The organism is Blautia faecicola, assembly GCF_004123145.1.
GTDB classification, from domain to species: domain Bacteria; phylum Bacillota; class Clostridia; order Lachnospirales; family Lachnospiraceae; genus Oliverpabstia; species Oliverpabstia faecicola.
This window is the reverse complement of sequence record NZ_SDKC01000001.1, coordinates 3,480,929-3,538,599: the sequence shown is the minus strand read 5'-3', so window position 1 is coordinate 3,538,599 and position 57,671 is coordinate 3,480,929. Positions and strand designations below refer to the sequence as shown.

Sequence of the window (57,671 nt, the reverse complement as noted above, 5' to 3'; positions counted from 1 at the left end):
GTGTGTTCAGATGGTTGGTCAGATGAAGGATTCTTTTGAAACAGATGTATTTGGTGTAGAAAAAGAGGCTGGTAAAACTGATAATGAATCTATTGAAATTATAGTGGCATTGCATCGTTTTTATATTACAACAGTATATGATGAGATGAACCAACCTTGTGCCCACTGGGCACGAAGTTGGCACAGTCACTACGGTGTCAGGAGAAATCCTGGCATCTTTTTTTACTTACTGTGAAACATTAACTTCTGGGTAACTAAAAAAGCGCAGACTCTCCCTATACAAACTTTAATAGACTTTTTTCACTTAACCGGAAACTTTATGCGGCAACTACAGGGGCTTCCCATCCAAGAATTTTTAACTTTTTGAGATACGCATTGATCTTGCGTTCCTTATTGAACTGATTATAGTAATCCGCTCCCAGATCCTTGAAGTGCAGTTTACGGTGCTCAGCGGTCGTTGTTCCGTTTTAGAATGGCCGCTTTCCGAAATATAACGGTCGGCAATCCATTCCGCATCCTTTGTATCCGTCTTCCGGCCAGGTACTGCTATACACCTAAAATTACGGCAAGCAACTGAAAAACCAGTCATTCCTCATTTTGTGCAGAAAATGCATAGATTATTATTCTGTTTGAAATACCAGGGAAAGGTGTTGCGGGAGGAAAGGAAGGACAAAAAGGTCATCGTTTCACGATTATGGTAAAACGATGATCTTTTTTATTTCTTCCAGTAACAGATTAGCAACAGGAGTGAATCTCCTTTTTGTTGTTTACCTATAATAACGATTGGAGTAGTCGCTTATAGACACTGCAATCAAAAAAATCTGAAAATATATTTATCAACATCACATAAAAGTGTGTAGATGCACATAAAATGGGAATACACATTGAAATTCAGGTCGTTCTGTGATAGAATCTCATTACTAAAAAATGTGCAGATGCACGGAAATAGGGAGTGCAATGATGGAGATTAAAAGAGATGCTTACCTACAGCAGCTTACCCTGCGAAAAGATAATGGAATGATAAAGGTGATTACCGGCATTCGTAGATGTGGCAAATCCTTTTTGCTGTTTACCATCTTTAAGAGATACTTACTGGAGAACGGCGTTGATGTTGATCATATTATTGAAATTGCATTGGATGGTATTGAGAACGAGGAATTAAGAGATCCCAAGGTATGCTTCAAGTACATCAAGGATGCCATGAAAGACGACGGGAAGTATTATCTCCTTTTGGATGAAGTGCAGTTCATGCCACGATTTGAGAAAGTGCTGAACAGCCTGCTCCGCATGAGCAATATTGATGTGTATGTCACCGGAAGTAATTCCAAGTTCCTGTCCAGCGACATTGTGACCGAGTTCCGTGGCAGAGGTGATGAGATTAGAATCTATCCGCTCTCCTTTGCAGAGTTTTATTCTGTCTATGACGGCGATTATGATGATGCCTGGGATGACTACATGATCTACGGAGGATTGCCGCAGATCGTAAGTTTTCAGAGCGAACGACAGAAAGCGGACTATCTGAAGAACATCTTTGCAAATGTCTATCTGAAGGATGTTATTGAAAGAAATAAGATTCAGAACGTGGATGAGATTGGGATTCTGGTTGATGTGCTTGCATCTGCAATCGGCGCACCGACCAACCCTTCAAAGATTGCCAATACCTTTGCCAGTGAGCGCCAGATGACTTATGCTAATAAAACCATCTCCAAGCATATCGACCATTTGACAGATGCCTTTTTGATTTCCAAGGCAAGCCGATACGATATTAAGGGCAGAAAGTATATCGGTGCAAATCTGAAATACTACTTTACTGATCTGGGACTGAGAAATGCACGTCTGAATTTCAGACAGCAGGAGCCTACTCATATCATGGAGAACATTGTTTATAACGAGCTGCTGATCCGTGGCTACAATGTTGATGTGGGTGTCGTGGATATTTTCGATAAGGATAAAGAGGGCAAACGTGTTCGCAAGCAGTTGGAGGTTGACTTTGTGGTGAATCAAGGAAACCAGAGATACTATATCCAGGTTGCATATGACATGACTTCGGAAGAAAAACAGACGCAGGAGTTCAATTCTCTGCGTAATATCCCGGACTCTTTCAAGAAGATCGTCATTGTAAATGGCAGCAAAAAGCCTTGGAGAAATGATGAAGGTTTTGTTATCATGGGAATGAAGTATTTCTTGCTAAATGCGAATAGTCTGGAATTTTAAGTCGATTTGAGTTGTTGCTGTGGTGTTGTTCTATTGCAAAAAAGAGTGAAATGATATAAATAAGGCCACGGCTGATTTCGTGTTAGAACTGGAACAGCCGTGGCTCAGTTTATTTTTTTATCCGTACAAACGAGACTGTTCCGCAGATTATGTAGAACAGACAGAGTACGATTCCGATAGTGGGAACATACGAGAATAAAGATGAACTTAAGAACGAGATAAACAAAAGTTTGTTGAATTAAAATGAAATAAAGTTCCAGTAATCATAGAGTGTATGGATTCAATTCCATATGCTCTTTTTCTTTACTTAATTTCATGAAAAATGTAAAAATCTAATGTTACGAGTTTCTTACGAGTTGCATTAAAAAAATTCGCAAGAAAACTCGTAAGAAAAAAAGTAAAAAAATTTGCTTTTGACCACTGTAAAACATGCTCTGAGCGTTTCATTATATGAAGGGATAATTTTTCTTTCATATTTCAAAGAAAAGAGGATAAAGAAATGTCAGAAAAAAGATGTTATACAGTTCAAGAGTTACAGGAAATCTTAGGAGTCAGCAGACCTACTATTTATAACCTTTTAAAGAAAAAGGAATTCCGGTGGATCCAGTTGGATGGCGGAAAGTATCACATCTCTAAGAAGAGTTTCGATGACTGGCTCGATAACTTGGAACAATAAAAAACAGGGTGTTGATCAGGCAGATTGTTACTGTTCAAGTCCAGCTAACCCTTGAACAGTAACAAAATATAAAATTTGCCAGTCAAAAACGCATGGACAAACCGTCTCGTATGCGTTATATTATTTATAGACAAGAAAATATCTTGTGCTTTCGATAGGAAGTTTAATTGAATACTGTTTACCATGATCGAACGTACGAAGCATGGTGGTCATATAACAGATGTCGATGGTAATATCAAGGCATTCCCCAATTATTAGCTGGAGCAAACAATCAGCTAACTTTCAGAGCTTTACAGAGCTTGACAGAGGGGGTATTCAGAATAACTCAAATTGAATTGGAAACAGTTTTTAATAGTGTCCCATATGGGTTTACCTTACCTCAGATTGACAGAGAGTGACAATAGGTTGGAGCTCTCCTAAGCGAGGGGTCGGAGGTTCAAATCCTCTTGGCGACGGGCTTCAAAGCGTTCGAAAATGTTAGCTGGATTAGCTGACAACGAACGCTTTTGTTATTTTCTAAACACGTTCGTGACACAAAATTCCATTCAAAAGGATCAATTTCCAGCTAACATTTTAGTTTTGCTCTGTATTTGTACCACTCTATATAACGAAACGCTCAGATGCTGTTTTGCAGTAGGGAAAAAGAAAAAATATCAAAAAATTGATGATTAATGGTGAGCTTGTGATAGAATGGATAAAAGAGAAAAGCATAAAGGATGTAGTTGTGGAGAATATTTGTTATGATTAGAAAGTTGCTGAACGGAGATATCGATAGAGTCGCTGACATATGGTTAAAGACAAATCTGAAAGCACATTATTTTATTTCCAATCAATACTGGAAAAGTAATTATGAATTAGTGAAAGAAATGATGTCACAATCCGAAGTCTATGTGTATGAAGATGATAAAATGATTCAAGGATTTGTAGGACTAAATGCTGAATATATCGAAGGTATTTTTGTCTCCGATGAAATGCAGTCATGTGGCATAGGTAAGCTTTTATTAGATTATGTTAAGGATAAAAAAGTTAGCTTACGATTAAATGTATACCAGAAGAATGCCAGAGCAATTTCTTTTTACCAAAGAGAAGGGTTCATTATTCAATGTGAAGGTTTGGATGAAGCTACTGGTGAAAAAGAGTACACTATGGCATACGGTTTAAGCAAATGAGGATTTGTCATATGTGGGCTGGTGCAGGAAAAATCAAATTTGGAATTTATGCATGCAGTCCGGAAGATTCATCGTTTAAAGCGGTATTTACAGATATGAAATTGACGGAGTGTCAATGGAAAGCCCACGACGATCAAAAACCGGATGAGATGTAGCAGAATGTATTTGATATAAAAAACCAATATTAGTTAAAGTTTTTCAGTTTGTGTAACCGAGAAAATGAAAATTGCGGAGGTGGATTTGTTGAAGGAAAGTACATATCAAACTCCTTGCGGAATAATTCACTATTGGTCAAGTATTCTGAGTTTGGATACAACGACGCTTGTATTTCTTCCGGGGCTGACTGCTGACCATAGACTGTTTGATAAACAGGTTGCGTACTTCGATGGAAAATATAATATTATTGTATGGGATGCACCGGCTCATGCCTTTTCCTGGCCGTTCCGGTTTGATTTTGACTTGTTTGATAAGGCAAAATGGTTGAATGGGATTCTTGAAAAAGAAGAAATCATAAAACCAATTATAATCGGTCAATCAATGGGAGGATATGTAGGCCAGGCTTATGCACAATTGTATCCTGACCGGTTGGCAGGTTTTATTTCCATTGATTCAGCACCGCTCCAGAGAAACTATGTGACAGCAGTGGAGATCTGGCTTCTGAAAAGAATGGAACCAGTATATGCACATTACCCATGGAAGTTGCTTTTGAAATCCGGAACAAAGGGAGTTGCAACTTCTAATTATGGCAGAAACCTGATGAAGGAAATGATGCTGGTCTATGATGGTGATCAGCATCGTTATGCACAAATTGCCGGGCATGGATTTCGTATTCTGGCAGAGGCAATGGAAAAGGATCTGCCTTATGAAATCAAATGTCCTTCCCTGTTGATATGTGGTATAAAGGATCATGCCGGTTCATGCATAAGGTATAACAGAGAATGGCATCGAAAAACGAAAATTCCTTTAAAGTGGATTGAAGGGGCCGGTCATAATTCTAATACAGATAAACCGGAGATGATCAATAGTTTACTAGAAGAGTTCTTCTCGAATATTTTATGACAGGCAACCTAAAGTTATTTGAATTGAAAAAGTTGGAGGATACACGCATGAAAATTGTAATCATTAATGGAAGTGCCAGAAAAGGAAACACGCTGACAGCAATCAATGCATTTATAAAAGGAGCGTCAGAAAAGAATGAAATTGAAATCATTGAACCAGACAAACTCAACATTGCACCATGCAGGGGATGTGGTGTCTGTCAATGCTCTAAGGGATGCGTCGATAAGGATGATACAAATCCTACAATTGATAAAATTGCTGCCGCAGATATGATTCTTTTTGCTACGCCAGTTTATTGGTGGGGAATGTCAGCACAATTGAAATTAGTCATTGATAAGTGCTACTGCCGTGGATTACAGTTAAAAAATAAAAAAGTGGGCACGATTGTTGTAGGTGGTTCTCCCGTAGACAGTATCCAGTATGAGCTGATTGATAAGCAGTTTGACTGTATGGCAAAATATCTTTCATGGGACATGCTTTTCAATAAATCATATTATGCAACAGCCAGAGATGAACTTGAAAAAAATAAGAATTCCATGAACGAACTTGAGGGAATCGGAAAAAATTTATAAAGCACACTCCAAATTCAAGTTTGGAAAATTAAGAAAATCGGAATTTATAAAGGAGAATATTGATGAAACTATTTTTATGTTCGCACTTTTCAAGTGTGGGAAGTCTGATAAAGGAAGAAATTGAAAATAAGAAAGTCGCATTTATTCCAACAGCTTCACTGCGTGAAGGCTACACCGGTTATGTCGGCTCGGCTCGAAAATTATTCAAAAAGTTGGGAGCAATCGTAACTGAAATTGATATTTCAACGGAGGCTTATTCAACGATACAGTCTGTTTTTGAAGAAGCAGATGTGATATATTTTACCGGCGGAAATTCTTTCTTTCTTATGGACCAGCTCCGTAAAACGGGAACTGATGGGCTACTGAAAAAGGAATTGGCAAATGGAAAATTGATGATCGGCGAGTCGGCAGGCGCAATTATATGCGCTCCAAGCATCCAATATATCGAGCAAATGGATGAAAAGCCAGAGGACTACTCACAAGAAGATGATGCAGGGCTTGATTTGATTGATTTCTATGTTCTTCCGCATTATCTTACAGCACCATTTAAGAAAGTTACCGAGAAAATAATGACTGAGTTTTCGGATTTGAATCTATGCCCGATTAACAACCGTCAGGGAATTGTAATTGATGGTGAAGGTTCAAAGGTTATTTGCAAAGACTAATTTGAAAATTCTAATTTATCAGAAAATGAGGAATAGTTGAAATGGAGGCGCTATAATAACATGAAGATTGAAGGGAACCAGAAAGAACTGGATGCAATGGTAGAATTTCATAAGGGAAACCGTGTCGAGGGACTGAGACTGCAAGAAGAATTTGCAGCGGAATTTCGTAAGGAGTATAAAGACAAAGATCACTGTCCTTGCCTGAAAGCCTGTCGTTATCACGGAAACTGTAAGGAATGTGTAGCAATCCACAGAGCGCATCAGGAACATGTTCCTAATTGTATGCGACCATTGATTAATAAAAAATTGAAATTGATGTCAGAATTAACAGAGCATACCTTGGCAAATGAAATAGAAGCTCCACATGAGATTTTAAGAAAATAGGCAAGTCAAATTCCAGTTTGGAGAATTGAAAAAAACGGAATTTACCTATTAGGACATATAAACTGTTGACAATAAAGCTCCTATATAGTATGTTTTTGGTAAACTACTATATAGGAGCTTTTGTATGGAAATGAATGGAGGATTTCTTGTCACCAAAATAAAACAGCTTGGAGACCGGATTTTCGAGAAGATTCTCAGTGAAAAGAATATTGATGCGTTTAATGGAGCCCAGGGGCGTATTCTTTATGTGCTGTGGCAGGAGGATGGTATCTCAATCAGGTCACTCTCGACTAAATGCGGATTAGCGATAACATCTCTTACTACGATGCTGGAAAGAATGGAAAATCAAGGGCTGATAAGCCGTGTTCAGTCTGAAACGGACAAAAGAAAAACACTCCTGTTTCTGACTGAGAAAGCACATGCCTTAAAGGGTGAGTACGATTCTGTATCTGATGAGATGGGCAGTATTTACTACAAAGATTTTTCAGAGGAAGAAATTACCTGGTTTGAGGAATGCCTCGACCGCATCAGAAAGAATCTTGAGGAGTGGCAGAAGTCATGAGTATTTGTATCAAAGATCAGATTCAGAACATGAATATCGTCATTGGCTGCACAGTGGGGTGTGCATATTGCTATGCCCGCAACAACGTGAAACGCTGGCATATGATTGATGACTTCGCTGCCCCTGAATTCTTTCCGGGTAAGCTTAAGATGATGGAAAAGAAACGTCCGCAGAACTTTCTTCTTACCGGCATGAGCGATCTCTCCGGATGGAAGCCGGAATGGAGAGACGAGGTATTTGTAAAGATCCGTGAAAATCCGCAGCATCAGTTCCTGTTCCTTACCAAGCGACCTGATTCGCTGGATATTGATACCGATCTGGAAAACGCATGGTTTGGCGTTACGGTGACGAGGAAAGCAGAACTGTGGCGTATCGACGCCCTTCGGAAAAACGTCAGAGCAAAACATTACCATGTTACCTTTGAGCCGTTATTTGATGATCCCGGCACAGTTGACCTTTCCGGAATCAATTGGATCGTTGTCGGCACCATGACCGGAGCTCAGAGCAGGAAGATTCATACGGAGCCGGAATGGGCATGGTCTCTGACGGATCAGGCACATAAGCTCGGCATTCCGGTGTTTATGAAGGAAGACCTTGTCCCTATCATAGGGGATGAAAATATGATTCAGGAAATGCCGGAAGAATTTAATAAAGTGTTAGAGGTACAGAAATCATGGAAGAAGTAATGAATGGAATCCTCATTCGTGAGGTGGAAACAAAGAACATCATGACTAAGTCTAGTCTGCCGGTAGGCGGTTACTCGGTCAATCCCTATGTGGGCTGTACACATGCCTGCAAGTATTGCTATGCTTCTTTTATGAAGCGCTTTACCGGGCACAAGGAGGAATGGGGCACTTTCCTTGATGTGAAGCATTGGCCGGAAATTAAAAATCCGAAGAAATATGCCGGACAGCGGGTGATCATCGGTTCTGTGACAGATGGCTACAATCCACAGGAGGAGCAATTCGGGAATACCAGAAAACTTCTGGAGCAGCTGATCGGCAGTGACGCAGATATTCTGATCTGTACAAAGTCGGATCTTGTGGTACGGGATATTGATCTGTTGAAGAAGCTTGGACGTGTAACCGTTTCATGGTCGATCAACACACTAGATGAAAATTTCAAGAACGATATGGATTCTGCTTCGAGCATTGAGCACCGTATCGCTGCTATGAAGCAGGTATATGAGGCAGGTATCCGTACAGTCTGTTTCGTATCCCCGGTATTCCCCGGTATCACGGATTTTGAAGCAATCTTTGAGCGGGTAAAGGATCAGTGCGATCTGTTCTGGCTCGAAAATCTCAATCTTCGAGGCGGTTTCAAAAAGACAATTATGGATTATGTCGCCGGAAAATATCCTGATCTTGTACCACTTTACGACGAGATCTATAACAAGCATAACCGCAGCTACTTTGAAGCACTTGAAGTAAAAGCTGAGGAAATGGCTAAGAAGTATGATTGTCCCTTTGTGGATAATGAAATGCCTTATGGCAGAGTCCCGCAGGGACATCCGGTGATCGTAGATTATTTCTATCATGAGGAAATCCGAGGGACAGAGAATACAGGAAAAAGAAATCGTTAATCTAAACGAAAATTAAACTGATGATGGTGGAGAGATTTATTTATCGCCATTTGAAATCGAGAAGTTCTTGTTTGAAAAATAGAGGAATTGTAAAATTGAAGAAAAAAGAAATGCACAGTTCTTAGCTTATCTGGAACTGTGCATTTTTTGTGAATAAATACTTTTAATTAGCCGATTACAGCATCCTCTGCTGTAAAATGTTCCAGAGAATTTTCTTTTACCTGAATGCAGATATAAGTAATTCCAGAAACATCGGATGCAAAAAACTGACGCTTTGCAGCAGGTGCGATTTTTAGCCAGTCTCCAGTTGAAAGGCTGATTTCTTCTCCATCAATTATGGCTTTGCCGTTACCTGAAAGAATTCCATAGATTTCTTCATTTTCTTTATGAGAATGAACAAATGGGACATTTGCTCCTGCAGGTAGTTCGTTTAAACTGATTTCTGCACCTGTTAAAGACAACTTTTCATGCAGCTCAATTCGGTTTTCCTTTCCAATAGTTGTTTTTGTGTAATTTGTCATAATGATACCTCCATAGTTGATTTGTAGTTTCTGGTTGCTTGGTATTAGTATAGTGTGAGACACATACAAAAACAAGTACGCACCTTTTTGTAACTGTACACTCAAAATTGAATGTGTTACAATAGACTCGGAGGTGAGAATTATGCGAGCAAAAGAAGAATTACCGGAATGCCCAGTTGCAACAGCAGTATCTCTCATCGGAGGAAAATGGAAACTGCTGATTTTGCGTAACTTGAAAGAGCGCCCATGGAGATTCAATGAGCTACAACGAAGTATAGATGGTATTTCACAAAAGGTTTTGACAGATAGTTTAAGACAAATGATGAGTGATGGACTGGCATATCGCCACGATTACCATGAGCAGCCACCGAGAGTTGAATACGGATTAACGGAACTCGGAACAAAAATGCTTCCAATTGTTAATTCACTTGCTGATTTTGGTAACTACTATAAATCACTTATCGAACAGAATTAAGTACGTTAGTATTTGAAAATACCGAATAATTCCAGTTTTCTTAACTGGAATTATTCGGTATTAGCAGGAGGCACATTATGAGATTTTATAATATATTTTTCAGCCCAACCGGTGGCACAAAGAAAGTAGCAGATATTGTTGCCAAAGGGACGAAGCTGGAGGCTGAAAAAATCGACCTAATTAAAGAACCAGATAAACTCATGAAGGTGAAATTTGAAAAAAAGGATCTATGTTTGGTTGCTGTACCGTCTTACGGTGGACGCATTCCATCAGTTGTAACGGATATGTTCCGCAAAGTAAAGGCAGATGGTACGAAGGCAATTCTTGTGGCAGTATTTGGAAACCGTATGATTGATGATACTCTATTGGAACTACAGGATGTTCTGGAGGCATCAGGATTTGTATGTATCGCAGGAATGGAGGCTGTCGCAGAGCATTCCCTGATGCACCAATTTGGAACCGGACGCCCGGATCAGCAGGATGAAAAAGAATTGCTGGAATTTGCCGCAAAGATTATGCAAAACAGCGAAGCACAAAGGACACCTGCATTTCCGGGAAACAGACCATATCGAGAATATGGTGGTGTTCCGCTCAAACCTGTTGCAAATGGAACATGCACTTCCTGCGGTCTGTGCGCAAAAGAATGCCCGGCAGGTGCTATTCCCTTGAACAATCCGAAGCTGACCGATAAGGATAAGTGCATTTCTTGTATGCACTGTGTAGCAGTCTGTCCGAAGAAAGCAAGAAATTGCAGCAAGTTTATCAGCTTTATCGCCGGGAAAAAAATGAAGAAGGTTTGTTCTGGCAGGAAGGAAAACAAATTGTACTTATAAATCGAAAGTTACAGGTATGTATTATGAATATAGGATTTTGGTCATGTATAATTTTGGTTATACCATTTGTAATTATAGGTGTGTTATTTGCGATTTTTAAGGAAAAAGTAACTAAATTTGTTTCAGGATTTAATTCATTTTCTAAAGAAGAACAGGCGATGTATGATAAAGCTCAGATCTCTCGTGATATAAGAAATCAGTGCTTCATATGGACTGTTATAATGTTAGCAGGAGCGACATTATCCTGCTTTTTAACCCCATATATGGCTATACCAACCTATATTATGTGGTTAGTTCTGTTTTTTAGAGAAGTCCACTTTGATAATCATAAAGCGTTTAAAAAATATTTATTAAAATAAATTATTGTTTGCAGAAGATGCTTATTTATGAAAAAAGGAATAAACAAATCAATCTTATTTTATGTTGTATCAGCTCTGTTTTTGATAGTCTCAGCTATTGGCTTAACGACTGGAAATGAAAATTCTATGGCTATAGTATGGTTATGTCTTGGTTCTTCGTTTCTTTGCTTGGGTTCGACTCATAAGAAAAAGGAAAACAATGCAGATGATAAATAATTTCCTGCTTGTATTGCTGGAAAATCGGGATTCATAGAGTCCTTTTGTGATTTGCAACTGCTGGTTGACAGATTTACAGCCTGAAATGGTGGAATGCAAACAGCAAAACTGTTATATTTAGCTCATAAAATCTGCAAAAGGAGGAAAAAATGATTTTAGCTGATAAGATTACAGAGGAAAGAAAAAAGAATGGATGGTCACAGGAAGAACTAGCCAATCAGTTGGGCGTATCCAGACAGGCAGTATCTAAGTGGGAAAGTGCAGGAGCTGTTCCAGATTTGCAAAGAATTTTACAGATGTCGGAGCTTTTTGGTGTTAGTACAGATTACCTATTAAAAGATGAAATGAAAGCAGAAAATATCACCTATCACGAAAGTACTGAAAGCTATGCAGAACCGTTGAAAAAAGTAACTATGGAGAATGCAAATGAATTTCTTGACATGAAAAGAAATGGATCCAAAGTAGTGGCAAACGCAACAAGTATGTGTATCTTAAGTCCAATATTATTGATTGTTCTTGTGACAATGGCAGAAGATAGCGTATTTCATGTTTCGGAATCTCTGGCAACAGTATTTGGATGTGTTTTTTTGCTTGGAATGGTTGCGGCAGCCGTCTTTTTGTTTATTACATATGGAATGAGTGAATCACATATGGAACATTTTGAAAAAGAATGCTTTGAAACAGAGTATGGTGTATCTGGAATGGTACGAGAAAAAAAAGATTCCTATGAACCAATTTTTATCAGAGGAACAGCTGTTGGGGTAGTGCTTTGTATACTGGCAGTGATTCCGACAATTATTGCCGAATCTATGGAAGCGTCCGACTATTACTGTGGTATTTCCGTTGGATTACTGCTATTCATACTTGCAATAGGAGTGAATCTGTTGGTTCGTGTTGGGATGGTAAAAAGCAGTTACGATACCCTTCTTCAGGAAGGCGAATATACAAAAGAAGAAAAACTGTTTAAGAAAAAGACTGACACGTTTTCTGGTGTATATTGGTGCTTGACTACAGCGATTTACCTTGCATGGAGCTTCTGGACGATGAGCTGGGATATTACATGGATTGTATGGCCGGTTGCTGGTGTTTTGTTTGCAGCATTGCTTGGTGTGGTGAAAATGGTGTTAAAGAATGGCAGTGAAACTCAGCACTATATTTAAGATGAAGTTAAGTTTTTTTTCGCATATTATACGCATCCAGAAATTCAAGTTTACAGAACTGAATCAAAAGAGCTCGAAGGAGCTCTTTTTCCTTTTTTATAATAGTATCATTATGGTATAATAGAGACATTAAAATCGGAAGTTGTAGGGAGGTATCGTGATGAAACGAATGATCGCAATTTTACTTATCTCAATCAATATAATTTCTTTGACTGCCTGTACGCAGAAGGCAGGGGAAAATGAAAAATATCAAGTTGTTGCTGCTGAGTATCCGAGTATGGCAAAGTATCCAGATGAAAGTAAATATACGAAATTAAATGGGGACTTTGACAGTGATGGTTTTGATAAGGTTTACGATGCATGGTGGGCCGATCGCAAAAAACAGATGAATCAACCGGATGGTTATAGAGATGGTCTGGATAGCTATCTGTCCACGCTTGTGCTACAGCTGCTCAGTGAAACCGGTGGAGAAAACAAAGCTTGTTCTCCGATTAATATTTATATGGCTCTTGCCATGCTGGCGGAGGTGACCGATGGTAATAGCCGAAGCCAGATTCTGAACCTGCTTGATTGCAATGATATAAACTCTCTTCATGAGAAGGCGTCTGCAGCCTGGAATGCAAATTACTGTGATGACGGTGCCGTAACCAGCATTCTCGCAAATTCTCTGTGGATGAACGATCAAATCAAATTTAAGCAGAATACTTTGGATTCGCTGGCAAAATATTATTATGCATCCTCCTTCCGGGGAGAAATGGGATCTGCCGCTTATGATAAGGCACTTCAGGAGTGGATGAATCAACAGACTGGTGGACTTCTGGAAGAACAGGCCTCGAAATTGTCGATGGATCCGGAGACCATCCTTGCCCTGGCTTCTACCATTTATTTCCGCGCAAAATGGGATGGAGAGTTTTCTGAAAGTAATACAAAGCCGGATACATTTCATGCTGACAATGGTGATGTGACTTGTGATTTCATGCACCAGAGCAATACAAATACGTATTATTGGAGCGAGCGCTTTTCAGCAGCAGCCAAAAAGCTGGAAGGCAGCGGATATATGTGGTTTATACGGCCGGATGAGGGCATAACACCGGAGGAACTGCTTGCCGATGAGCATACCATGGAATTTCTTCTCAGCAGCGGTGAGAAAGCCGAAAGCAAATTTTTGATGGTGAATTTAGCAGTTCCTAAGTTTGATGTGGCATCCGATATGGAGCTGAAAAAGGATTTGATGAACCTTGGTATTACGGATATCTTTGACCCGGAAACCGCTGATTTTTCTCCTATGACCGATGATACAGCGGCATATCTTTCTCAGGCTAAGCATGCGGTGCGTGTTGCGGTTGATGAGGAAGGAGTTACGGCTGCGGCCTACACAGTGATGATGACAGCAGGTGCGTGCGCTCCGCCGGAGGAAGAGGTTGATTTCATTTTAAACCGACCGTTTATATTTGCTATCACAGGGACAGACGGATTGCCGCTGTTTGTGGGAATTGTTCATCAGCCGCAGGTGTAGTCTAGGTGGTTTCAAGAAAATTCTTCTTGTCCGAAGGGCAAGAAGGGGAGCTTCAGACCTTTGTACAGGAAGATATGCTTATAGATGGAGAACTGGCAATGGACGATAGGGGACATTTCTTGATACAAGCTGTTTGTGGAGACGATGCCTATGTATTATTTGACGAAATTGGAAAGGGATGTGCTGCTATGCTGAGAAAGTTGAATTGTTTTTTAAACATCGTTATTGGTTCATTTATAGGAGTTTTCATTGGGTTCGGAATTTATAAGTTTTGGCATTTTAAAATCTATCCAAATTTATATGCCATGCAGTCTGCACCGTGGTACACAGAGTTGCTGTTGGATGGTGTCTTGGTGACAGTTTTTGTGATTGTATGTATTACCCTAAAGCTGATTATTTTGAGGAAGTTAAATCCATAAATTCAAGTTTGTTGAATTAAAAATGAAATAAAGTTCCAGTAATCATAGAATGTATGGATTCAATTCCATGATATGAAAGAAAAAGGGTGAGTGTCGTCCAGTGGACGACGTGCTACGAACCGACCGAGCCGGAAGGCGAGACTGAGCAAGGGTGAATTCAATTCGGTTGCCCAGGCAAATGGTGGACTGGAAAACCCGCAGGTGATTAAGACACCGGTGGTCCGTAACGGAAAACAATCCACTCATGGATATCAGCCGGATGTCTGGAAAGCGTGGAAGATAGATAAAACATTCTAAATAATGAAAATGCAATGGTAGCTTCTTTTTTCGAGAAGAAGTTAATCGAGAGATATTTAAGGATTTTATTCTTGATTTACAAGCGATAAGCGTTGAAAAAATGATTGTGGAATAATATCCTGCTGTGATATGATGAAGTAAATAATTTGATTGGTATATTCGGATTTTTGGGAAGAGAATGAAAAGTGGATAAACTTTAAAATAAAACAAAAAACGTAAAGTCATTTAAGACTTTTTAAGCATGAGGGAACCGTATGGATGATTTCAAAAAACTCACAGAGCAACTTATGAAAATATATAGTAATGCTGAATCAGTAAATGATTTAGGTATAGAGAATTATTTTGATGAAAATATCAGTCTGATTGGAACTGGGAAACACGAGATTTTCAGGAACCTGCATGAGTTTTTAGAATCATTTGAATTTGATGTAAAACAAAGAGGCAAAATCAGAATTGAAGTACAAAATTTACATCAGGAAGAAGAACAGCTTGATGATGATCATGTTCTTGCTCATGGAACAGTAGATTTTATTGGTCTGTTTAAGGACGGTTCGATTTGTTTTAAAATGGAGACAAGATTTACGATTATCTATAGGTGGATAAATGGAAAATGGCTGGTTCAGCATCTGCATCAGTCAACACCGGATTTGGAACAGAGGGACGGTGAAGAGTTCCCTGTTACATTGGGAAAGCAGGTGAAGAAAACTCGACAGGCGTTTCATGCATTAGGTACTGCCTATTATTATATCTCAAGGTTGAATCTGAAAACAAAGAAGGTCGAACTTGTCAAAAGATCCCGAAAGATGGATTGGGATATTAAAGATAATACTGCAGATTGGGATCCTCAGTTCGAGGTTATCGAAGGTATTATAGCAGAACCGTTTGTACAGAAGTATATAGATTTTTTTGATATACAAACCATGGCGGCACGGCTTCATAATAAAGAATCTATGTCTTCCGAATTCAAAAAGAAGAATGGATCATGGTTTCTTTCCATGGTTGTTCCTCAGAGTTATGACAAAAATGGAAATGTTACATCCGTGCTGATTGCAAATCGAGATGTGACAGATGAAAAAATGCGGGAATTAAAACAAGAAGAGGAATTGCGGGAAGCTAAATTAAAAGCAGAATGTGCAAATAAAGCAAAATCGTCATTCCTGTTCAATATGTCTCATGACATCAGAACTCCTATGAATGCAATCATTGGATATGCAGAGCTGGCGTCCAGACATTTGATAGAAACAGAAAAACTTAGCAGATACCTTGAAAAAATTCGAATATGCGGAAAAGAACTTTTGTCGATGCTTAGTAATGTTCTGGATCTTGCAAGGATTGAAAATAATAAGGTCGAAATGGAATATGTTGTTTCAGATGTCCATGAGAACTTTGAAAATTGTGTCACTATGTTCCAACAACAGGCAGAAAGTAAAAATCAGACGCTCTCTCTGACGGAACAGATTATGTATCCGTATGTATATATGGATGCACCGCACCTGTCAGAAGTCTGTTTCAATATTATAAGTAATGCGATAAAGTATACAAATACAGGAGGTGCAATATCCTGTAGAGTGGTACAGAAACCCTGTGAAAAAGAAGACTGGTGCAATATGATCATTACCATTACCGATAATGGAATTGGTATGTCTGAAGAATTTCAAAAGCATATTTTTGAAGCTTTTGAAAGAGAACGTAATTCTACCGCCAGTCATATTGAGGGCAGCGGTATTGGAATGGGGATTACGAAAAAACTTGTTGAACTCATGAATGGCACTATAGAAGTGAAAAGTAAGCAGGGCGAGGGTTCTTCATTTACAGTGACTGTTCCTTGCAGAAAAGCGTTAAAAGAAGATATTCTGGAGAAGAAAAATACTAATCTGCACAATAAAAATTGTTTGAACGGTGTTCGAATCCTATTAGTGGAAGACAATGAAATTAATACAGAAATTGCAAGAGAACTATTGACGGAAGAAGGATGTATTGTTGAGACTGCAAATGATGGTGTTGCATGTATTGACATGGTTGAAAAGGCGGAGGCTGATTATTACAAGATGATCCTTATGGATATTCAGATGCCTGTTATGAATGGATATGATGCTACATTAGCCATCCGAAAAATGAAGGATACGAAAAAAGCCAGGATCCCAATTGTTGCGATGACTGCCAATGCCTTTGCAGAAGATATACAAAATGTTCTTTCTGTTGGAATGAATGATCATGTTGCAAAGCCTGTAGATATGAATATTCTTGTCTCAACAATGATGAAATATCTATAACAGACAGGTTTAATGAAAAAGTTACAATATCATACAAATAAAAGATTCGCCGGTAAATCAGTCGAAAGGCTGAGACGAAAAGCTATAGGGTCTGTAAAATGACAGCAGGCTGCAACGCCGATATAGGAGTTTTATACTCCTATACCGGCGTCTGTTGGTTACAAGAGAATGTGTTTTCCGCTTATTTTCCAAATGTATTGCTGGATTTAGCGGCAGCTTTTGCAGCCATGGTGTTGGTGGACTCAAACAAGGAAGTTGTCGGTGCGACCGGACACATCAGTACTCGTCCTGTTCCCCGATAAACATTTACCAGACCCTCTCCGCTAACTGCAGATCCTACAAGTGTTTTGGTAGATCTTTCTACGGTGAATTCAAGATTGGATGACCAGCATACAGCAAGATTTCCATCAATTTTCAGTTCATCATTTTCCAAGAGGACTTCAATCAATTCATCTTCAGGAACATTAGACTCCAGTGCAGCTACACCATTTCCCTGCAAACTCAGATTAAACAGACCTTCTCCACCTAGTACGGCTGATGAAAGGTTTTTTCTGGCTACAACTTTACTTTTTACATTTGCATCACAAGCCAGGAACATGCCATCTTCAATTGTCATTCCGGCCGGGCCCCATTTGCCGATGTCTGCAAGGATAATATACTTGTATGTCGGTTCTAATACCAGGCAGCCTTCACCAACATATTCCGGTTTAACTGCGGTTTCTTTTGTAACGGCACCTTTGATTGCTTTTCCAAGGAAATCTCCGATGCCTTTTACACCAGATGTAGCTCGTACATTTCCGCCCATCCATTGCATGGCACCGGCCTGGATAATAGCAGAATGGTCTTTATCAATATCAATAACAACTTGTCTTCTCCTGACCCCCATTTTGCTCATGAAATATTCGTTCATTGCGTTCATTGGTGATACACTGGCATCCTGTACATATTCAAGTACATGGAAGTTTCCGATACTTTTCGCAAATTTTCTGTTTTCATTTTGTAAGTTTTCAATTCTCATAGTACTACTGACTCCTTTGCCTTTCATAATAATTCATAGTGTTATTCAGATATGTTTATTATAATAGAGATAACATAGACAGGTATATACTTTGTATAGAGAATTATAAAGAGAGATTTCTCAAAATTCGAGAAATATAAAGGTGCAATTCCTCATGGTGGATGTGTATTATGAAAAATAAATTTGTTATAGTGACGATATCAACAAAAAAGCAGAATATAAATGGGGTGATCAGATGGAAGCGGCACAGAGAATTCGATTGATCCGGATATTAGAAAAGATGGAGAAAAATCCGGCATTCAGTAATAAGCTTGGTATAAAGAACACATCTGAATATTTATCAGAAAAAGAACAGAAAAAATGAAAGACACATATCAGAATGAGTTTCAGAAGGAGTAAAAAAATGTTATCGTTATTATTTACAATTTGTATGATTTGGTTTGTTGGAAAATTTTTTATATTTGGATTAAAAGCATCCTGGGGAATTATGAAATTACTTTGTACAGTTATTTTCTTCCCAGTGATATTGATCGGTATGGTTGTAGGTGGACTGATGTACATTGCATTTCCATTATTGATCATTGGTGGAATTATAGCATTGGTGACGTCACATTCATAATCGATCAGGAGGAAGAAAACGAATGGGATATGATATTGAAAAAGAAAAAAGAGAAGCAATTGAAGCTGGGCGCAGAGCTTTGAACAGTCTTCAGGCAGCAAAAGAAAATTTAAACAGTGCAAAGAACTGGGGACTGGTAGATATGTTTGGCGGCGGCTTTTTCACTACGATGTTAAAACATTCTAAAATGGATCAGGCCAAACGGAATATGGAACAGGCAAAGTATGATCTTCGTAATTTCAGCAGAGAATTAAATGATGTAAATATGGTATGTAACTTGAATATCGATACTGGAGATTTTCTTTCTTTTGCGGATTATTTCTTTGATGGATTTGTTGTGGACTGGGTGGTCCAGGATCGAATCAATAATGCAAAAAGACAGGTAGAAGAAGCTATTCGAAGAACAGAAAGTATCGTCAATCAATTACAGCGTATGTAAAGGAAAAGGCAATGAGTCAGAAACGGTTCATTGCCTTTCTTGGGGTTATGGATTATTTTAATTTTTCTTTCTCGGCATTTAAGAGATCAAGATTAAGCCCCTGTTCTCCGGCTGTCTTATCTACCCAAAGATTCAAAGAGTCTATGGCTAAAGAGACTTCATCAAGTTTTTTACTGATATAAGCAAAATCTTTCATTTCATCATCGCTGATCTTACCGTCACGGGCAATCTGGATCAGACGACCGGTAAGAGGATTGATTTCATTCAGACTGGCAATTGTCTCCAAAATGATATTGGACAGATCGGTCACTTCTATTTCCGGAACATAACGATGGCCGATTTCGCATTTGTGAGAGCAATAATAATTGCAAAGATCCGGTCTTTTATAGGCATCTGCCATCTGGAGGATATCATAAGGCGTAGGTTCTTGTGTTTCATATTCGAATTTTTCAATTTTTGAATCAGAGACAGCATCCATCTTTTCACTGGCCTCTGCTCTTGTAAGTCCTGCCGCTTCTCGGCAAAGCTGGTAAATTGTTTTGTTTTCCCTGGTGGATTGCTTACCCATGAGAATTTCCTCCCCGTATATCGCCAAACATGAGGAGTATCAATAGTTAAGTCCTCATGCAAGACGTATATTTCTCGTATAGAGTTTATTATACTTGAATTATCAATTAACAACAAGCTCAATAATGAACATGAAGTCAAAAAGAGTGAAAGAGGAAAGAGAGAGTACAGAATGAGAAAAGCAAGAAGTGATTGTAGCGTAGGAAAATTTGAAAAGAAGAATGGATTACCACCAGGGACAGTAAAAAAGCCAAAAACACCGTCTCCCAGTATTCCAAAGATGATTCAATATGCGGGTAGTGCAGCTGCTGTAGTTGCTATACCAATTGCATCGAGTCTAATTGTATCAAGTATTGATAATATAGTTGCTTTGTGTCGCAAACATCACAACGATGTGCATAGTGGTAAAATTGATATTTTTAAATTTTAATAAAGGAGAAAGAACAGTATGAACAGACAGGAAATCAATGAATTTATTGAAAAAATGGAAGAAGTATGTGATGTTTGGACGGAAGAGCAGGTAAATGATGTGTATGGTGACAGTAGTTTTGAGGATGCATTAGCTGATAGACAATACGGTCTTGACCATATGTCCGACATTATAAGTAAAGTTATCGACAAATAATAAAAGAAAAAATCAATAGTATCTGTAAGGGCGTCAGTGGAGTATTCCACTGGCGTTTTTGTTTTTTCTAATTTTTATGCTTTCTTTAAGAAAAAGGACTAATAGCTAGGCAGAAAGGAAACGAAAGCGATATTGCTTGGGGATAAAAGATGGACTGAGCCTAAAAAGTACGGTAAAATCGGTATTAGAAATGAAGCTCTGAAATCGGAGCAGATGGAGGATAATCGTTATGATCAGAAAGATGCAGAACATAGATATTAATAGAGTTGCTGATATATGGTTAAAGACTAATTTGAAAGTACATGATTTTATTTCTGAGCAATATTGGACAAGTAATTATGAATTAGTGAAAGAAATAATGTCACAAGCGGAAGTCTATGTGTATGAAGATGATAAAATGATTCAGGGATTTGTAGGACTAAGTAACGAATACATGGAAGGGATTTTTGTTTCTAATGAGATGCAGTCATGTGGTATAGGTAAACTTTTATTAGACTATATCAAGAATAAAAAAGTTAGATTACGATTAAACGTATACCAGAAGAATGCCAGAGCCCTCTCTTTTTATCAAAGAGAAGGGTTCGATATTCAATCTGAAGGTTTGCTATTGGAAGAAATATAAATAAATATCATCGTTTTTTATACGAAAAACTGAGAAAATTTGAAGGAAAAACTGCCTAGAAAAAAATGCGGCTAAAAAAATCCAAACAAGGATTTTTGCGGCCAAAAACAGAAAGTATTTATCAAAATAAAAATATCCTGAACAAGTTGCAGAGCCAGAAAGCTCTGTAACTGTCAGGATATTTTTGTTTGGTGCTGTCAGCTCTAAAAAACGTTATTTACCGACAGCTCCTTTTTTGCTGCATGGAAAGGTTAAGAACGCCCTGTGAGAAATCTTAATATTTTTTTGGTATTTACGGGAAATTTACTTATAGTTCCGAATTTGACAAAATCCATGGCAGAATCAAACAAAAAGAACGAGATGTGAAAAGAACGGATTGTTATAATAAAATCAAACTTGACTGAGAAAATCTGTGTGCAGGAAGAACAGGATTTCAGACGGGAAGGAGGTACATCATGAAGAATCGGAAAAAACAGTTCCTGAAGATCGGAGGCATCGTAGCAGTGTTTGCGGTTGTGGGAATTGTTGCCGGCGTCATGCAATATAAAAAGGATCATCGATTTGATCTGACTGTTGCGGAACATACCATCAGCAAAGAAGAGTATGTAAACTGCATGGAATCTGTAGAATATGATACCAAAATGCAGATTCAGCAGGATTACGACGCCGTTTATGGAGACGATTTCTGGAAGAAAAAGTATAAGGAAAAATACGGGTATGAAATTCTGGCGGAAAATACAGTCGAGCAGCTGAAATACATTCATACAGTGTATGATCTCGCAAAAGAAAACGGCGATATATCAGACAGTAGTTATGAGGCTCTGGAAAAGCGCTGGAAAGATGAGAATGCGGAACGAAAAGAAAAAGTGGAAAAAGGGGAAGTAATCTATGGACTGAAAGAGTATACGTTTCCACTTTATCTGGATTATGAAATCAGCACTTTGAAGGAAAAATACTGCAGTGATACGGATCGCGAAGGTATGGAACTGACAGAAGATGAGATCGTTGAACACTACAAAAGCCGGGACTGGATTTTTGGAGATAGTGAAGAAAATGCAGATCTGGAAACAGCGAGAGTTGCAGTAGAACGAGAACTGCGTGAGCAGAAATATGATGATATGATCGCGCAGCGGGAAGAAGATTCTCAGGTGGAAGGAAACATGAAGGATGTAAATCATTTTACCCTAGAGAATCTGCAATAACAGAAGGAGAAAAGGTATGAAGAAAAAATGGATGAGCGGAACGCTGGCTCTTCTGCTTGCAGGAACAACAGTTGCATCAATGATGCCGGCAGTTCCTGTTCAGGCAGCGGGAACAGACGGTACAGGAACAACGTATTACGTTGATTCCAAAGGCGGAAATGACAACAATGACGGAACATCAGAGAGCAAGGCGTTTCAGACACTGGATAAAGTGAATGAACTGGATCTGGAACCGGGTGATACGGTACTCCTGAAAAAGGGATCGGTATTTGAAGATCAGGCACTTGTCTTTACAAAAGAGGACAGTGGTAGTGCAGAAGCACCGGTAAAAGTATCCACATACGGAGAAGGAAATAGACCACAGATCAACACCAATGGTCACGGTCAGTGGGAACTGAACTACGGAAACCCGCTGGATAACCAGAACCACAAATGGAAAGGTACCGTATCTTCCAGTATTTTAATTGAAGATACCGAGTATATCGAGATCGACGGTCTGGAACTGACCAATGACAGAAAGAGTACCACCGATACCGAAAAAGACAAAGCATATAACGATGCGTATGCGATGGACAGAACCGGTGTTGCCGGCGTTGCGAAAGACAACGGAACGGTAGATCACATCGTGTTGAATGATTTGTATATCCATGATGTGACAGGTAACGTTTATAACAAACATATGACAAACGGAGGTATTTACTTCATCGTTGAAAAACCAACCGATGAGAGTGCAACCGGAATTGCAAAATACAATGATGTGCAGATCAAGAACTGTTCCCTTGATACGGTAAACCGTTGGGGAATTGCCGTTGGATACACCTATCAGTGGAGCAAATTTACAACCGCTTCCCTGTCAGATGATGTCATGGCAAAATACGGTTCCTCCAACGTGGTTATCGAGAACAACTATCTGAACCATGTGGGTGGAGATGCGATCACAACGATGTACCTTGACAGACCGCTGGTTCAGTATAATGTATCAGAGAATGCAGCGGAGCAGATCAATACCACAGATTACTCCCAGCAGCAGCCGAGACTGGATGCAAATGGCAACGAAACCGGCAAACAGGGTGTTGGGGCAGGACGAGTAGCAGCAGGTATCTGGCCATGGAAATGTAAAAATGCAATTTTCCAGTACAACGAATGTTTTGCAACACTGAATGCTTCCAATGGTAATGGAGACGGACAGCCGTGGGATGCGGATTATGGTGATGGAACAAACTATCAGTACAACTACAGCCATGGAAATACAGCAAGTACCATTATGTTCTGTGGCTGGGAGTCCATTAACAACACATTCCGTTACAATATCAGCCAGAATGAAGATATGGGACCTCTGGATCCGGCGGGCAACTCCGGAAACTGCCAGGTTTACAACAATACATTCTATATCAAAGAAGGTATCAATACCATCTGGCACTACACACACGGCAATGGCGGTCCGGTTACCATTGAAAATAATATTTTCTATTTTGAGGGCAGCACACCGGCTACTGTAAGCAACTGGAATATCAGTGGAAACAAGACTTACAGCAATAACTTATACTACAATGTAAGCTCTTATCCGAACGATGAGGCAGCAGTGAAAGTAGATGCAGGAACGGATGTACTTGTGGATGCAGGATCAGGTCCAAGCGCAGCAGCTGCCGACAAACAGGCAAGACGTCACGAAGATCCAACCGCTTCTACCGTATTTGACGGATACAAACTGGCGGAGAATTCTCCGGCTATCAATGCAGGTAAAGTGATCGTTGACAAGAACGGTTATACGATCGATCATGACTTCTTTGGTCATGCCATCACAGCAGTACCGGAAATCGGAGCAGCAGAAAGCGATGCAGTGACAGCACTTGTGCTGAGATCCAATGTATATACAATCTCCGGAACAAAAGTAAGTGACCTTCCGAAAAATACAACCGTAGCAGAATTCCTGAAGAATGTTATTGTTGATGTAGGAGTTAAGGTTACCATTAAGAATGGCGAGACTGTTCTTGGTGATTCCGATATTGTAAAAGGAGGAGCAACGATTGTTCTTTCTTATGAAGGTATGGAAGATGTTATTTATACAGTAATTGCAAGCTCTGACAAAGAACTGAAAGACAGTTACTATGAAGTAAAGGGAACAACCATGAACGTTCCTTATACCGATAAAAATCCGACAACTGTAAAGGAAATGAAAAACAATATCACAGTAGCGGATACCGCAACCGTTTCTGTACTCAATGGTGGAACAGAACTGGCAGATAAGGATGCAGTAGCAGCCGGAATGACACTTCGCATCACTGCGGAAGACGGAACAACCAACGATTATACCATCGGACAGAAAAATACATATAACTGGACTCTGGACTATGTGAACGGACAGCAGGGAAATGTGTGGTTTGGTCAGATGAAGAACGGAACCGGCAGCTGGGCAAATATGACAGAGGTCGACAGAGACGGATGGCCAAACTGGTGTGTAAATACCTATTATGGTCCTGGTATTGATGGACAACAGGGTACTGTGTCAACGACTGACACAACTGTACACGGATTACTTTCCGCACCGCCGAATACAAGTATCACAACCGCAATGGCATACAGAGTACCGAAGAGCGGAACAGTATCTTTCAATATAAAAGATGATGAGCCATATCTTCGTCAGAATGGAAACTCAGGTGGAACGGTTACCTTAAGTCTTCTGTTAAACGATACCGAATTACAGAGTGTAACACTTACAAACAGCCGGGTACAGGCAACAGACTGGAAGAGCTTTGATGGAATCGAAGTTAGCCAGGGTGATGTGATCCGCGTGACAACAAAGAGCAACAGCAATCCAACCAAACCATCTGTTCATGTAACTCCGATTATCAGTTATGTAGATAAAGCTGCAGCAGACACCGAAGCACCGACAGCTCCGGCAGCAGTAACAGCTACAGATGTTACCGAGACAACAGCAAAAGTTACATGGGATGAAGCAAGTGACAATGTAGGTGTTGTTGGATACAACGTATATGTAAATGAAAACAAAGTAAATGATGAACTGGTAACCGGAACCGAGTATGATCTGACCGGACTTGCTGAAGAAACTGAGTATACCGTAACGGTAACAGCAGTGGATGCAGCCGGAAATGAATCTGCAAGATCCGAGGCAGCAACCTTTACAACAGAAAAAGCAAAAGATATGGAAGCACCGACCGTACCGTCTGGTGTAACCGTAACAGACATTACCGAGACAAGAGCAACCGTTAGCTGGGAAGCATCTACCGATAATGTAGAAGTGGCCGGATACAATGTATATGTAAACGATACAAAAGTAAATGCAGTACCTGTAACCGGAACAACCTATGATCTGACCGGACTTACCGAAGAAACAGAGTACACCGTAATGGTAACAGCTGTAGATACATCGGAAAATGAATCTGTAAGATCCGAGGCAGCAACCTTTACAACATTGAAAACGGAAGATCCGAAGGATACCGAGGCACCGACAGTACCTGCAAATGTAAGAACTTCTGATGTTACCGAGACAACAGCAAAAGTTGCATGGGATGAAGCAAGTGACAATGTAGGCGTTGTTGGATACAACGTATATGTAAACGAAACAAAGGTAAATGAAGAACTGGTAACCGGAACCGAGTATGATCTGACCGGACTTACTGAGGAAACCGAATATACGGTGACCGTAACAGCAGTAGATGCAGAGAAAAATGAGTCCGTAAGATCCGAAGCAGTGACATTTACAACACTGAAAACAGAGGAACCGGCGGACACCGAAGCACCGACCGTACCAGCCAATGTAAAAGCATCTGAAATTACTTATACAAAAGCAACGATCGCCTGGGAAGCATCTACCGACAATGTAGAAGTAGCCGGATATAATGTATATGTAAAAGGTACAAAAGTAAATGCATCCCTGGTAGCAGATCCTACCTATGATCTGACCGGACTTACCGAAGGAACCGAATACACCGTAACCGTGACAGCAGTAGATGCAGCCGGAAATGAGTCTGAACCATCAGAAGCCGTTACCTTTACAACAGAAAAAGAAACCGTAGATCCGGATCCGAATCCGGAACCAATTGTTGTAGATAAGACAGCACTGAAAGAGAACGTAGCAAAAGCAGATACCGCACTGGCAGCAACAGACAAGTACACAGAGGATTCTCTGAAGAAACTGCAGGATGTTTATAAACAGTATGCAGGTGTGCTGAATGCGGAAGATGCTACACAGGAGCAGGTAAATGAGGCAAATAAAGCCATCAAAGAAGCTCTGAGTGCTCTTGAAGAAAAGAAAGCAGACGACAGCAAGAAAGATGATGAAAAGAAGGATGATACAAAGAAAGATAACAATCAGACTACGACTCCTTCCGATACATCCAAGAACAATAATAGCACGACAACAAAAGGAAACAGCACAGGTACAGGCCGTACAAATACAGGCAGTACAGGTGTGGGCAGCACAAAGACAGGCACTTCCACAACAGCTGTGAAAACAGGAGATACAACAAATGTAGCAGGTTGGGGATTTGCACTGGCAGCATCCGCAATTGCAGCGGCAGCCGGTGTTGCAGGAAAACGGAAAAAAGAAGACTAAGATTTAGTCGGAAATAAAAACAGGGCATCGCACGAAGTGCGATGCCCCTTTTTCGTTTATTTTAAAATAGCTTTTCTGTATTGCGATGGTGTTGCATTGATGACACTCATAAAGACCTTGGAATACTGCTGAGAGTCCCGGAATCCAACCTGCAAAGCGATCTCCGTCAGTGTCAGATCGGTACTCTGCATCAGTGCGATGGAGCGGTTGACACGGTAGATCGTAATGTAGTTGGAGAGTGTGACACCCATATAGCTCTTAAAAATCTTGCTCAGATATCGTACAGAAATCTGTAACTGCTGTGCAATATCTTCCTGCAGGATCTTTGTTGTGTAATGCTCCTGAATATAATTCAGCGCGTAAGCCACATAACTGTTTTGCAGCTGTGGTTTTGCATACTCGTGCACGGGTTCTGTATGATCAAGAATATAAAGCATCAGGTTCATCAGAGACACATTAATATTGGCAGCCGCAAACAGACTGTCAGAAGAAGTGTGCAGATCGATCAGTTTCCGGATCTGTTCATCAATTCGTTCATCAGAGTTGAGCCGGTAATAAAAATGGGAAGAAAACAACACAGCATGAAGAAGCGTGATCGGAAAGATCCCGTCATTTTCAAGGATAATCGTTGAGAACATATCCGGATTGAAATGAATGTGCTGAAATTCACAGTCGGAGGTATCATTCAGATAAAAGGAATGTACCACATCCGGGAGAATCATAATAAAATCTCCTTCTGTGCAATGAAGAGTCTCTGACTGAATGTCCATATAACATTCGCCGGAAAGAATCCGGTAAATCTCAATATTCGTATGCAAGTGCCGCATAAATCGGTAACCGGCTTTTCGGAATTCTACAACTGCTCCGGATAAAATAGAGTCAGACAGAGTCATCTGTGAGGAGACTTTACTTTTCTGGGGGACAGGAGCCTGATTGGCGAGCATGGAATGCTTCGGTGCTGTTTGAACAGCGTTGTTTTTTTTCATGTGTAAAAGCCTCCAAATATAAGTAGCGTTAATAAGCAGTAAGTATTATTATAGCAGAAAAACGGGGAAAATGCACGAAAAAGTGTAAAAAATATAAATGGTATTTAGAAAAAATATACGAAACATTAACATATATTGTGCAACGGATGGATGAAAAGAGGAAATATACAGGACGGAGAGTTTTTGTGCTTTTTTCGTTGACACACACCACCGTATTTGATATTATTTATCAAGTAATTAAATATTCCATGAGGGAGTAGTTAGCGCGAAAGTGTGGTTTGTCAACATTCTGATTGTAGTACAGAGTACAATCTGGCAAATCTTAAATAATGAGACTCATGTATATCTTTGCTTCGGAATAAGAAGTTTTGTCCGGGGTGAAGATATACATGAGTCTTTTTTTACGCGGGCAGCGGGTCGACGTCGTATCTGTACCAACCAGCAGAGTGCTGTAAGCTGCTGGAAGACAGGAAAAGATGTTGGGATGACGGAAACTCATGGAGAGAAAAAAGGAGGAAACTATGGAAAACTTTATTAACAATGCTCCATTTGCGCTGGTTCTGGTTGCACTTGTGATTGGGTTTGTGCTGTTGATCAAAGGAGCGGATTATTTTGTGGAGGGAAGTTCAAGTGTGGCAAAGCGTTTGCATGTGCCGGCAATCATCATCGGACTTACGATCGTGGCGATGGGAACGTCGCTTCCGGAGACGGCGGTCAGTGTGTCGGCTTCTCTTACAGGAAATAATGAACTTGCTGTGAGCAATGTCGTAGGTTCCAATATCTTTAATCTGATGGTGGTTATTGGTGTCTGCGGAGTGCTGGCTACAGTCAATGTGGCAAAAGAGACGATTCGAAGAGACATCCCGTTTTCACTGATCTGTGCCGGTATGTTATTGCTCTTTGGAATCGCCGGAATCGGAGATACATCTTCGATGATACTGGGGCATCTGGATGGCGTAATCTTTCTGGGATGCTTTGCCGGTTATATTTTCTATATGATCCGTACAGCGATGAAAGCCAGTAAAGAAGGAAAACAAGTGGAGATTGAAGGTGGTTCGGACGAAGAGATCAGGCTGATATCCATGCCGTTAAGTATTCTTTTTATCGTTGGAGGTGCGGTTGCTATTGCCATTGGTGGAGATGTTACTGTTGATGCGGCAGCAAGAATTGCCGGTGATCTTGGGATGAGTCAGACGCTGATCGGACTTACGATCGTTTCCATCGGAACTTCTCTGCCGGAACTGGTAACTTCAATCGTTGCAGCGAAAAAGAACGAAGTAGATATGGCACTTGGAAACGCAGTGGGATCCAATATATTTAACATTCTGATGGTTCTCGGTATCGCATCTGCGATCAGCCCGATTACGCTCATCAGAGAAAATATCATCGATCTGTGTGTGCTGATTGTATTTACCGTATGTGTGTGGATCTTTGCGGCGACAAAAAAACGGATCGGAAAAGTGGAAGGGTTCTGTATGATCGCACTTTATGTGGCGTATGCGATTTATATTGTGATCAGATAATAATTAAAAACAATTATTGAATCACAGAGAGGGAGAACATGTTATTATTTTTAAAGGTATTTTTCACGGAATTTATCGCGGAAATGGGTGACAAGACGCAGCTGATGCTGATCGCGCTGACTTCCAAGTATAAGTTAAAAGATATTATCATGGGAACGGCGGCAGCGATCCTGGTGCTGAATGGTCTTGCGGTATTGGCGGGCGGACTGGTCAGCGAATTTATCCCGGAATGGCTGATTAAGATTGTTGCAGCTTTTGCCTTCCTTTATTTTGCGGCATCGACGCTTGCAGGAGACGAGGATGAAGAGGAAGAAGAGGGCGGAAAGAGCAAGATCAAATTTGCTCCTCTGGCAGTGTTCTGTACGTTCTTTGTAGCAGAGCTGGGAGATAAAACACAGCTGACAGCCATTACCTTTGGTGCCAATGAAGGGATGGGGGCTGCGTTTATCGTATGGATCGGATGCTCTCTGGGACTTTTTTTAGCGGACATTCTTGGTATGCTGGTGGGATATCTGTTAAAGAGCAAGACTCCGGATGGACTGTTAAATACGCTGGCATTTGTGATCTTTGCAATTTTCGGTATCTACACAGCCTATCAGGCACTGAACCTGATCAGTGAAAGCGTCTGTCCGATCACCGTATGGCCGCTTCTGGCAGCTGTTACGGTGGCTTTCGTGGTGATTTGCGTCTGGCTTTATATGAAAAAGAAAAAGGGCTAGGATGTGTCAGCGGATAAAGGATAGTTTTTGAAGGATAAGAAGCCTGTGGGTGATCGAGGATACGATTGCCGGAGAGATTTCTGAGTAAAAATATAAGGGAACAGATCGTTGTACAGGTCTGTTCCCTTATATTTTTGCCTTATATTATTTTAATGTGAATTCGAGATATACCGGATCATGATCCGAATAGGTGTATCCGGTGTTGATGTTGTCGTAGGAGACGCATTCGATATTGTCTGAGATAATAAATCCATCCAGTGTTACGGTATACGTTTCACCCGGCACATATTCCATGTCAGCGTTTCTGGCGCTGTCCCACAGGGAATCCCGTTCCTCGTCCGTCAGCTGATCGATGCAGAAAGAAAAGTGGTCAGGAAGGCTGGCTCTCGGGAAGGGGTATGCCCAGGATTCACGGTCTTCGGAATCGTCCTCGGAGGCTTTCAGATCATGGTTGAAGTCGCCGCCGCACAGGACGTAATTACCTGCTTCATGTTCTTTCTGCATGTCTTCGGCAAGCATCGAGATCTGTCCTTCGCGGATCGCGTCGCTGTTGCCATAAGCGGACATGTGGAGTTCAAAAATCACCAGTTCTTTTCCGTTATCCACCGGAACTCTGGAGATGCTGTAGCAGCGGTCCAGATCAAAGAACTTACTGAAGGATGTAGACACCGGGAAACTTCTCCGAAGAGAATCGGTCACCTGATATCTGGAAAACAGGGCAAGCCCTGATTTGCTGCTTCCGTGTGGCTGTGTAAACGGATAGAAAAGAAATGCGGAGTCATAGTTCTGTGCGAAGACAGAATTATAGGAACTCAGACAGTCTTTTAAGATCGAATATTCGTTTACGTGATAACTTCTGGTGGAATCAAGATCCACTTCCTGAAGAAGAGCAAAATCCGGATCGTAGGAGGCAATCAGTTCACCGGCGCCCTGGATCGTATCCTGTACGCTTTCTTTGCTTTTTGCCCAGGAGGATTTGCCGCCGTCCATGAAGAAGCTGAAATCCGGTGTGTACGCACCGAAACCGAGGTTGTAGGTCAGTGCGGAATATTCCTGTCCGGTAGTCAGGGACGAATTATACAACGCGGAAGCAGATGCCGGACGCGCTCCGGAAGTCAGTCCCTCCAGATCCTCTCCGGCGTCAGGGGCAGGTTCCACTTCCAGAACCAGATTGTCTTCGATGCGATGGTAGCTGGCGTAGAGATAGATGATATAAGCAATCAGAGCCAGTAAAATTACCCCGAGTACGATACCAAGTACTTTAAAAATTTTCTTTACGGTCTTTTTCATAGTATGCCTTTCTTATCTAATGTAAAATACAGGTAAAATTCTATTTCCTTGAGTGTATCATATTCGGGGTAAAAACTCTATAAACTTCTTATTTTTGTTATTTATCCGATCGGCTCAAAATCAGCAGCTCCGTGTTTGCAAAGCGGGCAGATGTAGTCTGCCGGAAGTTCATCACCCTCGTAGATATAGCCGCAGACTTTGCAGACAAATCCTTTCTTTCCTTCGGTTTCCGGTTTCGGTTTCACATTGTTCTGGTAGTAGGTGTAGGTCATGGTGTCCTGGTTGCTCATCACGCGGGCTTCGGTCACGCTGCAGATAAACATGCCGTGTGTACCGAGATCCACATAGTCTTCTACTTTGAGAGACATAAAGGCATTGATGTATTTATCCAGGAAGACCAGTCCGTTGTCGGAACGGTGCACGGTCTGACCGGCGAATTTATCCACGCTTCTTCCGGTCTGGAAGCCGAACTGCTGGAAGACGGAGAACGGTGCTTCCGTGGACAGACAGTTGACATTTAACATACCGGTCTGTTTGATGACATGGTGTGAATAGTTTGCTTTGTTGATATTAACTGCTACACGGTTCGGAGTATCGGTCAGCTGGATGACGGTGTTTACGATCAGACCGTTATCCTTCTTACCGTCGTTAGAAGTTACCACATACAGGCCGTAACCGATCCGGAACAGTGCGGTCAGGTCATTTTTATTGGCAAGGATATCGTTCTGGGCAATGTACTCTTTGCACAGTTCATCTGCCATGGCTTCCAGCTGATCCTGATTGTCCTGATTGATGGCGGAGAGGATCTTTACGGTGGTATCGAGCCAGTTGATCTTTTTACATTTTGCCATCATCTCGCGCATCACTTTGGCAGCGAGAGGCGCCCAGGAACCGTTCTCGATCAGACCTACCGTGCGGTTCTGGAAGTTGTGTTCCACCAGACGGGAGATATAGTCGTGCATAAACGGATAGATGCTTGCGTTGTAGGTTGTGGTGGCAAGGATCAGTTTGCTGTAGCGGAAAGCATCGGAGAGAGCCAGAGACATATCGTCTCTTGCCAGATCGTATACGACAACCTTCGGACAGCCTTTGCTTCTTAATTTGTCAGCCAGCAGATCGACTGCTTTTTTCGTATGACCATAGACGGAAGTGTAGGCGATCACGATGCCTTCTTCTTCCGGTGTGTAGGAGGACCAGGTGTCATACAGACCGATATAATGTCCGAGATCTTCTGAAAGTACCGGTCCGTGGAGTGGGCAGATGATCCGGATATCGAGGGTTGCTGCCACTTTTAAGAGAGACTGAACCTGTGTGCCGTATTTTCCTACGATACCGATGAAGTATCTGCGGGCTTCGTCATCCCAGTCTTCTTCCACATCCAGGGCACCGAATTTGCCGAAGCCGTCAGCGGAGAAGAGCACTTTATCAGTGCTGTCGTAAGTTACCATAACTTCTGGCCAGTGTACCATCGGAGCAAATACAAAGGTCAGCTGATGGTTTCCAAGACTTAACGTGCCGCCGTTGGTAACTTCGAGCTTCTGTCCCTCCAGAGAAAGTCCGAAAAAGTTGTAGATCATCTGGAAGGTCTTCACGTTGGCGACAACGGTGGTGTCCGGGTAAACTTTCAGGAAATTAGCCACGTTGGCTGCATGATCCGGTTCCATGTGCTGCACGATCAGGTAGTCCGGTTTGCGGCCATCAAGTACCTGCTCCAGGTTATCCAGCCATTCGTGGGTGAAGTTTGCATCTACGGTGTCCATGACAGCGATCTTTTCATCGAGGATCACGTAAGAGTTGTAAGCCATACCGTTGGCTACCGGGTACTGGCCTTCAAATAAATCCACTTTGTGATCGTTGACGCCTACGTATTTGATAGTATCTGTGATTCTCATAAAAATCCTCCTGTAAAAACTATAGTTTGATAGTAACTATTCAGTAGCCACTGTACCGCGAGGTGTTTTGGCATGAATATGCCAAAATCCCGAGACATACAAGCCAAAATGTCATCACCGAAGGTGATTTTAAATGCATTTTGGCTCGTAACTGTGAAGGTACTGAACAGTTACGTTTGATAAAAAATTATCGAACTCTGAGTGCCAGAGTTTCTATGTTCTGTTGTAGATAGTATAACCGAAAAAAACAGAAAAATCTGTTGCAAAAGCAACAAAACAAGTGTATAGATAAAAAAGAAGAGAAAAGCAAAGGAAACAATCAGAGAAATATAAGGGAGGAATCGGTATGGAAAAAGTGACATTGTTTTCCCATATTTTACCGGAAGAGCAGGAACGGATGCGTGTCTGTTTTCAGATGCGGGAAGCAGTATATCAGAACAATGAGATTATCATGGAGTATACCAGTACGATGAAAAAAATCGGTCTGATTCTGGAAGGGCAGGCATCTCTTTATGGAAATGATGTAGAAGGCAGTCAGTATCTAATGGATGAACTGAAAAAGGATGATGTGTTCGGAGAACCCTTGCTTTTACCGGAACCGTCCCAACATTATTATGTATGTGCAAAAACAAGAACCAGGGTGATGTTTATCGATTATGAACACGTGATCAAACGCTGTGAAAATGCCTGCAGCTTTCACAGCCAGATGGTCAGTAATCTGTTACAGCTGATCGCCATGAGATCCAGCCAGCAGGCAAACCGGATCTATGTTTTATCCAGAAACAGCATCCGGAAAAAAATTATGGCGTATCTGAATGAAGTGGGAGGAGAGAAAAAGAAGCAGGTATTTACACTGCCGGTATCTTATACTACATTAGCAGAATATCTGTGTGTGGACCGGAGTGCCATGATGCGGGAATTTAAAAATCTGTCGGGAGAAGGAGTTTTGTTCCGGGAAGGGAAGAATATACGGATTTTGTTGTAAAACGATAGAAAAGAGATTTATAATTAAAAAAAATAAGGAAAAGAGGTACGTGTATGAAACTGACATTTTTAGGAACAGGAGCAGGGGAAACATATCCGGGATACTGGTGTGAATGTCCTCATTGTACTTATGCAAGAAAACACAGAGGAAAAAACCTGAGAACAAACAGCAGCATGGTGATTGACGAAGAGCTGCTGATCGATATGGGACCATCGTGTTTTGATAATGCAGCCCGGTTCGGAGTGAATTTATCAAAGCTCAAGACACTTCTGGTCACACATCCTCATGAAGATCATCTGTATCCGCAGCATCTGCGCTGGAGAAATACAGACGAAAGCTTGCTGCCGCTTACTTATGTCGAAAAAATGAGACATGGAGGTCCACGGTTTACCGATATCCCGCAGCTGAATATTTACGGGAATTCTTTCGTGATGGAAACGCTCAGAAAAAGTCTGGATGACATGGAAGAACTGAAAATAAATCTGCATGAGATCAGAGAGGGAAAGGAAGAGAAAACGGATGGGTACAGAATCTTGCCGGTTCGCGGAAATCATGGGTCGCAACGGGGATTTTCCCACAGTTATATCATTCAGAAAGATGGAAAAACGTTATTGTATGCGCTGGATTCCGGAAGTTATGACGAGGATCAGTTTGCATTGATACAGGAATATCAGTACGATGCAGTTATTATGGAAGGAACTACAGGACTGAATGAACAGTATGGCGGACATATGTGTCTGATGAACAATATCCGGATAAGGGACCGATTGAAGGAAAATAAGTGCCTGCGTGAGAATAGTAGATTTCTTTTGACGCATCTGTCCCCACACTGGTGTCCGCCGCATGACTGGTACGAATCGATTGTGGCGTCAGAGGGACTGGAACTGGCTTATGACGGTTTACAGATAGAGATCTGAAAGGAAAAAGAGATTCTGCATAAAAACAATGTGAATTTTTTGTCAAATATAGTGAATTGACCGGTGGTCAGTGTAATGTTACAGTGAAGGAAACCGGGAAACTGTTCTCAGTTTCCCGGTTTCCTTTTTGTTAGGGCAAGCCGGTGGTCGTGATTGTATACAGAATATGATCCGGTCAGGTATTGCGAAAATGGCTTGGTGAGACGCCATACTGTGCTTTGAAAGAACGGGAAAAGTTAAATGCATTTTCGTATCCGACCTGAGCAGCGATCTGCTGAATCGAAAGTCCCGGATCTTTAAGAAGCGTTAATGCCTGTTCCATCCGGAGCATCCGCAAATATTCCTGAAACGACATATGAAAAGTCTTTCGGAATGACTTACTCAGATACGAATAACTGATAAAGAAACGGTCGGCGAGATCCGTCAGCGTAAGATTTTCCATATAATGAAGATCTATGTAATTTCGGATCAGAGTCATGGAATCAAGGGTCTGCCGGGTGTGTATCGCTGTTTTTGCATATTCATTTAGCCGGTTATAAAAATATTCTTCCAGTTCTCTGTAGGTGGCAAAGTCAAAAAGAGAAACTTTTGGAGAATTTTTTCTGCCGGTGTTGGAATTTAAAATGGTCAGGTTAAGTATTTCATTAAAATACTGAAAAAAATTCCGAAGATCCGGCAGAGATAATTTCTCTATTTCCCTGTAAAAAGTGGTACGCTGCGCATTGCCGGAGATTAAGGAAGGATTTTCCAGAAACTGTGTGACCAGATGTTTTAATCTTGGGGACAGTTCCGCGCTGTGTCCCTGTTCCATCGTGGTAAAAATTTTTCCATAGCCATAAAGAAGCCGCAGAGCGAGCAGTTCTTCTGCTGTCTGGTACAGCTCTGCAACCTGCATGACCGGATATGCTGCGGTGACACTGCAGGCAAGTGTGGCAGAACTGCTGACAGAGGAAGAGAGAAAAGCCAGCAGCGATTCGTAATCTTTTGCATCACAGAGAATGCAAAGTTTGGATTCTGCTATCGTGTTGCACAGTACATGGTGAAAATTGTCGTAAATCTGGTTGCTATACGCGGTTGCTTCATCGGAATTCCATGGTGTCAGGGAAGCAACAAGAGCGATACAGCAATTCGGACCGATACCGATCTGCTCCATGTTGGTAATAAGTGAAGCAGGAACTGGAGCAGATATCGGCAGGGAAACTATTTTTCGAAGTACATCGGCGGAAAACTGAAAGAGAGTTCCCCGTTGTTTTCCGGGATCCCGATAATTCGCGTCCAGTGTGGAAAGTGCGGCAGCGACTACCCGTGTCAGATCATCGTTCAGAACCGGTTTCAGAAGATAGTCGATAGCGCCATTTTGAAACGCACCACGGACATATTCAAAATCATCATATCCGCTGAGAACAATGAACTGAACCGGATGGAGAGTTTCCCGCAGAGCATGAATCAGTTCAATTCCATTGATGCCGCTCATCTTGATATCTGTAAAAATAATATGTGGTTTATAAGTTTTGCACACGGAAATCGCTTCCTCACCGGAAAAGCAGGTGAGTATTTCACCGATGCAGGGATGGTTCAGCTGAACGAGTTTTTTGTGCAGCCCTTCACAGATATAGTACTCATCATCAACAATTAAAATATTATGTAAAGCCATGTTGTCACCTCGATATATTTTGTGTGGTGTTATGATTGCAGGTTGCCGGCAGTCTCTGAAAAAATCGCAGGAAAATGCAGGGTGATCATAGTTCCGCACTGTTCTTCACTTTCGATATAAAGCTGTGCAGACTGTCCGTAAAACAGTTTCAGGCGCCGGTAGATGTTCTGAAGACCGATAAAAGAACCTTTGGAAGAAGCCGGAAGTTCTTCGGAAGGATGCTGCATGTAGTTCAGAACTTCTGCAAGACGTTCCGGGGACATACCTTTTCCGTTGTCAGAGAGTTCGATATTAAGAAAGTCATCCGTAAGACATATGGAAAGAAAAATATCCAGAGAAGTACCCGGCTGATCAAGACCATGCAGGATGGAATTTTCCAAAAGCGGTTGCAGTAAGAATTTGATGATACGAAACTGTTTCAGAGCCGGGGGAACATCCACGGTGAGTTGAATCTGATTAAAATAACGGATATTGTATACATTGATCAGAGAGTATGCACAGTGTAACTCGGAATCAATGGAAGCATACAAACTGTCATTTTTAATATTATAACGCAGAATCTGACCGAAAGAAGCGATAGATTCTGCAAGGGTATCCTGTCCGTTTTGCGAGGCGTATCCGGAGAAAACACTGAGGGTGTTATAGATAAAATGCGGATTGATCTGATATTGCAGTGCTTTCAGCTGCGCATGTGACTGAGCAGTTTCTTTCTGTACGGTTTCCTGAATCAGGGCATTGATCTTATCAAGCAGAATATTGTATCGGTGAGCAATCATACCGATTTCATCAGTGCGGACTTCCGGGATTTTTTCGTGAAATCCATCGACGATGATCCTATCCATAAGCGTCAGATCCTTGTGCAGCTGATCAAAGGATTTTCGGATGAAAATGGTCAGAACTGTAAGCTGAATCAGAGCGGATACAGCCAGTATCAGAGAAAGACTGAAAGCAGGAAGCTTATAGGCATCTGTAAGCAAAGGCTGTGTACTGAAGACTGTAATATCAAAATTTTTCAATGAGCATCCGATGTATTGCTGGTGATCTACGGTAATAGAAAAAGCAGAAGTATCGGGGGAATGTTCCGGTAATTTATCTGTATCAGAAATACTTATATTTCCGTAACTTCTGTGAGAAGTTTCAAACCAGGCAAAATAATTTCCGTTCTGAGAAGAAAATGTGGATGGAAAGATTTTCGCCGGGGAACATTCGAAAATCAGATACCCCATACAGAAATCGGAGGAAGAGTTAAGAATCTTCTGAATAATCAGAATAATATCTTTGTCTGCAGAGGCAGAGGTGTAACCACAGACTTCATGAAAGGCTTTGGTATCTTTCGGATTCAGATAGTACAAAGCAGAAAACTGTTCGGATACTGCAAATTCCTGAAAAAAAGGAAGATCAGCCAGACGATGGAAGGACCAGAAGTAATCGCCCTCCTGTTCGGAGGTCTGTGTGGTAAAGATATTGGCTGCACTGATCCCGAGATTTTGGAATTTCAGAGAATATTTTATCGAAGAGATTACTTCATTTAATTGTTTTTTTGCCCAGATCGGATATTTTTCAAGACCGACACGATACTGCCTGGAGACAAAAGTAAACAGAGGATCACTGTATGCAAGATCATGTGACAATTCATTGATAGAGTACAAAACAGAATTGACAGAATTAGCGGTCTGTTCAATAGAAAGATTCTGCTCTTTTAACAGCTGACGATAGAATTCATTGGACTGCCGTTTATACAGATAAAAAGAAAAAAGCAGGGAAGGTATGGTAAGACAGAAAATAGAAATCAGACATATTTTATGCACCATGCTCCGGTTCTGGAAAATATTCATAAAAATCCCTCCAAAAAGTCAGATATATAGAATATGGTTATTATAACACATAAAAATGGTGAAAAGAACGATTCTATGTGCAAAATGACAAAAAATGATAGGGAATGGCAAACTGGGATATGTAGATGAAAGGAAGGAAATGATATAATTTCTGTAACAAATGGAGGAAGGAAGTGAAGGGATTCATGGGAAAAGGAAAAAAACGAGCTGTAAAAGAAAAATATTCGCGAAAAGAAAATATGATGGGTTTTCTTTTTATCCTGCCGGCAATGATACCGTTACTGGTGTTCTGGATCATACCGATCATCTGGTCCGGAGGGCTTAGCTTTACAGACTGGGATATGATGTCAGAAAATATTCACTTTATGGGGTTGAAGAATTATACCAGTTTGTTAAAAGATCCGAACTTTGGAAAAGTACTCTGGAACACACTGGTATTTGCGCTGGGAAGTACCGTGCCATCTATTGTGATCGGACTTCTGGTAGCACTGGCAATGAATGGGGCGAGAAGAGGAACCGGAATCTATCGAACGGTAATATTTGCTCCCTATATCACGCCGATGGTAGCGGTCAGTGTTGTATGGTCTTGGATCTTTGAACCGCGTGTTGGTATTCTGAACTTTGTATTGGAACTGTTTGGATTACCGGGTTCTCAGTGGACACAGAGCAGTGAGACAGCTATGCTGAGTGTTTTGATCGTGACAGTGTGGAAGTCCATAGGATGGACGATGATCTTCTATATGGAAGCCATCCGGAAAGTTCCGCAGAATCTGCTGGAAGCGGCAGCAATCGACGGAGCAAACAGTTTCTGGAGATTCTGGAAAATTATTATTCCAATGATTTCTCCTACTACATTTTTCCTGGTTATTATGTCAACCATCAGTTCACTTCAGGCATATGACCAGATCCAGGTGCTGACACAGGGAGGACCTGCCGGAGCTACGAGAACTTTGTTGTATTATTACTATCAGGAGGCATTTCGTAACTTTAATACCGGAAAAGCATCTGCGGTTGCAATTGTGCTGGTATTGATTACGGTTGTATTATCTCTTATAGAAACCGAAGTATCCAAGAAGACAGTATTTTATAATTAAAGGGGGAATCAGGATGCAGGGAAGAAAAAAAATAAAAAATTTTGCAGTGCATCTTGCACTGATATGTATCAGCTTCATTATTGCATTCCCCTTCTTGTGGATGTTTACAAACTCCATAAAAACAAAAGATGAGATCTGGGCTGTGCCGCCGAAAGTGTTACCGGCGATCGCACAGTGGGGGAATTATGCGGATGCTCTGGCAGATGGAACCTTTTTACGATATATGTGGAACAGTGCCTACACGGCGATTATTATTACCGTAGTGGTCCTGTTTAACTCAGCAATGTTCGCTTATGCGCTGACACATATCCGGTTTCGCTGGAAAAAACTGCTGATCACACTGATCATGGTGACTTATATCATGCCGGCTACAACAACGTATGTACCGTCTTATGTAATCCTGTCGAAAATGGGACTCATGAATTCTCATGCGGGATATGTGGTGTCGAGCTGTGCGAGTATTTTTAATATCTTCTTTTTAAGAACAACATTTACTCAGATTAATCCGGGAATTGTAGAAGCTGCAAGAATCGATGGAGCGGGGCACTGGAAGATTCTGTGGTGGGTGGTTGCACCGATGTCGGCATCTTCTTTTGTGACACTTGGACTGCTTTCTTTCCTGGGATGCTACAACAGTTATCTGTGGCCGTCACTGTTGTTACATAATAAGACGCAGTATCTGGTAAGTATGGGATTACAGTCTTTCTTTACTTCAGAAGGTGCGTATGGTCTGAAATGGGGAACGATCATGGCGGCGTGCTGTGTTATCGTATTCCCGCTGTTATTACTGTTTCTGATTGGGCAGCGTTGGATCCTGAATGGAATTACCAATGATGCAGCAGTGAAAGAATAAACGATGTAAGGAGGAAAAAGGATGAGGAAAAAAATGGCAATGCTACTGGCAATGGTGACACTGGTAACTACAGCGGGTTGCGGCGGATCCGGTGAAGGGGGAAATTCATCTGCCAAAACAGACAATGGAAACGAAGGAACAAACGGAGCGGTAGAAATCGAATTCTGGTATGGTCTGGGCGGAATACTTGGAGAGACCATGGAAGAGACAATTGCAGAATTCAATGCATCACAGGATGAAGTGGTTGTAAAAGGAGTCGTACAGTCCAGTTATGATGAGACTTCAAAGATGCTGCAGGCAGCAGTTGCCTCCGGTGAAGTGCCGGCATGTTATCTCGGAACCCATCAGACAGCAACGACCTTTGCGGAAAAAGGCGTTGTGGAGTATCTGGATGATTATATTGCTGCAGATCCGGACTTTGACAAGGATGATATCATTGATGCATTCCTGGATTACTGCCGGGATGATGAGGGACATGTATACAGTCTTCCGGCATGGGGTACTACCCAGGTAGTTTATTACCGGAAAGATATGTTTGAAGAAGTGGGACTGGATCCGGACGAAGTCTTTGCAACCTGGCAGAATGTAGCTGACGCAGCGCGCAAACTTCAGGAACATTATTCAGATGTAGATGATTTCTTTGGATTCGAACCGATGTCCGGTATGGACTGTCTGATGGATATGGCATACAGTAACGGAGCTTCGATTGTAAGTGAGGACGGAAAAACCGTTACGTTTAACAGCGACAAATTTGTTGAGGCGCTGGAGACAGCACGTCAGTGGATCAACGAAGAAAAAATCATGGGTATTCATTTCGGTGGAGATGGATGGGAGTATTGGTATAAAACCATTGATGATGTAATGCAGGGACGCGCAGGCGGTTATGTCGGATCCAGTGGAGATCAGGGAGATCTGGATTTTGATATTATTGCGGCACATGTACAGCCTGGATTTAATGATCATGAGCCAAATCCGTATGTAGACCCAATTGCGATGGCAATCGTAAAGAAGGCTCCGGAAGAGGAAAAACAGGCTGCCTTTAAATGGCTGACTTATCTGAACACAGTGGGAACAAAAGAATTTTCCATGAAAACAGGATATGTACCGGTTCGCAGTTCTGTAAAAGAGGATGAAGAGTATAAAGCATATCTTGAGGAAAATCCACAGGCGCTGATTCCGATCGAACAGGCGGAGATCGGTCGTAAAAAATGGGTCGATCCGACAGGTAAAGTGGAACAGGCGTTGTCAGATGCATGTGATCTGATCGAGATTGAAAATGTTCCGGCAAAAGAAGCATTGGACGAAGCAGCAGAGATCGCACAGCAGGCACTAGACGAATACTGGGCAGCACAGTAGAAATAGATTGCAGGGGAAAGCTATATGCAAAAACAAAAAGTATTGGAGAAGACCGGGCTGAGTGATAAGGGAAGTGTGATATTTTTTGGAGTCGTGTGTTGGGTTACATATTTCTCGATCTATCTGGGAAGACTGAATTTTTCAGCCAGTATGAGCGAAATGGCTCAGACCGGTATCTGGGGAAAAACACAGTTGGGAAGTGTTGCGGCGGCATTTTACCTTGCATATGGACTGGGACAGTTTCCCAGTGGCGTTCTGGGAGATCATTTTTCCGGAAGGAAACTGGTCATGCTGGGACTGGTGGGGGCGGCGTTGGCAAACGCCGCCTTTCCTTTTGTAGAAAGTATCAAAGGAATGCAGGTGATCTGGTTTATCAACGGACTCTGTCAGGCACTTGTATGGCCGCCGATGGCGAGACTGGTTGCAGATATGACACATGGAAAACAGACCGTATCGATTGTCCTGGCGTTATCATTTACCAGCCCGGTCGGGATGCTGAGTGCGTATCTGTTCAGTGCGGTTATGTTAGAGAAAAAGGGATGGCAGTATAGTTTCTGGTTTGCTGCAATCTGGCTTCTTGCAGTGGCTGTTTTCTGGTTTCTGTCCATCCTGAAAATGGAACAGAGAGCTGGTTTCATACACAGGAAAGCTGTAAGGACAGCAAAACCGCAGGAACAGCAGGAGAGAGAAGAAGCCGGAAAGAGAATCCTCGCTTCCGGTATTCTGTGGATAGGAGTGGCTACGTTTATTCATGGAGTTTTAAAAGACGGACTGACAACCTGGATTCCAACGTACCTGACAGAACGTTTTCTCATTGCACCATCTTTTTCGGTATTGCTGACGACGATACTTCCGATTGTGAATCTGTCAGGGGTGTATCTTGCAGATTATACAAACCGAAAAATTTTTAAAAATGAAACGGGAACAGCCGCTGCCGGATATGCGATTGCCTTTTTATTTCTTGTAACTATGATAACAGGAATCGGAAGTTCTGTTTATGGAACGGTTGCTGTATTTGCAGTTGTGACAAGTATGATGACAGCGGTCAATACCGTATTTATCAGTTTGTTGCCAATTCATTTTCAAAAAGAAGGAAAGGTGGCGACCGTGTCTGGCATATTGAATGCGGTTACTTATCTTGGCAGTGCTGTGGCAAGTGTTCTGTTCGGATGGACTGCAGAAAAAGCAGGCTGGACAGGGACAGAGATGGTCTGGTGTTTTTGCGCTGCGACAGGAATGATTGTATGTCTTGTTGTGTTAAAAAGATGGAAAAACAGCCGGAGAGATATTTATACCGGTTCATGAAAGGGAGGAGAAAGAATGAAAACAACACTGGAATATTATGATATTTTCCCGAAAATCCTGTGTACGGAACGGGAAGCGGAGATTACCATCCGTCCACTGGGAGTGCATGCGGCATTTGATGAAAAAAAGAAGTATCGGGTGAAGATCATACCGATGAATGAGACGCTGCTTAATTGTTCAGATAAAGGTTATGAAGCGCTGGATGTACAACACTGCAACGGGAATTTGCAGTTTCGGTATCGGTTTACACAGGAAGAACAATATGTAGTACTGTTACAGATTCAGGAAGACGGTGTCTGGACAAATTGTTGTGAATTGCGGGTATATTCTGTAAAACCGGATTATTTTAAATTGCGTCCGTATCGTGGAGATATGCATTGCCATACGTGCCGGTCGGATGGAAAGGAAGGACCTGCGATTGTAGCGGCAAATTACAGAAAGTCAGGATTTGATTTTCTGTCGATTACAGACCATGGACAGTATGAGCCTGCGCAGGAGGCAATCCGGGCATTTTCGGATATACCGATGAGTTTTCAGTTGTTCGCAGGAGAAGAAGTACATCCACCAAAAAATAACTGCCATACGGTGCATTTTGGCGGTACATACAGTATAAACCAGATCTTCCGGGAGGATCCTGAAAAATATGAGCGGGAAGTAGATGAAATAGAAAACAAACTGGAGATCCCGGAGGGGCTGAATACCCGGGAATATGCTTCTCTGCTGTGGGTTTACCGGAACATAAGAGAAGCAGGCGGTATGGCGATTATGGCGCATCCCTGCTGGATCCAGGACGAAGCGTATCATATCCGTCGGGATATGTACCGATATCTGTTACAGACCCATCCGTTTGATGCGCTGGAACTGACCTGCGGACAGTCGCTGGAAGAAAATCAGCTGCAGATCAGTCTGTGGCAGCAGATGAGAGAAGAGGGAAATGTCGTACCGGTTGTCGGAAGCAGTGATTCTCACGGAACAGTAAATTCCCCTTGGTTTGGATTGTCAAAGATGATCGTGCTTTCAGAAGAATGTACCAAAGACGCATTGATTGATGCTGTAAAAGCGCGCCGTGCGGTTGTACTGGAACAGTATCCGGGGGAACCACTTCCAAGAGTATATGGAGAGAACAGAGCACTTGAGTTTGTATTATTTCTTGTTACCGAGTATATGCCGTTACATGATGAACTGTGTTTTGAAGAAGGAAGACTGATGAAAGCATATGCCTGCGGAGATCAGGAGGCAGGAGAAGAGTTGCGGCGGATCGGAAAGAGAACGGATTTTCTGACAGAAAAATACTGGGCAAAAGAAGTCTGAATAGAAGAGTAAGGAGAGCTTTGAATATGAAAATAAAATATCTTGGGACAGCGGCTGCAGAAGGGATTCCTGCATTGTTCTGCCGATGTGATATTTGTAAGGAAGCCAGAAAAAGAGGCGGGAGGGAAATCAGAACCCGCTCGCAGGCGATCATTGACGAAAAGCTGTTAATTGATTTTCCGGCAGACAGTTACCTTCACATTCTGCACTATAATATGGATTTTTCCAGTATTGAGCATCTGTTGATCACACATTCTCATGATGATCATTTTTATCCGTTTGATCTGCTGATGCGTATGTCCGAGTATGGGCATGATATGGGAGCGAAAGTGTTACATATCTATGGAAACTCTGTTGTCGGAAATCTTTTAAAAGAATTTTCCGACCGATTTTCTGTTCCCGAAGTCTGGAACTATATGCAGTTTCATGAACTGACTCCATTTGAAAAATTTAAGATAGAAGATTATACCATATATCCACTGCCATCCAGACATATGCGGACAGAAACAGCACTCATCTATCTGATCGAACATAACGGGAAAACAATCCTTTATGGAAATGACAGCAGCATGTTTTACGATGAGGTCTGGGAATTTCTCAAAGGCAGAACGCTGGACTGCGTCAGTCTGGATTGTACGATGGGCAGGACCCCTTCGAATTTCAGCCATATGAATTATGAAGACAATGTTGCTGTGAAAAAAAGACTGGAGGAATTGGGATGTACAACTCCGGATACCAGATGGATCTGTGTGCATTTTTCGCATAACGGTCAGATGCTTTACCGGGAAATGACCGAACTTGCAGCTGTGGATAATTTTGAAGTTGCATGGGACGGGATGGAAGTGGGTTTTTAGGAGAAAATCGCTGTCGGATGAGTCGGATAGATGCTATAATTGCTACAGTTACAAACAAATTGTATTGGGCAAAGTTACTGTGGGGGTAAAAGTATGCGAAAACCTGAATTTTCATTTTTAACGACAAAAGAGATAAAGCCGGAAGGATGGTTGAGGCGTCAGCTTGAGATCCAGGCGGAAGGGTTATCCGGGCATCTGGATCTGATCTGGCCGGATATCAGAGACAGCAAGTGGATCGGCGGGGATAAGGACGGATGGGAGAGAGTGCCTTACTGGCTGGATGGTTTTATTCCGCTGGCGTGCCGATCGAGGCGAGAGTAGAAAAACTGGAATACATCCGGGACGGTGTGGAAAGAAAAGCACCATACTGCGATTACGAAATGTCCCCGGTTTCGAACTGGAATTATGGATTCTGTTCGGATGAATTGGAACTGATACAGGGAGAGATCGGTGAATATCCATTCTCTGTCGAACATCCTCCGGTGAAACTTCGGACGAAGATGGCGAAGGTTTTATGGAAGGAGAAAAACGGAATCTGCGCGGTAGTGCCGGAGGGAAGAACGGCGCTCGGGGAGGCAGAAGACAAAGAACTGCAGCCGTATGGATACACAAATCTGCGGATGACGGAGATGCCGTGGGTACACAAATAGAGTAATAGAGGGAAAGAGATATCTGGTATGTCGGTAAATAAACATTCCAGATATCTTTTTTGTTACGCAAAATATGATAAGCTTAATAAAATGGAATTGTAATATCCAAAGTGTTAAGTAAATAAAGAAAATATATACAATGCATTGATAATTTTGTGCAAATACTATACAATAAGAATATAAATAAGAAAGGAGAAGTTATATGGCGAAATCTTCAACCAGTAATGTTTGTATTCGTATGGACAGTAAGGTAAAGGCTGCTGCGGAAGCTCTTTATGAGGAACTTGGTATGAATCTCAGCACAGCGTTTAATATTTTTGTTCGTCAGTCTTTGCGTGAAAGAGGAATACCTTTTAAAATAACAGAAGGTTCCCCGAGTCAGGAAACCGTCTCAGCAATGCTTGAGGCAGAAAGGATTGCAAAAGATGCTACAGTGAAAGGGTATCATGATGTAGATAAATTTTTTGCAGACCTTGATGAATGACCAGATACGAAATAAAAAACACGACACAATTTAAAAAAGATTACAAGTTGGCCAGACGGCGAGGACTGAACATGGATCTTTTAAAAGATGTTGTTACCAGACTCGCCAATGGTGAGCCATTAGATCCGAGACATAAGGATCATCCTTTATCCGGTGAATGGTCTGGACACAGAGAGTGCCATATTCAGCCGGATTGGCTTCTGATTTATCGTTATGAAAATGATATTCTCGTCCTTGCACTTACCCGCACGGGTACACATAGCGATTTATTTAATCTATAGAAGTTTTAGTATCACATTTTAAGAGACATATCTTTTGCTTTATTCCATATTTCAAATAATTTTGTAAAGCTGTGAACGCTCTTTTGCATAAAAACAATGTGAAATTTTTGTCAATTATGCCAAATTGACCAACAGTCACCCACCATGCTACAATAATGGAAACCAGAAAACTATTTTGGGTTTCCGGGTTTCTTTTCGCTGACATATGATTGTATTCAAAACAGGAGAGAAAAATGAGAGAAAAAATCATTGATACGGCCATCGAGGAATTTACGAAAAATGGTTTGAAATTTACGATGAATGATGTAGCGAAAGCGTTGGGGATCAGTAAAAAAACCATCTATACCGTGTTCGAGAGCAAGCAGGAAGTTCTGGTGGCGATCGCGGATCGATATGCCGGGGACTTTACCGAGATGAGAGAGGAGATCGAGCGGGATGGCAGCCTGGATACGCTGGAGAAGCTGGAGCGGCTGTTTTGTGCGCTTCCTACGAAATATTATAATATTGGGCTGAGCAGGATCTTCGAACTGGCACAGAAATATCCGAAACAGTACAAGTACCTGATGGAAGCAGTCAATCAGGGCTGGGCACTTGCTGAACAGTACTTGGAGAAGGGGATAAGAGAAGGAAAGATCCGGAAGGATATCTCGAAACCGGTCGTTATGGCGATGATCCGGGGAACGGTAACCTGCTTTCTGGAGAGTGATATTCTCTACAAGAACGGGCTGACCTACGAACAGGGAAAAGAAGAGATGGTACAGATTATCATGAAAGGGATAAGAGAAGCGTGAAAGAGGTAAGAGTCCTTGAGATCAAGGAGAGCGTATTTGCAGATAATGACCGACAGGCGGATAACCTTCGCCGGGAGTTAAAAGAACAGGGAGTATTTCTGATGAATCTGATGTCTTCACCGGGATCCGGAAAGACTACAACACTGAAAGGAACAATCGAGCGGTTAAGGGATCGGTTCCGGATCGGTGTGATGGAGGCAGATATCGATTCGGATGTGGATGCAAAGGCGATTGCAGAAACAGGGGCCAAATCGATCCAGCTGCATACCGGGGGTATGTGCCACCTGGATGCGGAGATGACCCGACAGGGTGTGGAGGGTCTTGGCGTGGACGATGTGGATCTGGCGATCCTGGAAAATGTGGGAAATCTGGTCTGTCCGGCAGAATTTGATACGGGCGCATCGAAAAATGTGATGATCCTTTCCGTACCGGAGGGACATGACAAACCGCTGAAATATCCGCTGATGTTTCGGATCTGTGATGCGGTGCTGATCAACAAGATCGATGTACTGCCTTATTTTGATTTTGACATGGAACAGGTGAAAGAGTATATCCATCAGAGAAATCCACAGGCGAAAGTATTTCCAATCAGTGCGAAGACAGGGGAAGGCATGGATGCGTGGGCCGAGTGGCTGGCTGCGCAGGTAAATGCATGGAAAACCGGTGTCTGAGATGATATGACAGTGACAAAAGGGAAGTGTCGGCTATTCAAACTCAGCGATATCGGACGGTCTGTCCGAAAGGAGATAAGAAGGCTGGCGCTGTGTAGGAGGATGAAAATGAAGAAAGAACTGGATAAAGAGCTGTATCCGGATTATGTCTATCCGGAATTCACCCCGGATCCGAACGAACCGTTCCGGGAGCCGATCGCGAAACTGGGCAAAAAGATCACAGACCGGATTCCACAGAAACTGGGATTGAAAAAGATTACCAGAAACGATCCGGAGTACTGGGGACTTGCCGGCGTGCTTACCGATGAGGAAGCAGAACTGGCAGTAAAACTTGGTGTGAGAAAACCGAAGACACTGGCAGAGATCGTGAAACTCTCCGGTCTGGAAGAGAAAAAATGTGAAGCGCTGCTGGAAGAAATGTCAAGAAAAGGTCTTCTGGAATACAACTGGGAGAATCCGAAGCACGAAAAACAGTATGTGTTACCGATGTATGTACCGGGATGTGCAGAATTTTTCAACATGAACGCAAACATCCTGGACTCTAACCCGGAGATGGGAACTTTCTTTGAACATATGTCCCGTCTGCCGCTGGAGAAGATCACACCGTTCGTGCCGGAAGGCGGTGCCGGTATCGGTATGCATGTTATCCCGGTGGAAAAAGCAATCGAGATGGAAAATGAATCCGTAGATCTGGAACATATTTCCCACTGGCTGAACAAATATGAGGGAAAATACGCGGCAAGCCCGTGTTCCTGCCGTCGTTCCCGCCTGACCCACGGAGAGGGCTGCGCGGACGATCCGGAAGGCTGGTGTATCGCCGTCGGAGATATGGCAGATTATGTAGTGGAAACACAGAAAGACGGACGCTATATCGACAAAGCGGAAGCACTGGAGATCCTGAAGGCAGCAGAGGACAACGGATTTGTGCACCAGATTACAAACATCGATGGTGCAAATAAGATCTTTGCGATTTGTAACTGTAATGTGAATGTCTGTTATGCACTGCGTACCTCCCAGCTCTTTAACACCCCGAATATGTCCCGTTCCGCTTACGTGGCGAAAGTAGAAAAAGCCAACTGTGTAGCCTGCGGAAAATGTGTGGAATTCTGTCCGGCAGGTGCGGTAAAACTGGGTCAGAAGCTGTGTGACAAAGAGGGATGCGAAGTGCAATATCCGCGGATCCCTCTTCCGTCTGAGCAGCCGTGGGGTGAGCATATGTGGTCCCATAATTATCGTGATGTGAACCGGATCAATTGTTACGATACCGGTACTGCACCATGTAAAACTGCCTGTCCGGCGCATGTTGCCGTACAGGGCTATCTGAAACTGGCAAAAGAAGGACGTTATGATGACGCACTGGCATTAATTAAGAAGGATAATCCGTTACCGGCAGTCTGTGGACATGTATGTAACCGCAGATGTGAGGATGCATGTACCAGAGGAACCATCGATGAGGCGGTAGCCATCGATGAAGTAAAACGATTCCTGGCAGAACGTGACCTGAATGCGGAGACGAGATATATCCCGAAAAAGACGATTCCGTCCCTGAAAGGTGGATTTGATGAGAAGATCGCCATCATCGGTGCCGGTCCGGCGGGACTTTCCTGTGCATATTATCTGGCGCTGACCGGATACAAACCGACTATTTTCGAGAAAAATGAGGAACCGGGCGGTATGCTTCGTTACGGAATTCCTTCCTATAAATTAGAAAAAGATCTTCTGGCAGCAGAGATCGATGTGATTCGGGAGCTTGGCGTGGAGATCCGCTGTGGCGTGGAGATCGGAAAAGATATTACGATCGAAGAGCTGCGTGAACAGGGATACAAAGGTTTCTACGTGGCGATCGGATGCCAGCGTGGAAGAAAACCGGGTATCACAGGAGAAAATGCAAAAGGTACTTATGCAGCCGTTGATTTCCTGCGGGAAGCGGGAGCGAAAGAAAGCTTTGCGCTTGAAGGTGATGTTGTGGTTGTCGGCGGTGGTAATGTAGCCATCGATGCGGCAAGAATCAGCAGTCGCTGTGTGGATGCGAAGATCTCCATGTTCTGTCTGGAACAGCGGGAAAATATGCCGGCAAGTAAGGAAGAGATTGCGGAAGCACTGGAAGAAAGTATCGAGCTGAACTGCGGCTGGGGACCGAAAGAAGTGCTGGAAGAAGACGGAAAAGTGGCCGGTGTGGTATTTAAAAAATGTATCCGTGTACTGGATGAACAGGGAAGATTTTCACCGGAATACGATGAAGAACAGACCGTGACCATACCGTGTAAGCATGTGATCTTCTCCGTAGGACAGGCGATCGAATGGGGCAATATGCTGGATAATCTGGATCTGAAGAGACGGCCGAACGGCGGCGCACTGGCAAACAAACTGACCTATCAGACCTCGAAACCGGATATTTTCGTCGGCGGAGATGTGTATACAGGACCGAGATTTGCCATCGATGCGATCGCAGCAGGACGGGAGGGTGCGATTTCCCTGCACCGTTATGTACATGAAAACTGTACCCTGACCATCGGAAGAAACCGTCGTGATTTTGTGGAGCTGGATAAAAACAATATTTCCGTGGACAGTTACGATACATCCAAACGCCAGATCCCGGCGAAAGCAGATGAAAAAGCGCAGGCAGCGACCTTCCGTGATCTGTCTCACAGCCTGACGGAAGAACAGGTGAAAGCAGAAACTTCCCGTTGTCTGTCCTGTGGAGCTTCTGTGGTGGATCCGAATAAATGTATCGGCTGTGGAGTATGTACCACAAAATGTGTCTTTGATGCTATTCATCTGCACAGAGAGATTCCGGGAGCGTCTGTGATGCGGGCATCTGAGGATAAACTGAAGTATATTCTTCCGAATATGGTGAAACAGTCCATCAAAGTGAAGTTTGCGAAGAAGAAATAGGAGAATGCAGATATGCATGAACTTGGCGTGACCTTTCATATCATGGATCATCTGGAAAAGGTGGCAAAGGAGAATGAAGTGGAAAAAATACGGAAGGTAGTGCTGGAACTTGGGGAGGTCTCGACGGTGATCGGATCTTACCTGCTAAACTGCTGGACGTGGGCGGCGAAGAAACGGCCGCTGTTTGAGGAAGCGGAACTTATTGTGGAGACACTTCCTGCGATTACATACTGTGAGGAATGTGAGAAGACCTATCCGACCATAGAATACGGAAAGATCTGTCCGCACTGTGGCAGCGAACACACGTATCTTTTGCAGGGGAGTGAATTTAACATTAAGGAAATAGAAGTGGAATAAAGATTCCGCGTAAGAAAAAGGAGAGTGAGTGTATGTTTTTTCAGATTTATGGAGAAACAGCAGGATGGCAGCTGCTTGGCTGGCTGTTCGTCTTTGCAGGACTGGTAATTATGAATGAGATCGCAAGGCGGTCGAAATGGGGAGGAATCGCATGTTTCCTGGTGCTCCCGGCGGTATTGTCTGTGTACTTTATCGCGATCTATATCGGAGCAGCATCCGGTGCGGAATGGGCGCTGAACAATGATACTTACGTACATATGAACAGCTGGTTCCACTATGCGAAGCTGTATGCGGCAACCGCAGGATGTATCGGATTCATGATCCTGAAGTACCACTGGGGAAAACTGGGAAAAGCACACTGGTTCAAAGCATTTCCGTTTGTGATCGTAGCAATCAACATCCTGATCGCAGTGGCATCTGACTTTGAATCTGCGATCCGTGCAGGTTCCCTGGCAGGTGGCTGGTGGATGTCATCGGAAGGCGTATGGCTGTACGGCGGCTGGTGGAATGTACTGAACGGTCTGGCAGGGCTTTTCAATATTGTTTGTATGACCGGATGGTGGGGTATCTATTCTTCCAAAAACAAACAGGATATGCTGTGGCCGGATATGATCTGGGTATACGTTCTGGCTTATGATATCTGGAACTTCCAGTATACTTACCTGAACCTGCCGACCCATTCCTGGTACTGTGGTCTGGCACTGCTTCTGGCACCGACCTTCGCAGCAGCACTGTGGAATAAAGGCGGCTGGATCCAGAACCGTGCAAATACCCTGGCACTGTGGTGCATGTTTGCGCAGGTGTTCCCGCTGTTTCAGGATGCGAGTCACTTTACAACCGTAACCTCTGTTTACGGTGAAGGCGGTATCGCAGCAGCGATGGGAAGCACCATGCCGACCGTTGCCAGTCCGACAGCACAGGGACTGATCTCGGTAGTATCCTTTGCTGTGAACGTGTTCGTATTTGCTTATATATTAAAGAGAGCAAAAGCACAGAAGAAGAACCCATGGAAAGAAGAGATCTTCGTGGATACGAAAGATTATCAGGAGGCTATGGCGAGAGCAAAATAAAGAAAACATATAGAAAAGATCCCGTACAGGTGAGGATAAAACTGTACGGGATCTTTTTCACTTTACAGGAAATTGCCAAGGCACATTCTTTGCTATAGATAAAACCTATAACCAATCCTAAAAAATTCCTATAACTACATTTATTGACATAAAAACGTATAAGTGATATTATCTCTACAACGAATACAACATACTAATTCGATAGGAATAATAGGTAATACAAAAACAGGCACAGGAGAGAGAAAAGGACGACAAGCTATGTATATTGAATTAAAAAATATCAATAAATCTTTCGGTGATTTTCAGGCATCGAAAGAGGTGAACTTTGCAATTGAAAAAGGAAAACTGGTTGGTCTTCTCGGACCATCCGGAAGTGGAAAAACAACGATCCTCCGAATGCTTGCCGGGCTGGAGCATCAGGATTCCGGTGATATCTGTATTAACGGAAATGTGGTGAACGACCTTCCTTCGAGTCAGAGAGGAATCGGATTCGTATTTCAGAATTACGCATTATTTCCTTATCTTACGGTATATGACAACATCGCTTATGGGTTAAAGATCCAGAAGAAAGATAAGAAATTTATCAAACAGAGAGTAACCGAGCTGCTGGATCTGGTAGGGCTTCCGGGGCTGGAAAAGAGATATCCGGATCAGCTCTCCGGTGGTCAGAGACAGCGAATCGCGCTGGCGAGAGCACTGGCACCGAATCCGGAACTGCTGCTTCTGGATGAACCGTTTGCAGCAATCGACGCGAAAGTTCGACAGGAGCTTCGTACCTGGTTAAGAGAGACGATCGATAAGATCGGAATCACCAGTATTTTCGTAACACATGATCAGGACGAGGCGATCGAGGTGGCGGATGAGATCATCATCACTAATGAGGGCCGCGTAGAGCAGATGGGAGATCCGGTGGAGATTTATCTGCATCCGAAGACACCGTTTGTGGCACAGTTTATCGGAAAATCTTCGATCATTGAAGATTATGGAAAATTAAAAGGATTTGATTCGATCGGACCGGATACGAAAGCGATCATCCGACCGGAATTCGTAGAGATCAAGAATCCGAAAGATATAACCGAAGAAAGTTCGATCTATGAACATGCTACCGTAGAACAGAGTATTTTCCGGGGTAATTACTTTGAGGTACTGTTAAATATCCGGGGCATCACACTGAGAACGAATTCACCGCTGGTCAACGGACCGTTAAAGAGCGGCGACAAAGTATGGGTAGTCATCAATCAGATGTATGTCTTTGATGATAAGACAACAACAACACTGACAAACAAAGGACTGGATATATCCAGTATGTATTATATCTAGGAAGGAGGCAGAAAGCTATGGCATCACAGAAAGCAAATACAAAAAAGACAGGCAGTTGGGATCTGCCTTTGAAGGTTATCAAAACAGGAATCGTCTCCTGGCTGATCGTTTTTCTGTTCTGGGGACTGGGATCCTTACAGTATGATGAGATTTTCCTCCCAAGTCCGGCAGAGACCTGGGCAGCGATCAGGGAACTGGTAAGCAACGGTACACTGTGGGCGGACATCGCAGCATCCGTAAGCCGTGTACTGAAAGGCTGGGGACTGGCGGTAGTTATTGCGGTACCGATCGGACTGGTGGTCGGACATTTCAAACCGTTCCGCTGGATCATAGAGCCGATTCTGAGCCTGTTTCGCTTTATCCCGGCTATCGCACTGACATCACTGTTTCTGATGTGGTTTGGTGTGGATGACACTTCCAAAGTAGCACTGATCCTGTATGCGGCATTTTTTCAGGTGCTGGTCAACACGATCGCAGGAGTGGTTGCTACCGATCATTCTCTGATGGAGGCTGCATCCTGTATGGGCGCCAGCCGACTGAGAGTGTTTTTCACCGTGGTACTGCCTTCCGCAGTTCCGAATATCTTCACCGGTATCCGGCTGGGACTCAGCAGCAGTATCATCTGTGTGATCGCAGCAGAGATGCTGGTTGGCAATGACGGTCTTGGATATCTGATCCAGAGTTCCAAGATGTACTACAAAACAGCCTGGGCATTCGCAGGAATCGTTACTCTGGCATTGATCGGATTCGTTGCAGACCGTCTGCTTCAGCTTTTCGGTTGTACGTTCTTAAAACATTTCGGAGTGAGAAAAGCGTAGGAATCCGGAAGAGAAAAATACCTGCGAGATTGCGATATGAGGAGAAAGCAGTTTCGCGGAAACCATAAAACAGCTTTAGAAAGAGGAGGAAACATTATTATGAAAAAAAGAATCATCAGCTTGGCAGCCGCAGCAGTTTTTGTCATTGGAACACTTGCCGGATGCGGAAATAGCAGCACACAGACAACAGACAAAACAGCATCTTCATCCGGTGGAGATCTGGTGACCGTGAGAGATGCAGTGATGACCGGTCAGCTTGATCAGTATGCAACAGAAATTGGCCTCTGGCAGGGGATTTTTGAAAAATACGGCATTGACTTACAGACGACAGAGTTTGTAGCCGGTATCAATACCATCGATGCGGTAGTCAACGGAACCGCAGACATCGGAATGATGGCAGATTATGCAGCAGTCAATCGTCTGGGAAATACCCTGGATGCCACAAACCTGCAGATCTTTTCTCAGATCTCCGGTGGTCAGTCGGCCCTGTCCGGTGGTCTGTATGTAGATCCGAAATACGCAGATGATCCGAAGAGCCTGGATGGTTCCGCAGGATTCATGTACCAGGAAGGAACGGTAACTTACTACTATGCAAGTAAGTGCATCGAATATCTGGGTCTGGATGAAAGCAAACAGAACCTGATTAACACCGATTCTTCTCAGACCAGACTGGCGCTGATCCAGAAAGGCGGTGCATCCGCTGTGTATGCCAACGGTTCCGAAGCAAAGTATATCGAAGAAGCCGGCTGGGTACAGGTGGCAACTTCTCAGAAAATCGGTATTCAGACCGGATCCTACTTCCTGTCAACCGACAAATATATTTCAGAAAATACAGACACTCTTGCTAAGTTCCTGCAGGCTGTCGATGAAAGTACGCAGTATATCAACGATCATCTGGATGAATCTGCAGAATACCTGGCAGACAAACTTGGTCTGAAAGCAGAAGACTTTAAAGAAAACTGGAAAAACTACAGCTTTGAGCCTGGATTTTCCGAGGAAGCAACGACACATCTGGAAGACATCGAAAAATGGGGATTTGAACACGGAAGTTTCCCGAAAGATTACAATGTCCGCGATTTTATCAACACCGATGTGGCCAAAATCGCATTTCCGGATAATGTGACCATCGAATAAGAGACAAAGGAGAACCGCAGTTATGATACAGGAACTGAACGTAAATAATTTTGACCAGGAAATCAATAAAGACAAACCGGTGGTTGTAGAGTTCTACACCACCGCATGCAGCCACTGTAAGAAGCTGGTGGGTGCATTAAATAAACTTTCCGAAGAAAAAGGAGACGATGTATTCTTCGGAAAATGCAACATTGATCAGGAAGCACTGTTACAGAGCAGATTTGATATCTCAGCGGTACCGACCCTGCTGTTTATCAAAAACGGAGAGATCAAAAACAGACTGGTGGGTGAGGTTCATCCGCTGATCATTCAGGAAGAGATTAAAAAACTGGCATAAAAAGCAGACCACAGGAGGTAAAAGAATATGGGTTATCCAACTGTATTTCCAACAGGAGTTTTAGTATATAACAAAGAGAAAGCGTATAACGGCTACACCATCTATCCATCCGCAAAAGGAGCACTTCTGATCGATATGAACGGAAACGAAGTGAATCTGTGGGCAGGCCTTGGCGGATTTCCGAACAAGATCCTTCCGGGTGGGTATGTAATGGGAACTACCGGAGAGCGTGGTGGAAAATATGCATATCAGGATCAGCTGGATCTGGTGCAGGTGGATTATGACGGAAATATCGTCTGGAAATTCGATCACACGGAACTGATCGCAGATCCGGGAAAAGAACCGACCTGGCAGGCAAGACAGCATCACGATTACCAGAGAGAAGGAAATACCGTCGGATATTATTATCCGGGCGGCGAACCGAAAACCGACAGTGGAAATACCATCATCCTGACCCATGAAAATGTATACAATCATGAGATTTCCGATAAAAAACTGATCGATGACAAGATCCTCGAAGTAGACTGGGAAGGGAATATTCTGTGGAGCTGGCGTGCTTCTGATCATTTTGAAGAATTTGATTTTGATGAAGCTGCCAAAAATGTTCTGTTCCGTAATCCGGGACTTCACGGAGAAGCCGGTGGTGACTGGATGCACATTAACTGCGTATCTGTTCTCGGAGAGAACAAATGGTACGATGCGGGAGATGAGAGATTCCATCCGGACAACCTGATCTTTGATGCGAGAAATGCAAATGTTCTGGCGATCATCAGCAAGAAAACCGGAGAAATCGTATGGCAGATCGGACCTGATTTTTCTAAAACGAAAGAGCTTCGCAAACTGGGATGGATCATCGGCCAGCATCATTTCCACATGATTCCGAAGGGTCTGCCGGGAGAAGGCAATCTGCTGGTATTCGATAACGGTGGTGAAGGTGGTTACGGTAACCCGAACCCGTCCGCACCGACCGGTAACAACAACGCACACAGAGATTACTCCCGTGTTCTGGAATTTGATCCGATCACACTGGAGATCATCTGGCAGTACACCCCACTGGAAGCAGGAAACCTGTTATTTACCGATGCTTCCAAGTTCTACAGCTCCTACATCAGTTCCGCACAGCGACTGCCAAACGGCAACACACTGATTACCGAAGGATCAGACGGACATCTGATCGAAGTGACACCGGAACATGAGATCGTATGGGAATATGTGAACCCTTACTTTAAAAATATCGGCGGAAACTTCAAGATGAACATGGTTTACCGTGCATACCGTGCACCATACGAATGGGTACCGCAGGCAACACATGCAGAAGAAGTATCTATCGAGCCGCTGGATGTGGAAACCTTCCGTGTACCGGGAGCATCCAAAGGAGCAGGAACCGGAAAGGTAACCGTAGTTGCAGGGGTGGATCCGAACCGATCCAGCGTAACAGGCATGAATGGGGACGATGAAGACAGTGATGAAGAGAGACTGGACTTCTGCGTGGCTTCTGTAAAGAAGGGCGACCTGAAAGAAGAATAATAAGGAAACGAAAGATATGGTATATGATGTAAGTATCATCGGCAGCGGTCCGGCAGGTTTAAGCGCAGCGATCTATGCAAAGCGGGCGAACCTGTCAGCTATAGTGATAGAAAAAGAATATGAGGGAACCGGACAGATCGCA

The 57,671-nt window shown here is 42.6% G+C and carries 58 protein-coding genes, 3 pseudogenes and 1 riboswitch (2 of these 62 running past the window's edge); of the genes and pseudogenes, 53 read left to right on the top strand and 8 right to left on the bottom strand.

From position 1 onward, the window contains the following. From rhuM to ETP43_RS15890, 12 genes and pseudogenes are all read left to right on the top strand, one after another. Window positions 1–235 carry the 3' end of a RhuM family protein gene (rhuM, locus tag ETP43_RS15950; RefSeq protein ID WP_129259294.1) on the top strand. Its footprint begins 551 nt before the window's first position, so the window shows 235 of its 786 coding nt (coding positions 552–786); its start codon lies beyond the left edge, outside the window; its stop codon occupies window positions 233–235. Window positions 236–960: 725 nt separating this feature from the next. After that, a complete protein-coding gene (locus ETP43_RS15945) occupies window positions 961–2,214 on the top strand; it encodes an ATP-binding protein (RefSeq protein WP_129259292.1) in 1,254 nt (417 codons plus the stop codon). A gap of 499 nt (window positions 2,215–2,713) precedes the next feature. Continuing rightward, window positions 2,714–2,890, top strand: coding sequence for a helix-turn-helix domain-containing protein (locus tag ETP43_RS15940; RefSeq protein WP_129259291.1), 177 nt, complete (start codon window positions 2,714–2,716; stop codon window positions 2,888–2,890). Between the two features lie 740 nt (window positions 2,891–3,630). Beyond that, a complete protein-coding gene (locus tag ETP43_RS15930; protein ID WP_129259289.1) occupies window positions 3,631–4,059 on the top strand; it encodes a GNAT family N-acetyltransferase in 429 nt (142 codons plus the stop codon). Continuing rightward, window positions 4,038–4,214 (top strand): annotated as a pseudogene (locus ETP43_RS15925) (DUF1349 domain-containing protein); the annotation flags it as partial. The gene ETP43_RS15930 and the pseudogene ETP43_RS15925, both read left to right, overlap by 22 nt. Before the next feature lie 88 nt (window positions 4,215–4,302). Continuing rightward, complete coding sequence (locus ETP43_RS15920; protein WP_129259287.1) at window positions 4,303–5,118, top strand: alpha/beta fold hydrolase; 816 nt, start codon at window positions 4,303–4,305, stop codon at window positions 5,116–5,118. Between the two features lie 47 nt (window positions 5,119–5,165). Beyond that, entirely contained in the window at window positions 5,166–5,690 is a 525-nt protein-coding gene (locus ETP43_RS15915; RefSeq protein ID WP_062807680.1) for a flavodoxin family protein, read from the top strand. A 62-nt stretch (window positions 5,691–5,752) separates the two neighbouring features. Then, window positions 5,753–6,355: a Type 1 glutamine amidotransferase-like domain-containing protein gene (locus tag ETP43_RS15910; protein WP_055271744.1), complete on the top strand. Its 603-nt coding sequence runs from the start codon at window positions 5,753–5,755 to the stop codon at window positions 6,353–6,355. A gap of 60 nt (window positions 6,356–6,415) precedes the next feature. Then, complete coding sequence (locus tag ETP43_RS15905; protein WP_004613237.1) at window positions 6,416–6,739, top strand: hypothetical protein; 324 nt, start codon at window positions 6,416–6,418, stop codon at window positions 6,737–6,739. 124 nt (window positions 6,740–6,863) lie between these two features. After that, window positions 6,864–7,301 carry a radical SAM mobile pair system MarR family transcriptional regulator gene (locus ETP43_RS15900; protein WP_004612404.1) on the top strand — a complete coding sequence of 146 codons (438 nt, stop codon included), beginning with the start codon at window positions 6,864–6,866 and terminating at the stop codon, window positions 7,299–7,301. After that, window positions 7,298–7,987 carry a radical SAM mobile pair protein A gene (locus ETP43_RS15895; protein WP_129259285.1) on the top strand — a complete coding sequence of 230 codons (690 nt, stop codon included), beginning with the start codon at window positions 7,298–7,300 and terminating at the stop codon, window positions 7,985–7,987. Before ETP43_RS15900 ends, ETP43_RS15895 begins: the two co-directional genes overlap by 4 nt. Then, a complete protein-coding gene (locus tag ETP43_RS15890; protein ID WP_129259283.1) occupies window positions 7,975–8,883 on the top strand; it encodes a radical SAM mobile pair protein B in 909 nt (302 codons plus the stop codon). Before ETP43_RS15895 ends, ETP43_RS15890 begins: the two co-directional genes overlap by 13 nt. Window positions 8,884–9,050: 167 nt before the next feature. Here ETP43_RS15890 and ETP43_RS15885 read toward each other — a convergent pair whose 3' ends face one another. Continuing rightward, complete coding sequence (locus ETP43_RS15885; protein WP_129259281.1) at window positions 9,051–9,404, bottom strand: cupin domain-containing protein; 354 nt, start codon at window positions 9,402–9,404, stop codon at window positions 9,051–9,053. Between the two features lie 142 nt (window positions 9,405–9,546). Between ETP43_RS15885 and ETP43_RS15880 the strand changes: the two genes are divergently transcribed. The 9 genes from ETP43_RS15880 to ETP43_RS15840 all read left to right on the top strand — a co-directional run bounded on the left by ETP43_RS15880 (window position 9,547) and on the right by ETP43_RS15840 (window position 16,952). Then, window positions 9,547–9,879 (top strand): winged helix-turn-helix transcriptional regulator, encoded by a 333-nt coding sequence (locus tag ETP43_RS15880; RefSeq protein ID WP_072522465.1) that lies wholly within the window; start codon window positions 9,547–9,549, stop codon window positions 9,877–9,879. Between the two features lie 77 nt (window positions 9,880–9,956). Then, window positions 9,957–10,712: a 4Fe-4S binding protein gene (locus tag ETP43_RS15875; protein WP_129259279.1), complete on the top strand. Its 756-nt coding sequence runs from the start codon at window positions 9,957–9,959 to the stop codon at window positions 10,710–10,712. 23 nt (window positions 10,713–10,735) lie between these two features. Continuing rightward, window positions 10,736–11,071 (top strand): DUF3784 domain-containing protein, encoded by a 336-nt coding sequence (locus ETP43_RS15870; protein ID WP_129259276.1) that lies wholly within the window; start codon window positions 10,736–10,738, stop codon window positions 11,069–11,071. A 27-nt stretch (window positions 11,072–11,098) separates the two neighbouring features. Next, window positions 11,099–11,287 carry a hypothetical protein gene (locus ETP43_RS15865; protein WP_129259274.1) on the top strand — a complete coding sequence of 63 codons (189 nt, stop codon included), beginning with the start codon at window positions 11,099–11,101 and terminating at the stop codon, window positions 11,285–11,287. Between the two features lie 149 nt (window positions 11,288–11,436). Beyond that, entirely contained in the window at window positions 11,437–12,447 is a 1,011-nt protein-coding gene (locus ETP43_RS15860; protein WP_129259272.1) for a helix-turn-helix domain-containing protein, read from the top strand. A gap of 160 nt (window positions 12,448–12,607) precedes the next feature. Beyond that, window positions 12,608–13,963: a serpin family protein gene (locus ETP43_RS15855; protein WP_129259270.1), complete on the top strand. Its 1,356-nt coding sequence runs from the start codon at window positions 12,608–12,610 to the stop codon at window positions 13,961–13,963. 5 nt (window positions 13,964–13,968) lie between these two features. Continuing rightward, on the top strand, window positions 13,969–14,382 hold the full coding sequence (locus tag ETP43_RS17805) for a hypothetical protein (protein ID WP_243114317.1): 414 nt from the start codon (window positions 13,969–13,971) through the stop codon (window positions 14,380–14,382). Window positions 14,383–14,472: 90 nt separating this feature from the next. Next, window positions 14,473–14,679, top strand: coding sequence for an arsenate reductase family protein (locus ETP43_RS15845; protein WP_129259268.1), 207 nt, complete (start codon window positions 14,473–14,475; stop codon window positions 14,677–14,679). Between the two features lie 254 nt (window positions 14,680–14,933). Continuing rightward, window positions 14,934–16,952 (top strand): ATP-binding protein, encoded by a 2,019-nt coding sequence (locus ETP43_RS15840; protein WP_129259266.1) that lies wholly within the window; start codon window positions 14,934–14,936, stop codon window positions 16,950–16,952. Window positions 16,953–16,993: 41 nt separating this feature from the next. Next, window positions 16,994–17,069, top strand: a riboswitch (cyclic di-GMP riboswitch). Between the two features lie 64 nt (window positions 17,070–17,133). Here ETP43_RS15840 and ETP43_RS15835 read toward each other — a convergent pair. Continuing rightward, window positions 17,134–17,970, bottom strand: a complete 837-nt coding sequence (locus ETP43_RS15835) for an AIM24 family protein (protein WP_118618977.1) — start codon at window positions 17,968–17,970, stop codon at window positions 17,134–17,136. Window positions 17,971–18,611: 641 nt separating this feature from the next. On the opposite strand from ETP43_RS15835, the gene ETP43_RS15825 reads away from it, so the two are divergent. Then, on the top strand, window positions 18,612–19,028 hold the full coding sequence (locus ETP43_RS15825) for a hypothetical protein (protein ID WP_118568242.1): 417 nt from the start codon (window positions 18,612–18,614) through the stop codon (window positions 19,026–19,028). A gap of 52 nt (window positions 19,029–19,080) precedes the next feature. On the opposite strand, the gene ETP43_RS15820 is transcribed toward ETP43_RS15825, so the two are convergent. Continuing rightward, on the bottom strand, window positions 19,081–19,596 hold the full coding sequence (locus tag ETP43_RS15820) for a helix-turn-helix domain-containing protein (protein ID WP_129259264.1): 516 nt from the start codon (window positions 19,594–19,596) through the stop codon (window positions 19,081–19,083). A gap of 171 nt (window positions 19,597–19,767) precedes the next feature. Here ETP43_RS15820 and ETP43_RS15815 point away from each other — a divergent pair, with 171 nt between their 5' ends. The 6 genes and pseudogenes from ETP43_RS15815 (at window position 19,768) to ETP43_RS15800 (ending at window position 26,620) form a co-directional block, all read left to right on the top strand. Then, window positions 19,768–20,025 carry a hypothetical protein gene (locus ETP43_RS15815; RefSeq protein WP_129259262.1) on the top strand — a complete coding sequence of 86 codons (258 nt, stop codon included), beginning with the start codon at window positions 19,768–19,770 and terminating at the stop codon, window positions 20,023–20,025. A gap of 18 nt (window positions 20,026–20,043) precedes the next feature. Further along, window positions 20,044–20,220 (top strand): hypothetical protein, encoded by a 177-nt coding sequence (locus tag ETP43_RS17190; RefSeq protein ID WP_164979756.1) that lies wholly within the window; start codon window positions 20,044–20,046, stop codon window positions 20,218–20,220. Window positions 20,221–20,449: 229 nt separating this feature from the next. Then, window positions 20,450–20,842, top strand: coding sequence for a GNAT family N-acetyltransferase (locus tag ETP43_RS15810; protein WP_129259260.1), 393 nt, complete (start codon window positions 20,450–20,452; stop codon window positions 20,840–20,842). Then, window positions 20,821–20,901 (top strand): annotated as a pseudogene (locus ETP43_RS18900) (transposase); the annotation flags it as partial. The gene ETP43_RS15810 and the pseudogene ETP43_RS18900, both read left to right, overlap by 22 nt. A gap of 396 nt (window positions 20,902–21,297) precedes the next feature. After that, entirely contained in the window at window positions 21,298–22,044 is a 747-nt protein-coding gene (locus ETP43_RS15805; RefSeq protein ID WP_129259258.1) for a hypothetical protein, read from the top strand. Window positions 22,045–22,060: 16 nt separating this feature from the next. Beyond that, window positions 22,061–26,620, top strand: a complete 4,560-nt coding sequence (locus ETP43_RS15800) for a fibronectin type III domain-containing protein (RefSeq protein WP_129259256.1) — start codon at window positions 22,061–22,063, stop codon at window positions 26,618–26,620. 56 nt (window positions 26,621–26,676) lie between these two features. Here ETP43_RS15800 and ETP43_RS15795 read toward each other — a convergent pair whose 3' ends face one another. Further along, window positions 26,677–27,606, bottom strand: a complete 930-nt coding sequence (locus ETP43_RS15795; RefSeq protein ID WP_129259254.1) for a helix-turn-helix transcriptional regulator — start codon at window positions 27,604–27,606, stop codon at window positions 26,677–26,679. Window positions 27,607–28,127: 521 nt separating this feature from the next. Between ETP43_RS15795 and ETP43_RS15790 the strand changes: the two genes are divergently transcribed. Together ETP43_RS15790 and ETP43_RS15785 are read left to right on the top strand one after the other, a co-directional pair. After that, window positions 28,128–29,129, top strand: coding sequence for a calcium/sodium antiporter (locus ETP43_RS15790; protein WP_022172671.1), 1,002 nt, complete (start codon window positions 28,128–28,130; stop codon window positions 29,127–29,129). A 38-nt stretch (window positions 29,130–29,167) separates the two neighbouring features. Next, window positions 29,168–29,848 (top strand): TMEM165/GDT1 family protein, encoded by a 681-nt coding sequence (locus ETP43_RS15785; RefSeq protein WP_129259252.1) that lies wholly within the window; start codon window positions 29,168–29,170, stop codon window positions 29,846–29,848. 144 nt (window positions 29,849–29,992) lie between these two features. On the opposite strand, the gene ETP43_RS15780 is transcribed toward ETP43_RS15785, so the two are convergent. Beyond that, window positions 29,993–31,138 carry an endonuclease/exonuclease/phosphatase family protein gene (locus tag ETP43_RS15780; RefSeq protein WP_129259250.1) on the bottom strand — a complete coding sequence of 382 codons (1,146 nt, stop codon included), beginning with the start codon at window positions 31,136–31,138 and terminating at the stop codon, window positions 29,993–29,995. Between the two features lie 101 nt (window positions 31,139–31,239). Next, complete coding sequence (locus tag ETP43_RS15775; RefSeq protein WP_129259248.1) at window positions 31,240–33,030, bottom strand: flavin reductase; 1,791 nt, start codon at window positions 33,028–33,030, stop codon at window positions 31,240–31,242. A 346-nt stretch (window positions 33,031–33,376) separates the two neighbouring features. Between ETP43_RS15775 and ETP43_RS15770 the strand changes: the two genes are divergently transcribed. Next, the gene (locus ETP43_RS15770; RefSeq protein ID WP_129259246.1) at window positions 33,377–34,015 is read left to right on the top strand and encodes a Crp/Fnr family transcriptional regulator; all 639 of its coding nucleotides are present in this window, start codon (window positions 33,377–33,379) and stop codon (window positions 34,013–34,015) included. 53 nt (window positions 34,016–34,068) lie between these two features. Further along, the gene (locus ETP43_RS15765; RefSeq protein ID WP_118618961.1) at window positions 34,069–34,932 is read left to right on the top strand and encodes an MBL fold metallo-hydrolase; all 864 of its coding nucleotides are present in this window, start codon (window positions 34,069–34,071) and stop codon (window positions 34,930–34,932) included. 175 nt (window positions 34,933–35,107) lie between these two features. Here ETP43_RS15765 and ETP43_RS15760 read toward each other — a convergent pair whose 3' ends face one another. Further along, window positions 35,108–36,586, bottom strand: coding sequence for a response regulator transcription factor (locus ETP43_RS15760; RefSeq protein WP_118635046.1), 1,479 nt, complete (start codon window positions 36,584–36,586; stop codon window positions 35,108–35,110). Between the two features lie 29 nt (window positions 36,587–36,615). Then, on the bottom strand, window positions 36,616–38,421 hold the full coding sequence (locus ETP43_RS15755) for a sensor histidine kinase (protein WP_129259244.1): 1,806 nt from the start codon (window positions 38,419–38,421) through the stop codon (window positions 36,616–36,618). Between the two features lie 185 nt (window positions 38,422–38,606). On the opposite strand from ETP43_RS15755, the gene ETP43_RS15750 reads away from it, so the two are divergent. From ETP43_RS15750 to ETP43_RS15650, 21 genes and pseudogenes are all read left to right on the top strand, one after another. Then, the gene (locus ETP43_RS15750) at window positions 38,607–39,515 is read left to right on the top strand and encodes a carbohydrate ABC transporter permease (protein ID WP_181951955.1); all 909 of its coding nucleotides are present in this window, start codon (window positions 38,607–38,609) and stop codon (window positions 39,513–39,515) included. A gap of 13 nt (window positions 39,516–39,528) precedes the next feature. After that, complete coding sequence (locus ETP43_RS15745; RefSeq protein ID WP_129259241.1) at window positions 39,529–40,368, top strand: carbohydrate ABC transporter permease; 840 nt, start codon at window positions 39,529–39,531, stop codon at window positions 40,366–40,368. A gap of 21 nt (window positions 40,369–40,389) precedes the next feature. Then, a complete protein-coding gene (locus tag ETP43_RS15740; RefSeq protein ID WP_129259239.1) occupies window positions 40,390–41,724 on the top strand; it encodes an ABC transporter substrate-binding protein in 1,335 nt (444 codons plus the stop codon). A 24-nt stretch (window positions 41,725–41,748) separates the two neighbouring features. Then, the gene (locus ETP43_RS15735) at window positions 41,749–43,029 is read left to right on the top strand and encodes an MFS transporter (protein ID WP_118635049.1); all 1,281 of its coding nucleotides are present in this window, start codon (window positions 41,749–41,751) and stop codon (window positions 43,027–43,029) included. A gap of 15 nt (window positions 43,030–43,044) precedes the next feature. Then, on the top strand, window positions 43,045–44,340 hold the full coding sequence (locus ETP43_RS15730) for a PHP domain-containing protein (protein WP_118618953.1): 1,296 nt from the start codon (window positions 43,045–43,047) through the stop codon (window positions 44,338–44,340). A 26-nt stretch (window positions 44,341–44,366) separates the two neighbouring features. Further along, complete coding sequence (locus ETP43_RS15725; protein ID WP_129259237.1) at window positions 44,367–45,194, top strand: MBL fold metallo-hydrolase; 828 nt, start codon at window positions 44,367–44,369, stop codon at window positions 45,192–45,194. Window positions 45,195–45,287: 93 nt separating this feature from the next. Beyond that, entirely contained in the window at window positions 45,288–45,515 is a 228-nt protein-coding gene (locus ETP43_RS15720; RefSeq protein WP_181951954.1) for a hypothetical protein, read from the top strand. After that, window positions 45,449–45,844 (top strand): hypothetical protein, encoded by a 396-nt coding sequence (locus ETP43_RS15715; protein ID WP_164979755.1) that lies wholly within the window; start codon window positions 45,449–45,451, stop codon window positions 45,842–45,844. The genes ETP43_RS15720 and ETP43_RS15715 overlap by 67 nt, the downstream gene beginning before the upstream one ends. A gap of 202 nt (window positions 45,845–46,046) precedes the next feature. Then, a complete protein-coding gene (locus ETP43_RS15710) occupies window positions 46,047–46,328 on the top strand; it encodes a type II toxin-antitoxin system RelB/DinJ family antitoxin (RefSeq protein WP_117525201.1) in 282 nt (93 codons plus the stop codon). After that, a complete protein-coding gene (locus tag ETP43_RS15705; RefSeq protein ID WP_117525200.1) occupies window positions 46,325–46,609 on the top strand; it encodes a type II toxin-antitoxin system YafQ family toxin in 285 nt (94 codons plus the stop codon). The genes ETP43_RS15710 and ETP43_RS15705 overlap by 4 nt, the downstream gene beginning before the upstream one ends. Before the next feature lie 233 nt (window positions 46,610–46,842). Further along, window positions 46,843–47,400 (top strand): TetR/AcrR family transcriptional regulator, encoded by a 558-nt coding sequence (locus ETP43_RS15700; protein WP_129259233.1) that lies wholly within the window; start codon window positions 46,843–46,845, stop codon window positions 47,398–47,400. After that, window positions 47,397–48,071, top strand: coding sequence for a hydrogenase nickel incorporation protein HypB (gene hypB / locus ETP43_RS15695; RefSeq protein WP_129259231.1), 675 nt, complete (start codon window positions 47,397–47,399; stop codon window positions 48,069–48,071). The genes ETP43_RS15700 and hypB overlap by 4 nt, the downstream gene beginning before the upstream one ends. Before the next feature lie 108 nt (window positions 48,072–48,179). Then, window positions 48,180–50,966, top strand: a complete 2,787-nt coding sequence (locus ETP43_RS15690; protein ID WP_129259228.1) for an FAD-dependent oxidoreductase — start codon at window positions 48,180–48,182, stop codon at window positions 50,964–50,966. 12 nt (window positions 50,967–50,978) lie between these two features. Beyond that, complete coding sequence (locus tag ETP43_RS15685) at window positions 50,979–51,323, top strand: hydrogenase maturation nickel metallochaperone HypA (protein WP_129259226.1); 345 nt, start codon at window positions 50,979–50,981, stop codon at window positions 51,321–51,323. 32 nt (window positions 51,324–51,355) lie between these two features. Further along, window positions 51,356–52,393 carry a DUF5692 family protein gene (locus tag ETP43_RS15680; protein ID WP_129259224.1) on the top strand — a complete coding sequence of 346 codons (1,038 nt, stop codon included), beginning with the start codon at window positions 51,356–51,358 and terminating at the stop codon, window positions 52,391–52,393. A gap of 258 nt (window positions 52,394–52,651) precedes the next feature. Further along, on the top strand, window positions 52,652–53,713 hold the full coding sequence (locus tag ETP43_RS15675; protein WP_129259222.1) for a sulfate/molybdate ABC transporter ATP-binding protein: 1,062 nt from the start codon (window positions 52,652–52,654) through the stop codon (window positions 53,711–53,713). 17 nt (window positions 53,714–53,730) lie between these two features. After that, entirely contained in the window at window positions 53,731–54,531 is an 801-nt protein-coding gene (locus ETP43_RS15670) for an ABC transporter permease (RefSeq protein ID WP_129259220.1), read from the top strand. Between the two features lie 99 nt (window positions 54,532–54,630). Then, the gene (locus ETP43_RS15665; RefSeq protein WP_164979754.1) at window positions 54,631–55,665 is read left to right on the top strand and encodes an ABC transporter substrate-binding protein; all 1,035 of its coding nucleotides are present in this window, start codon (window positions 54,631–54,633) and stop codon (window positions 55,663–55,665) included. A gap of 22 nt (window positions 55,666–55,687) precedes the next feature. Continuing rightward, complete coding sequence (locus ETP43_RS15660; protein ID WP_118618928.1) at window positions 55,688–56,002, top strand: thioredoxin family protein; 315 nt, start codon at window positions 55,688–55,690, stop codon at window positions 56,000–56,002. Between the two features lie 27 nt (window positions 56,003–56,029). After that, on the top strand, window positions 56,030–57,529 hold the full coding sequence (locus ETP43_RS15655; protein WP_129259216.1) for an aryl-sulfate sulfotransferase: 1,500 nt from the start codon (window positions 56,030–56,032) through the stop codon (window positions 57,527–57,529). Window positions 57,530–57,545: 16 nt separating this feature from the next. Further along, window positions 57,546–57,671, top strand: a pseudogene (locus ETP43_RS15650) (NAD(P)/FAD-dependent oxidoreductase); its annotated part runs 723 nt beyond the window's last position; the annotation flags it as partial.

Coding starts and splice junctions, on each gene's coding strand:
- ETP43_RS15705 (WP_117525200.1), top strand. CDS start 46,325: ATGACCAGATACGAAATAAAAAACACGACACAATTTAAAAAAGATTAC.
- ETP43_RS15735 (WP_118635049.1), top strand. CDS start 41,749: ATGCAAAAACAAAAAGTATTGGAGAAGACCGGGCTGAGTGATAAGGGA.
- ETP43_RS17190 (WP_164979756.1), top strand. CDS start 20,044: ATGAACAGACAGGAAATCAATGAATTTATTGAAAAAATGGAAGAAGTA.
- ETP43_RS15890 (WP_129259283.1), top strand. CDS start 7,975: ATGGAAGAAGTAATGAATGGAATCCTCATTCGTGAGGTGGAAACAAAG.
- ETP43_RS15730 (WP_118618953.1), top strand. CDS start 43,045: ATGAAAACAACACTGGAATATTATGATATTTTCCCGAAAATCCTGTGT.
- ETP43_RS15785 (WP_129259252.1), top strand. CDS start 29,168: ATGTTATTATTTTTAAAGGTATTTTTCACGGAATTTATCGCGGAAATG.
- ETP43_RS15880 (WP_072522465.1), top strand. CDS start 9,547: ATGCGAGCAAAAGAAGAATTACCGGAATGCCCAGTTGCAACAGCAGTA.
- ETP43_RS15745 (WP_129259241.1), top strand. CDS start 39,529: ATGCAGGGAAGAAAAAAAATAAAAAATTTTGCAGTGCATCTTGCACTG.
- ETP43_RS15895 (WP_129259285.1), top strand. CDS start 7,298: ATGAGTATTTGTATCAAAGATCAGATTCAGAACATGAATATCGTCATT.
- ETP43_RS15765 (WP_118618961.1), top strand. CDS start 34,069: ATGAAACTGACATTTTTAGGAACAGGAGCAGGGGAAACATATCCGGGA.
- ETP43_RS15825 (WP_118568242.1), top strand. CDS start 18,612: ATGGGATATGATATTGAAAAAGAAAAAAGAGAAGCAATTGAAGCTGGG.
- ETP43_RS15940 (WP_129259291.1), top strand. CDS start 2,714: ATGTCAGAAAAAAGATGTTATACAGTTCAAGAGTTACAGGAAATCTTA.
- ETP43_RS15675 (WP_129259222.1), top strand. CDS start 52,652: ATGTATATTGAATTAAAAAATATCAATAAATCTTTCGGTGATTTTCAG.
- ETP43_RS15805 (WP_129259258.1), top strand. CDS start 21,298: ATGAAGAATCGGAAAAAACAGTTCCTGAAGATCGGAGGCATCGTAGCA.
- ETP43_RS15870 (WP_129259276.1), top strand. CDS start 10,736: ATGAATATAGGATTTTGGTCATGTATAATTTTGGTTATACCATTTGTA.
- ETP43_RS15725 (WP_129259237.1), top strand. CDS start 44,367: ATGAAAATAAAATATCTTGGGACAGCGGCTGCAGAAGGGATTCCTGCA.
- ETP43_RS15715 (WP_164979755.1), top strand. CDS start 45,449: ATGGGAGAGAGTGCCTTACTGGCTGGATGGTTTTATTCCGCTGGCGTG.
- ETP43_RS15910 (WP_055271744.1), top strand. CDS start 5,753: ATGAAACTATTTTTATGTTCGCACTTTTCAAGTGTGGGAAGTCTGATA.
- ETP43_RS15760 (WP_118635046.1), bottom strand. CDS start 36,586: ATGGCTTTACATAATATTTTAATTGTTGATGATGAGTACTATATCTGT.
- ETP43_RS15810 (WP_129259260.1), top strand. CDS start 20,450: ATGATCAGAAAGATGCAGAACATAGATATTAATAGAGTTGCTGATATA.
- ETP43_RS15665 (WP_164979754.1), top strand. CDS start 54,631: ATGAAAAAAAGAATCATCAGCTTGGCAGCCGCAGCAGTTTTTGTCATT.
- ETP43_RS15740 (WP_129259239.1), top strand. CDS start 40,390: ATGAGGAAAAAAATGGCAATGCTACTGGCAATGGTGACACTGGTAACT.
- ETP43_RS15835 (WP_118618977.1), bottom strand. CDS start 17,970: ATGAGAATTGAAAACTTACAAAATGAAAACAGAAAATTTGCGAAAAGT.
- ETP43_RS15660 (WP_118618928.1), top strand. CDS start 55,688: ATGATACAGGAACTGAACGTAAATAATTTTGACCAGGAAATCAATAAA.
- ETP43_RS15710 (WP_117525201.1), top strand. CDS start 46,047: ATGGCGAAATCTTCAACCAGTAATGTTTGTATTCGTATGGACAGTAAG.
- ETP43_RS15885 (WP_129259281.1), bottom strand. CDS start 9,404: ATGACAAATTACACAAAAACAACTATTGGAAAGGAAAACCGAATTGAG.
- ETP43_RS15795 (WP_129259254.1), bottom strand. CDS start 27,606: ATGAAAAAAAACAACGCTGTTCAAACAGCACCGAAGCATTCCATGCTC.
- ETP43_RS15720 (WP_181951954.1), top strand. CDS start 45,288: ATGCGAAAACCTGAATTTTCATTTTTAACGACAAAAGAGATAAAGCCG.
- ETP43_RS15700 (WP_129259233.1), top strand. CDS start 46,843: ATGAGAGAAAAAATCATTGATACGGCCATCGAGGAATTTACGAAAAAT.
- ETP43_RS15800 (WP_129259256.1), top strand. CDS start 22,061: ATGAAGAAAAAATGGATGAGCGGAACGCTGGCTCTTCTGCTTGCAGGA.
- ETP43_RS15865 (WP_129259274.1), top strand. CDS start 11,099: ATGAAAAAAGGAATAAACAAATCAATCTTATTTTATGTTGTATCAGCT.
- ETP43_RS15680 (WP_129259224.1), top strand. CDS start 51,356: ATGTTTTTTCAGATTTATGGAGAAACAGCAGGATGGCAGCTGCTTGGC.
- ETP43_RS15775 (WP_129259248.1), bottom strand. CDS start 33,030: ATGAGAATCACAGATACTATCAAATACGTAGGCGTCAACGATCACAAA.
- ETP43_RS15780 (WP_129259250.1), bottom strand. CDS start 31,138: ATGAAAAAGACCGTAAAGAAAATTTTTAAAGTACTTGGTATCGTACTC.
- ETP43_RS15860 (WP_129259272.1), top strand. CDS start 11,437: ATGATTTTAGCTGATAAGATTACAGAGGAAAGAAAAAAGAATGGATGG.
- ETP43_RS15670 (WP_129259220.1), top strand. CDS start 53,731: ATGGCATCACAGAAAGCAAATACAAAAAAGACAGGCAGTTGGGATCTG.
- ETP43_RS15790 (WP_022172671.1), top strand. CDS start 28,128: ATGGAAAACTTTATTAACAATGCTCCATTTGCGCTGGTTCTGGTTGCA.
- ETP43_RS15855 (WP_129259270.1), top strand. CDS start 12,608: ATGAAACGAATGATCGCAATTTTACTTATCTCAATCAATATAATTTCT.
- ETP43_RS15820 (WP_129259264.1), bottom strand. CDS start 19,596: ATGGGTAAGCAATCCACCAGGGAAAACAAAACAATTTACCAGCTTTGC.
- ETP43_RS15685 (WP_129259226.1), top strand. CDS start 50,979: ATGCATGAACTTGGCGTGACCTTTCATATCATGGATCATCTGGAAAAG.
- ETP43_RS15900 (WP_004612404.1), top strand. CDS start 6,864: ATGGAAATGAATGGAGGATTTCTTGTCACCAAAATAAAACAGCTTGGA.
- ETP43_RS15945 (WP_129259292.1), top strand. CDS start 961: ATGGAGATTAAAAGAGATGCTTACCTACAGCAGCTTACCCTGCGAAAA.
- ETP43_RS15770 (WP_129259246.1), top strand. CDS start 33,377: ATGGAAAAAGTGACATTGTTTTCCCATATTTTACCGGAAGAGCAGGAA.
- ETP43_RS15755 (WP_129259244.1), bottom strand. CDS start 38,421: ATGAATATTTTCCAGAACCGGAGCATGGTGCATAAAATATGTCTGATT.
- ETP43_RS15930 (WP_129259289.1), top strand. CDS start 3,631: ATGATTAGAAAGTTGCTGAACGGAGATATCGATAGAGTCGCTGACATA.
- ETP43_RS15915 (WP_062807680.1), top strand. CDS start 5,166: ATGAAAATTGTAATCATTAATGGAAGTGCCAGAAAAGGAAACACGCTG.
- ETP43_RS15875 (WP_129259279.1), top strand. CDS start 9,957: ATGAGATTTTATAATATATTTTTCAGCCCAACCGGTGGCACAAAGAAA.
- ETP43_RS15840 (WP_129259266.1), top strand. CDS start 14,934: ATGGATGATTTCAAAAAACTCACAGAGCAACTTATGAAAATATATAGT.
- ETP43_RS15905 (WP_004613237.1), top strand. CDS start 6,416: ATGAAGATTGAAGGGAACCAGAAAGAACTGGATGCAATGGTAGAATTT.
- ETP43_RS15690 (WP_129259228.1), top strand. CDS start 48,180: ATGAAGAAAGAACTGGATAAAGAGCTGTATCCGGATTATGTCTATCCG.
- ETP43_RS15815 (WP_129259262.1), top strand. CDS start 19,768: ATGAGAAAAGCAAGAAGTGATTGTAGCGTAGGAAAATTTGAAAAGAAG.
- ETP43_RS15750 (WP_181951955.1), top strand. CDS start 38,607: ATGGGAAAAGGAAAAAAACGAGCTGTAAAAGAAAAATATTCGCGAAAA.
- ETP43_RS15655 (WP_129259216.1), top strand. CDS start 56,030: ATGGGTTATCCAACTGTATTTCCAACAGGAGTTTTAGTATATAACAAA.